We start from the raw sequence: 57671 nt of genomic DNA, 5'->3' as shown, positions 1-57671 counted from the left end.
GACCGCCTTGAAGCGGACCGAGGGCGGCAGCGGGCCGCGCGGCTCGGGGATCGGCGCGGGGATCGCGTAACGGCTGGCGGTCGGGGCCTGGAGGCCCCGCGCTTCGCGCATGTCCTGGAGCGTGGGGCCGCTTCCGGGCGCGCCGAGTCCGGGCGCGTCGTCCATGTGGTGCGTCCCCCCGGGGTCGATCGACTGTCGCGACGTGTCAATGAGACGTGTCTTGATCTGTGGTTTATATCAAAAGACGTCTGGTGATCGTCTGCCGGTCACCGGGAGGGGGACGGCCGGTGAGCCGCCGTGGGGTGTCAGAACGTCATGGTGTAGACCATCAGGTCCATCCCCGGGTACGGCGCCCAGTCGCGCGCCGGGGTGCGCACGAAGCCGATGCGCTCGTAGACGCGGTGGGCGGCGGTCATCTCGGGGCGGGTGGAGAAGGCCATGCCGGCCAGGCCGAGTTCGCGGCTGCGGGCGACGGTGGCGCGCACCAGGGCCTCGCCGACGCCGCGGCCGCGGGAGGCGGCGGCGGTGGCGAGCATCCGGATCTCGCCCTCCCGGGGGGTGGCGATGTCGGCCCACTCGGTGCCGCCGACGGCGAAGGTCACGCAGCCGAGGACCCGTTCGTCGGCCGGGTCGACGGCGACCAGGAGTTCGGCCTCGCGGGAGCGGCGTCCGGCGTCCCGCAGCAGGTCGACGTAGCCGCTCGTGGGCTTGGTGTAGCCGTCGCCGACGAAGGCCTCGACGGTGATCCGGCCGGCCTCTTCGAGGTCGCGCGGGAGGGCCTGGCGGATGAGGAAGTCCATCGGGTCAGTGTGCCGGAGCCGTGGGGGGTGCTGATCTGGGGGGTGGAGCGGACCGGGAGGGTGGCCGGGTCGGCGGAGGGGCGCAGCGAGGCAGCGGGCATGGTGCCGTACAGCCGGTCGGGGCGGTCGAGGTCGGCGGGGTAGCCGCCCGGGCGGTGGTGGTTGTCGCGGCCGGCGGCGGGGCCGCGGGAGAGTTCGCGGCCGATCAGGGTGCCGAGCAGGCCGAAGCCGCCGACGGCGCCGGCCAGGCCGAGTGCGCTTGCGAGGGTGCCGGGTTCCATGGGCACCACTGTGGCCGGGCGGTGCGGGTGCCCACGAGTGGCAGGAATGACCTTTTGCCTCGAAATCCTGCCACCCCGGCCCTTCCCCGCATCCGGTCGGCCGGGGCATGCTGGTCGGCATGCTGAAGAACGTGGTCGCGGTGGTGCTGGAGGAGGTCCACCCCTTCGAACTGGGCGTGGCCTGCGAGGTCTTCGGCCTGGACCGCACCGCGGACGGCCTGCCCGGGTACGACTTCGCGCTGGCCGGAGCCCGTCCGGGCCCGCACGCGACCCACTCGGGCTTCGCGGTGGACGTCCCGTACGGCCCGGAGCGGCTGGCCGCGGCGGACCTGGCGGTGGTGACGGCCTCGGCGGTCCGCGAGCGGTACCCGGAGCCGCTGCTGGAGGCGCTGCGCGCGGTGGTGGCGAACGGCGGCCGGGTGCTGTCCATCTGCAGCGGCGCCTTCGTGCTGGGCGCCGCCGGGCTGCTGGACGGCCGCCGCTCGACCACCCACTGGCGGCACAGCGAGGAGCTGGCCGAGCGCTTCCCGAGGACGGTGGTCGAGCCGGACGTGCTGTACGTGGACGACGACCCGGTGGTCACCTCGGCGGGTACGGCGGCCGGCATCGACGCCTGTCTGCACCTGGTGCGCAAGGTGCAGGGTGCGGAGGTGGCCCGGGGTATCGCCCGCCGGATGGTGGTGGCGCCGCACCGGGAGGGCGGGCAGGCCCAGTTCGTGAACCGTCCGCTGCCGCAGGGGGACGGCGACTCGCTGGCGCCGCTGCTCGACTGGATGCGCCACCACCTGGACGAGGAGGCCACCGTCGAACAGCTGGCCGCCCGGGCGCACATGTCGCCGCGCACCTTCGCCCGGCGTTTCCAGCAGGAGACCGGCACCACCCCGCACCGCTGGCTGACCGGGCAGCGGGTGCTGCTGGCGCAGCGGCTGCTGGAGTCGACCACCGAGTCGGTGGACGTGATCGCCGCGCGCTGCGGCTTCGGCAACGCGGCCGCGCTGCGCCACCACTTCGGGCGCCGGCTGGGCACCACGCCGCTGGCCTACCGGCGTTGCTTCGCCGACACCTGCTGATCCCGGCCGGTCGTCAGTCGGTGTCGGCGGCCAGGTGGTCGACGCTGTTCCAGTGGTCCGGCCGCAGCCGCCCCTCCTGGACCCGCCAGAGGCTGGTGGAGCAGTTGTGCACCGGCCCGAGCGCGGTGAGCTGCTGCTCGGTCAGCCGGTCCAGCGCGTAGCGCAGCATCAGCACCGTGCAGTCGTGGGCGACCAGCAGGACGGGCCGTCCGGCCTCCTCCTCGCAGACGTCCCGCAGCAGGCTGCGCACCCGCAGCGCGACGTCGGCCCAGGACTCGCCGCCGGGCGGGCGGTAGTACAGCTCACCCATCTTGCGCCGCCGGGCCGCCTCCTCGGGGTGCTTGGTCTCGATGGCGGCCTTCGGCAGCATCTCCAGGACGCCGAGTTCGCGGTCGCGCAGCCGCTCGTCGTAGCGGACGGCCAGGGTGACGGGGACGGCGCCGAGCCCGGCGGCCTGGGCGAGGGCGATCCGGGCGGTCTCGGCGGTGCGCGTGTACGGCGAGCACCAGACGCTGCGCGGGCGGTCGGCGCTGGGCAGGGCGGCCCACCAGCGGCCGAGTGCCTGGGCCTGCCGCTGGCCTTGCAGCGACAGCGGGATGTCGGCGTCGCGGCAGCTGATCGGGACGCTGAGCGCGCCGGCGGCCTCGGCCAGCTGGAACTCGACGTTGGCGGTGGACTCGCCGTGCCGGGTGGCGATCAGCACGGACGGCAGCCGGGTGGCCGACGCCGGGCGGTGGGCGGTGACGTGGTGGTGCGGGCTCTGGGTGGACTGGTGCTGGCCGTTGAGGGTGGTGCCGAGTTCTGCCATGCCGCGAGCTCCCCGTGGGTCGATCAGGTTCCGGCCGGTCGCCGGTCCGGTCTGGTGGTGCCCGGCGTGCACGCCTGTTCATACATATGATCGCGCCGCCTTCTCCAGTGTTCACGGAGAAGGCGGCACGATCACAGGGCGCGCGCAGCGGCAATCAGTGCGCCGCTACGGGCTCCGGCGCGTTCTTCAGCTCGTCGTCGCCGGCCTCGGCGCTGTAGTCGGACGGCTTGGTCTCGTCCGGGCCGTCGGGCGCCTTGACCGCGCGCAGGACCAGGGTGAGCGCCACCGCGACGATCAGGTTGAGCGTGAAGGCGGTCAGGCCGATGTAGCCGATCTCGCCGATGCCGGGGATCTTGTCCGCGTTGCCGCCGAAGTGCTTGGTGGCCGGGCTGGCGATCCCGTAGGCCTTCCAGGTGCCGTAGACCATGCCGGCCGCCCAGCCGGCGAACAGCGCCCAGTGGTGGAACCAGCGGGTGAACAGGCCGCCGACGATGGCCACGAAGGTCTGCAGGATCCACAGGCCGCCCAGCAGCTGGAGGTTGATCGCGGCCTGCTTGTCCATGCCGAGCACGAAGACCAGCGCGCCGACCTTGACCAGCAGCGAGACCAGCTTGGCGACGCGGGTCTCGTCGGCCGGGGTGGCGGCGGGCTTGAGCCACTCCTTGTAGACGTTGCGGGTGAACAGGTTGGCCGCGGCGATGGACATGATGGCGGCCGGCACCAGCGCGCCGATGCCGATCGCGGCGAAGGCCACGCCGGTGAACCAGTCCGGGAACATGTTCGCGAACAGCTGCGGCACCGAGAGCTGGGAGTTGTAGCCCTTGACGCCGCTGCCGACGCCCGCCGCGATCGCCATGAAGCCCAGCAGCGCCAGCAGGCCGAGCATCAGCGAGTACGCGGGCATGATCGCCATGTTGCGGCGCACGGTGTTGCGGGACTTGGAGGCCAGCACGCCGGTCACCGAGTGCGGGTACATGAACAGCGCCATCGCCGAGCCGAGGCCCAGCGTCGCGTACGTCCACTGTTTGTTGTCCGGGACGGTCAGCGAGCCGGTCCTGGTCTGCTTGAAGTGCTCCGCGACCGTGCCGAAGATGTGCCCGTAGCCGCCGAGGCGGATCGGGATGTAGATCACCGCGACGATGATCACGATGTAGACCAGGGCGTCCTTGACGAAGGCGATCAGCGCCGGGGCGCGCAGGCCGGAGGAGTAGGTGTAGGCGGCCAGCACGCCGAAGGCGATGAACAGCGGCAGGTCCTTGACGAACCAGTTGGCGTGCTCGCCGCCGCCGACGCCGAGCACGTCCAGCACGGCCTGGATGCCGACCAGTTGGAGGGCGATGTACGGCATGGTGGCCAGGATCCCGGTCAGCGCGACGACCAGGGACAGCGGCCGCGAGCCGTACCGGCCGCGGACGAAGTCGGCCGGGGTGACGTAGCCGTGCACCCGGGAGACCGACCAGAGCCGGGGCAGGAAGAGGAAGACCAGCGGGTAGGCGATGATCGTGTACGGCACCGCGAAGAAGCCCGCCGCGCCGGTCGCGTACACCGCCGCCGGGACGGCCACGAAGGTGTACGCGGTGTAGAGGTCGCCGCCGAGCAGGAACCAGGTCACCCAGGTCCCGAAGCTGCGCCCGCCCAGGCCCCACTCGTCCAGGTGGGCCGCGTCGTCCGCGCGGCGCCAGCGCGAGGCCAGGAAGCCCATCACGGTGACCAGGGCGAAGAACAGCACGAAGACCACGAGGGCCGGCACGTTGACGTCCTTCATCGCGCACCGCCGTTCCGGGCCGCCGCGCGGGCCTTCTCGTCCCGGTTGATCAGCAGGTAGGCGGCGACGGTGAAGACCGCCGACACCGGCACCCAGAGCAACTGGTACCAGTAGAAGAAGGGCATCCCGGCCACCGCCGGGTCGGTCTTGTCGTACGAGGACACCCAGAGCATCGCGACGATCGGCACGAGCAGGGCGAGCCCGGCCAGCACCCGCTCGGGGGTCACGGCCGGGACGGGCAGCCCGGCTGGCTCGGGCATGACAGGTTCGGTGGGGGCTTGGTCAGACGGCATCTTCGGCTCCGCTCCGGAGGGTTCTCGCCGTCGGCGCCGCAGCCCCGGGAGCGGTCGCGCACTCCCGTGAGCCCGCCGAGCAGCACCATCGGTGATCGGCAGTCAGTACGGCTGCGCAATCTAGAGCATGAGGTGATCCATGTCACCGGAATGGCGGAAACTTTCCGCCATCCGGACGCGGTTGCTCGCCCCCTCGCCCCCTCGCCCCCTCGCCTCTGGGCCGCTCGGAACGGTGCGGGCACCGGCGCGCGGGTCGCGTGCGCCGGTGCCCGTGGTGCGAAGGGGCCCGAAGGGCGGAGTGCGCCCACGTCGGACGCCTGCTCCGTACGGCCGCTCGGTACGGCCGCTCGGTACGGCTACTCCGGCCGCTTCAGCCGGGTGATGAACTTGTAGCGGTCGCCGCGGTAGATCGAGCGGACCCACTCCACCGGGTCGCCCTCGGCGTCGAAGGAGTGCCGGGAGAGCTGGAGCATCGGCAGGCCGAGGTCGGAGCCGAGCAGCCCGGCCTCGCGCGGGTTGGCCAGGGTGGTCTCGATGGTCTCCTCGGCCTCGGCCACGGTGACCCCGTACACCTCGCGCAGCGCCGCGTACAGCGAGGTGTGCTTGCCGAGGTTCTTGCGCAGGGCGGGGAAGCGCTTGGCGGACAGGTGGGCGACCTCGATGGCCATCGGGTCGCCGTTGGCCAGCCGCAGCCGCTCGATCCGCAGTACCCGGCCGCCGGGCTTGATGTCGAGCAGCGGGGCGAGCCGGTCGTCGGCGGTGATGTAGCCGATCTCGATCAGCCGGGAGGTGGGCTCCAGGCCCTGGGCGCGCATGTCCTCGGTGTAGGAGGTCAGTTGCAGGGCCTGGGCGACCTTGGGCTTGGCCACGAAGGTGCCCTTGCCCTGGATGCGCTCCAGCCGGCCCTCGACCACCAGTTCCTGCAGGGCCTGGCGCACGGTGGTGCGCGAGGTGTCGAACTGGGCGGCGAGCGCCCGTTCGGGCGGAACCGGGGTGCCGGCGGGCTGGGTCTCGGTCAGCTGGAGGAGGTGGCGCTTGAGGCCGTAGTACTTGGGGACGCGCGCGGTCGGGTCGGCGCCGGCCTGCGCCGGGAGGTTCTTCACCTCGGGGTCGTCGGCCTGGGCGGTGGTTCCCCCGTCGCTGCTCATCGGACCTGTTCTCCCGCTTCTCGCGGGGCCCTTTACAGCCCCGCCACATCGTTAACGGGTCACATCGTTGCATGTATGGCTACGGAACGAATACCTCATCACGCGATGAACGATGTGCGGTGTCGGCTTGATAACGGGTGGTCGAGATCGGTCGAACAGCCGTTGACAGGCCCATTGGTCTAGGCCAAGCTCCAGGCATCTGGTCTACACCACTAGGCCGGTAACGATGATTCCCCCCACCCGTCCGCAGGGGTCCGCGGCACCAATTCTCCCGCTTCGTGTGGGTCTGCCGCTGCCGCCAGACGGGGGTAACCCAGGCATCCCTCAGGAGGATGGCGTGAAGCGTCAGCTCATCGCGGCGGTCGGCGTCGCAGCAATGGTCGTCGGTCTCGCGGCTTGCGGCTCGGACGGCAAGAGCGACGACAGCAAGGGCGGTTCGTCCTCGGCGGCCAAGAACTTCGACGGCAAGACCCTCACCGTGTGGCTGATGGACGGCTCGGCCCCCAAGGGCTGGGAGGACAGCGTCAAGGCGGACTTCGCCGCCGCCTACCCGGGTGCCAAGCTCGACATCCAGACCCAGAAGTGGAACGGCATCGGCCAGAAGGTCACCGCCGCCCTCTCCGAGGGCTCGGTCGACGTCCTGGAGATCGGCAACACCCAGACGGCGGGCTACGCGGCCACCGGCGGCCTGCTCGACATCACCAAGGACAAGAGCGACCTGGGCGGCGCGGACTGGGCCGCGAACCTGAACGAGTCCTCGATCCTCGAAGGCAAGCAGTACGCCGCCCCGTGGTACTTCACCAACCGCGTGGTGACCTACAACAAGGACATCTGGACCAAGGCCGGCATCACCGCCGCGCCGAAGACCCTGGACGAGTTCTACGCCGACCTGGACAAGGTCAAGGCCGTCCCGGGCGTCACCGACCCGCTCTACATGCCGGGTCAGGAGTGGTACACCTACTTCGGCCTGCTGACCAGCGAGGGCGGCAAGTTCGCCAAGAAGGACGGCGACAAGTGGGCCGGCGGCCTGTCGTCCCCCGAGGCGCAGAAGGCCTTCGAGACCTACAAGAAGCTGCAGAGCTACTCGGCCACCGCCCCGAAGGACAAGGACGAGGCCACCCCGCAGCAGAAGGACGTCTTCGCCAAGGGCGACATCGGCACCATCATCGGCCTCGGCTGGGAGATCCCGAAGCCCGAGGAGATGGCCGCCGACAAGATCGGCTACTTCCCGCTCCCCGGCAAGACCGCGGACAAGCCGTCCAGCGTCTTCCTCGGCGGCTCGAACCTGGCGATCGCCCAGCAGACCAAGAACCCCGAGCTCGCCAAGGGCTTCCTGAAGATCGCCCTCAGCGACAAGAACGAGGGTCTGTTCGCCGCCGCCGGCTCGATCCCGAACAAGGCCTCGCTCAACAGCAAGGTCGCCGGCGACTTCGCCAAGGCCGCCCTGCCGGCCTCCGCCAACGGCGCGGTCACCCCGAACGTTCCGACCTGGACCAACGTCGAGAACGAGCCGAACCCGATCAAGGACTTCCTGACCGCGGCGCTGACCGGCGACTACGCCGCCGCGGCCAAGAAGGCCGACGACGAGATCGCGAAGCGTCTCAACACCAAGCAGTAAGCAGTTGAGCGGCGTAGCTCACCGGCTCCCGGCGGGGAGCCGGTGGGCGGCGCCTGTCCGTCGTGGTCAGGTTGTGAGGAAGAGAGAACGATGGCTGTGCATTCGGACCCGGTGCGGACACAGTCCCCGGACACAGGGAAGGCCGCCGTGGCCACCACCGACGTGATCGCCGGCGACGGCGCCGGAAGCACTCCGGGGAAGGCCGGCAGAACCACCGGCGAACCGGGCCTCGGCGCCCGTCTCGCGCCGTACCTCCTGCTGCTGCCGGCCACCGTGGCCACCATCGGCCTGCTGGGCTGGCCGTTGCTCAAGACGGTCCTGCTGTCGTTCCAGAACCTCAACAAGCGGCAGTTCATCCAGCACCTGACCGAGTGGAACGGCTTCGACAACTACAAGGAGCAGCTCACCGACTCGGAGTTCTGGACGGTCACCGGCCGCACGATCGGCTTCACCGCGGTCAACGTGGTGCTGATCATGGTCGGCGGCACCCTGATCGGCCTGCTGCTCAACCGCCTCGGCAAGAGGATGCGCCTGGCGCTGTCGGTCGCGCTGGTCCTCGCCTGGGCGATGCCGGTGGTGGCCGCGACCACCGTCTACACCTGGCTCTTCGACCAGAACTTCGGCGTCGTCGACTGGTTCCTGGACCAGCTGGGCTGGCACTCGATGGCCCACTTCAACTGGTACAGCGGCGAGTACTCGACCTTCTTCGTGATCGTGCTGCTGATCGTGTGGATGTCGATCCCGTTCGTGGCGATCAACATGTACGCCGCGCTGACCACCATCCCCAAGGAGCTCTACGAGGCCGCCCGGATGGACGGCGCCGGCCCCGTCAAGACCTTCACCGCGGTGGTCTTCCCCAGCCTGAAGCCCTTCTTCCTGGCCACGACCTTCCTGGAGATCATCTGGGTCTTCAAGGCCTTCACCCAGGTCTACCTGATCAACCACGGCGGACCGGACGGGCTGACCCGCACGCTGCCGGTGCACGCCTTCCTGGAAGGCATCGGCGCCCAGCGCTTCGGCGCGGGCTCCGCGATCGCGGTGCTCACCATCCTGATGCTGGCCGCGCTGATGTCGTACTACTTCCGCATCATCCTGAAGCAGGAGGACGAGCTGTGAGGCGCTCGCTCATCGGACGTACCTGGCCGAACGTGATCGCGGTCGTCCTCTTCGTCTTCTTCGTTTTCCCCGTCTACTGGATGATCTCCACGTCCTTCAAGCAGGACCAGGACATCATCAGCCGGATCCCGGTCTTCCTCCCGCTGGACGCGACCTTCGCCCACTTCGACCGGGCCGTGCACGCCGACAACTTCTGGACGTACGTCACCAACAGCCTCACGGTGACCATCGGCGCGGTGCTCATCTCGCTGGCCGTCGCGACCCTGGCGTCCTTCGCCGTCGCCCGGATGAGGTTCCGCGGCCGCAAGTCCTTCGTGCTGGTCATCATGGCGGCCCAGATGGCGCCGTGGGAGGTCATGACCATCGGCGTCTACATGCTCTCCCGCGACAACGACCTGCTGAACAGCCTCGTCCCGCTCACCGCCTTCTACATGATGATGGTGCTGCCCTTCACCATCTGGACGCTGCGCGGCTTCATCGCCGCGGTGCCGAAGGAGCTGGAGGAGTCGGCCATGGTGGACGGCTGCACCCGCACCCAGGCCTTCCTGAAGGTGATCTTCCCGCTGCTGGCCCCCGGCCTGATGTCGACCTCGCTGTTCGGCTTCGTCACCGCGTGGAACGAGTTCCCGCTCGTCCTGTGGCTGAACAAGAAGCCCGACAGCCAGACCCTGCCGCTGTGGCTGTCGTCCTTCCAGACCAACTTCGGCACGGACTGGGGCGCCACCATGGCCGCGTCGACCCTCTTCGCGGTCCCGATCCTGATCCTGTTCTTCTTCCTGCAGCGCAAGGCGGTCGGCGGTCTGACCGACGGCGCCGTGAAGGGCTGAGCCAACGTGAGCATCCTCGTTCCCACCGCCCCGGACAGCGACCAGCTGCACCGCGACGCCCTGACCGTCCTGCAGCCCGGCTTCGTCGGCACCGAGCCGCCGGCCTGGCTGCGCCGCCACCTGGCCGCCGGGCTCGGCTCGGTCGCGCTGTTCGACCGCAACGTGGTCGACCTCGACCAGCTCTCCGCGCTGACCCGGGCGCTGCGCGCGGAGAACCCCGACCTCCTGATCGCCATCGACGAGGAGAGCGGCGACGTGACCCGGCTGGAGGCGGGCTCCGGCTCGTCCTGGCCCGGCAACCTCGCGCTCGGCGCGATCGACGACCCGGCGCTGACCCGGGACGTCGCCCGCGAGCTGGGCCGGGCGCTGGCCGCGGCCGGCGTCAACTACAACTGGGCGCCCACCGCCGACGTCAACTCCAACCCGCGCAACCCGGTCATCGGTGTCCGCTCCTTCGGCGCCGACCCCGAACTGTGCGCCCGGCACACCGCCGCCTGGGTCGAGGGCCTGCAGTCGGCCGGCGTGGCCGCCTGCTCCAAGCACTTCCCCGGCCACGGCGACACCGCGGTGGACTCGCACCACGGCCTGCCGGTCATCGACGTCGACCTGGACGTGCTGCGCGCCCGCGACCTGGTGCCGTTCCAGGCCGCGATCGCGGCCGGCACCAAGGCCGTGATGACCGCCCACATCATGATCCCGGCGCTGGACCCGATGCTGCCGGCCACCTTGAGCCCGACCGTGCTGCGCGACCTGCTGCGCGCCGCCCCGGCCGACGGCGGCCTCGGCTACCAGGGCCTGATCGTCAGCGACGCGATCGAGATGGGCGCCATCGCCGACACCTTCGGCATGGGCGAGGGCACCGTGCTGGCCCTGGCGGCCGGCGCGGACGCGATCTGCGTCGGCGGCGGGCTGGCCGACGAGGAGACCGTGCTGATGCTGCGCGACGCCATCGTGGCGGGCGTGCGCTCGGGCCGGCTCACCGAGGAGCGGCTGACGGACGCCGCCGAACGGGTCCGGGCGCTGGGCAGTTGGGGCCGGATCTCGGCCCAGGGCGAGCGGGTGGAGCCGGACCTGGCGGTGGGCCTGCGGGCCGCGCGCCGAGCGCTGCGGGTGGTCCGGGCGCCGGGCCGCGAGGTGCTGCCGGTGAGTGAGCGCCCGTACGTGGCCTCGTTCTCGGACGAGCCGAACATCGCGGTCGGCGACGTCACCCCGTGGGGCGTGGCCGGCATGCTGGCGGACCGCTTCCCCGGCACCCGCACCCGCGAGGTGTCGGCCGCCGAGGCCGCCCCGGAGCTGCTGGACGCCCTGGTCGCCGAGCTGGTGGCCGGCGCCGAGGGCCGCCGCCTGGTGCTGGTGGTCCGGGACGCCCACCGGCACGCGTGGATGTCCGCCGTGCTGAGCCGCCTGGTGGCGGCCCGGCCGGACGCCGCGGTGGTGGAGATGGGGCTGCCCCAGTCCGAGCCGATCGGCGCGCTCCACATCGCCACCCACGGCGCCGCCCGGGTCTGCGGGCTGGCGGCCGTGGAGGTGCTCACCGGGCAGCCGGGAGCGATCGGCTGAACCGATCGACGAGACGCCACCGGCCGTGTCCGGGAGGCGTCGGCCGACGGGCCCGTCATGCGTATGCCGCATGGCGGGCCCGATGCGTTCTCCCGGTGTCGACCTGCGCTTTCGTCAGGTGACCGTGTTCCCTCAAGTGAGCCTTAAATCCGCCTCAAGTCCCACCGAGGGTGACGGCCCGGCGACTGATCGCCACGCGGTACAACGGCTCTGCAACGGCCCTGGAAACAGGGGTGGTTGGCCGTTGACACCACACTTGGTCTAGGCCAGAGTCCATGCATCCGGTTCGAATTCGAACGTCGCCGGATGTGGTATCGCGCCCTCCTCGAAGCTCTGCGCCGCCCCTGCCCGGACTCTCCGCCGCGGGCGCCCATCACGCTGTCGGCGGGCATCACCGGCTCTTGAACACCCTCGGAGGATGGCGTGAAGAAGCGTCAGCTCGTGTCCGCGCTCGGGATCACGGCCCTGGCCGCCGGACTGACGGCCTGTTCCTCGTCCGGTTCACCCTCGGGAGGCGGCACGGGCTCCTCCGTCGACCCGAAGGCCGCCACCGGCACCGTCACCGTCTGGCTGATGGACGACGCCCAGAAGAACTGGCCCGACATCGTCCAGCGGGTCAACGACGAGTTCGCGGCGAAGTACCCGGGCGTCAACCTCAAGCTGGTCTACCAGGGCTGGGCCGACAAGGTCGGCAGGCTCGACAAGGCCCTCGCCGACGGCAACGCCCCCGACGTGGTCGAACTCGGCAACACCGAGACCATGAAGTACGTGCTCTCCGGCGCGCTCGCCCCGGTGGACCGCACCACCTTCGACAACTCCGACACCTGGATCAAGGCGCTCGCCAACACCTGCACCTACCAGGACAAGCTGTGGTGCGTGCCGTACTACGCCGGCGCCCGGGTCGCCATCTACAACTCCACCGGCTTCCAACAGGCCACCGGCAGCGCGGAGTTCCCCAAGACCGAGGCCGACCTGCTGGCCGCCCTGGACCGGATCGCCGACAAGAACAAGGCCGACAGGACCTTCTCCCCGCTCTACCTGCCCGGCCCGTACTGGTACGCCGCGATGAGCTACGTGGCCGCGTACGGCGGCAGCATCGCCAAGTTCGACAGCGCCGGCAACTGGCACGGCACCCTGCACGACCCCAAGTCCCAGCAGGGCATCAGCCACTTCGCCGACCTGGTGCGCAAGTACAACAAGGGCGACCTGACGGTGAACGAGCAGAACCAGTTCGAGTCGATGGCCCGCGGGCACGCCGCCTCCTTCTACGGCAACGGCTTCGAGGCGGCCAGCGTCACCGCGCCGGTCACCGGCGACCCGAGCCTCAAGGACGCCGTCAAGGTGGCCACCATGCCCGGTCCGGACGGCAAGCCGCTGCCCACCTTCATCGGCGGCTCCGACCTCGCGGTCACCGCCAAGTCCCCGCAGGCGGCGCCGGCCACCGACTGGATCCGGATGTTCACCAGCACCAAGTCCGAGCAGGCGCTGGCCGACAAGGACATCCTGCCGAACAACCTCACCCAGCTGAACCCGCTGAGGAACAAGCCCACCACCGCCGCTGCGGCCAACGCCGTCCCGGACGCCTGGTTCACCCCGCTGGCGCCCGGCTGGGGCGCGGTGGAGAAGCAGAAGATCATCCCCGACATGCTGACCTCGATCCTCAAGGGCAAGTCCGTGGACCAAGCCACCAAGGACGCCGACGCCGCGATCGACCAGCTGATCAACAACCCGTCCTGACACCGGAGGACCGCTGCCGCACGCCCCTGCCCGCCGCCGGGAGCGGCGGCGCGGCGGGGGCGGCGGGAGGGGGCGGGAGGGGGCGGTCCGGGGGTGCCCGGCGCGGGGCGCCCTCGTAGGATTGCGCCAGGAGACCAGGAAGACCGCAGCGAGTGTGCGGACTCGCCGCCGTAGAGATCCCCGTCGGGTGACTGCCCGGGCGGGGTCGACCCATCTCATCGGAGGCACACCCAGATGTCCGACCCGCAGACCGTTTCCGTTCCCGGCCGGATCATGGCGGCGGAGATGGCCGAGCAGCCAGCCGTCCTCCAGCGCATCCTCGACGAGGGCGCGCCCAAGATCCGCGACATCGCGGCCCAGATCGCCGCCCGCAGCCCCCGCTTCGTCCTGCTGACCGCGCGCGGCACGTCCGACAACGCGGCGCTCTACGCCAAGTACCTGATCGAGATCCTGCTCGGCAAGCCGGCCGGCCTGACCTCGATGTCCACCACCACCGCGTACGGCGCCAAACCGGACCTCACCGATGTCCTGGTCATCACCGTCAGCCAGTCCGGCGGCTCGCCGGACCTGGTCGCCTCCACCAAGGCCGCCCGCGAGGCCGGGGCGGTCACCCTCGCCGTCACCAACAACCCCGGCTCCCCGCTGGCCGAGGTCTCCGAGTTCCACATCGACGTGCTGGCCGGACCGGAGCAGGCGCTGCCGGCCACCAAGACCTACACCGCCGAGCTGCTGGCGCTCTACCTGCTGGTCGAGGGCCTGCGGGGCGGGGACGGCTCGGCCGCCGAGGAGCTGCCCGCGCTGGCCGCCGGCGTGCTGTCCCGGCAGGCCGAGGTGAAGGCGCTGGCCGAGCGCTACCGCTTCGCCCAGCGCCTGGTCATCACCTCGCGCGGCTACGGCTACCCGACCGCCCGCGAGGCGGCGCTCAAGTTGATGGAGACCACGTACATCCCGGCCACCCCGTTCTCCGGCGCCGACCTGCTGCACGGCCCGCTGGCCATGGTGGACAACGTCTCGCCGGTCATCGCGATCGTCCCGGACGGCAAGGGCGGCGAGGCCCTGCAACCGGTGCTGGACCGGCTGCGCGGGCGCGGCGCGGACCTCATGGTGATCGGCCAGCAGGCCCAGGTGGACGCCGCCTCGGCGGGCTTCGCGCTGCCGGCCGGCGTGCCCGAGGAGGTCCAGCCGATCCTGGAGATCATGCCGCTGCAGCATCTGGCCTACGAGGTCACCATCGCCCGCGGCCAGGACCCGGACGCCCCGCGCGCCCTCGCCAAGGTCACCGAGACCCGCTGACGGGCGCGGCCGAATCGAGCCGGCCCTCTGTCCACAGGCTGTGGACAGAGGGCCGGCTCTCTGAGCGGCGGAACATGGTTTCGGTGGGAGAGCCCCGACGGTCCGCCGCTGACGGGGAAGTGCCCAAAAAGCACTACGGGCCACGGCGCCGACACGGGACCCTCAACCCGTGCGGCACCGCAGCCCGGAGCTGTCGTCGGGCACCGGAGTCGACCGAGGACTGTGCGGGGTCCTCACTCGGTGGTGTCCGACCGAGGAGAAGGCCGCGCGCGGTCAGGGCAGTTGCGCGGTGGGCCTCTCCTTGGTGCCCTTTCATTGTGGACTAGACCAATCTGGGTTGTCCAGGCCGGCCGGAAAATTGGTCTAAACAACTTCGGGCAGTCGGCGACGGCCACCGCACGGTCCGCCGCGCCCGGCCCCGACCGGCGGCGCTACGCTCGCCATGTGCCCTCGCTGAACGAACTCGTCCGCCGCCACACCACCCTCACCGGGGCCGACGTGGAATGGCTCCACATGCTGGTCTCGGAGTGGCAGCTGCTCTCCGACCTCTCCTTCGCCGACCTGGTGCTGTGGATCCCCACCTGGGACGGCATCCGCTACGTCTCGGTGGCGCAGATGCGGCCCAACACCGGGCCCACCTCCTACCAGGACGACATGGTCGGCCACCTCGTCCCGCGCGGGCGCCGCCCGCTGCTGGACGCCGCCTTCGACGAGGGGCGGATCGTGCGCGAGGGCGACCCGGAGTGGCGCGAGGAGGTCCCGGTCCGGGTCGAGTCCATCCCGGTCCGGCGCGAGGGCAAGGTGCTCGGGGTGATCGCCCGCAACACCAACCTGCTGACCGTCCGCACCCCCAGCCGGCTGGAGCTCACCTACCTGCAGAGCGCCTCCGACCTGGCCCAGATGATCGCCGCCGGCAGCTTCCCGTTCCCCGGCGTCGAGCAGGCCGACATGGACGCCGCGCCCCGGGTCGGCGACGGCCTGATCCGGCTGGACGCGGACGGCGTGGTCACCTACGCGAGCCCCAACGCCCTCTCCGCGTACCACCGGCTCGGCCTCACCACCGACCTGGTCGGCAGCCACCTCGGCCGGGCCACCGCCGACCTCGCCCCGCCGTCCCGCTCGGCCGTCCACGAGGCGCTGGTGAAGCTGGCCAGCGGCTGGGCGCCGCGGCAGACCGAGGTGGAGGCGCAGGGGGGCGTGGTGACCCTGCGTGCGATCCCGCTCAAGCCCAAGGGTTCCCTGACCGGTTCACTGGTGCTCTGCCGGGACGTCACCGAGCTGCGCCGCCGTGACCGCGAGTTGATGACCAAGGACGCCACCATCCGGGAGATCCACCACCGGGTGAAGAACAACCTGCAGACCGTCGCCGCGCTGCTGCGGCTGCAGTCCCGCCGGATGGAGTCGGAGTCCGGCCGGGCCGCACTGGACGAGGCGGTGCGCCGGGTCGGCTCGATCGCGATCGTGCACGAGACGCTCTCCCAGGCGCTGGACGAGCAGGTGGCCTTCGACGAGATCGCCGACCGGGTGCTGGCGATGGTGATGGAGCTGTCCCAGGACGGCCGGGTCGCGACCCGCCGCACCGGCAGCTTCGGCATCCTCTCCGCCGAGGTGGCCACCCCGCTGTCGATGGTGCTGACCGAGCTGCTGCAGAACGCGCTGGAGCACGCCTTCGGCCCGACGGCCTCCGGGAACCTGGAGGTGAGCGCGCTGCGCGGACGGGCGCCGGCGACCGGCATGGGCTGGTCGGACAGCTGGAACGGCGGCGCCAGGCCGGAGGAGTACCTGCTGATCACGGTGCAGGACGACGGCCGCGGCATGCCGGAGGGCTTCGACCCGAAGACGGCCGGCAACCTCGGGCTGCAGATCGTCCGGACGCTGGCCACCGGCGAGCTCGGCGGCACCTTCGACATGGTGGCCGGCGCGAGCGGCGGCACCAAGGTGATCCTGGAGATCCCCGTCCGCTGAGGCCCGCCGGGAATCTGCGCTGAGGCCCGCCGGGAATTCGTTGCATCGGGGCGCGTGGCGGGGGCGTGCGCTCGGCGGAAGCGCCGGGTGCGCACTCCGCAAGCCCTTACGGGACGGGCGCGGAAACAGAAACGAGGCCCTGTCGACCGGGGGGGGGTGGGTCGACAGGGCCTCTCAACCCGTTCCGGCCGTCGGGGGGAGTCGGCCGGAACGGGGGCTCTGGGTGGTGCGGCACCTCGCCGGTGCGTTGCACACGGTGAGCGCCTCAGCTCCACGATATTGCTCTCTGTGAACAGTATCAAGTGGCTGGACGGTCCGGTGTCGCGGGACCTCGCCGGGCAAGGCCCTTTGTGCGGAAGGCTTCACCAGGAGGTGCAGGGAAGCCTTTGATCATGTGTTGATCGGTACGGCGGTTACTGCTGGTGCTACGGCGTGTGATCAGACGGGGCTGATCAGGCGGTGCGGGCGCGGTTGCGGGCGGCACGGCGCTTCATCGCGCGGCGCTCGTCCTCGCTCATACCGCCCCAGACGCCGGCATCCTGGCCGGTCTCGAGAGCCCACTGGAGGCACTGCTCCATCACCGGGCAGCGGCGGCACACGGCCTTGGCTTCCTCGATCTGCAGCAGAGCAGGACCGGTGTTCCCGATCGGGAAGAACAGCTCCGGGTCCTCTTCGCGGCAGACAGCGCGGTGGCGCCAGTCCATGGTCGTCCAACTCCTCCTGCCGCGGGGGGTGGCCCGATCGGCATAATCGAATGGCTTGTGAATGTGAACGCTTTCACGAATCCCACAACAGCAAAAGAGACCAAAGGCCCGTCGGGCCCGGGTGGTCTGTGCTTGGGGGATTCGGCGATTCGAGGGACACCCCGCGGTCGGTGCTCCTGTGGTTCCGGAGTCGCCGTCGCTGCGATGTGTCCCGATCGCCATGTAGAGGTTCGCAAACCTCGGGCTCGGATACAACCCCCCTCGGGGAGGAATTTTTGATTCTTCGGTGTCGCCTAGCTCACAGCCAGTACTTCTATGGAGTGAAGGGGGCTTGTGCGTTCGAGAAGAAGGGTGAACCCCACTTCCGGTCACACAATCACACGCAGTGCCCGCCGTACGCCTGTGAAACTGACGCGACTCCGGTCTCCAAGATGGTCCCCGTCCACCTGGAACGGGACGGGTTCCTGGGAAACCAAGGTGAAGTGTCTGACGTCGTGATAGGAGACGACGTGTTTTCCGGACGGGCCGGCCGCCGGGGCACCGTCGCTCGAAGGTGCGTACGACCGCAGGATCTGACGGATCGTTCGAGCCGTACCGAACGCCGTCATCACGGTGATTCCGAAGACGTCCAGATCCGTGTCGAAGGAGGCGAGCGGTGAGGGGTAGACCGGACGGTTGCCGAGGAAGGTCCACGGCGAGGTGTTGCTGACTATCGCCAGGACCAGGCCCGGCACGGCCTCGTGGCCCGGCAGTTCCAGGGTCACCGGGCCCCTGCGGCGCTGCTCACGCTGGGTGAAGTAGTGCCGGATCGCCTGCCCCACGTAGAGGGCGTGGGTGGACTTGCGCCCGGCCCGGCGCTGCTCCTCGACCCGGCCGACCACTCCGGCGTCGAAGCCGAGGCCGGCGGTGAAGGTGAACCAGCGGTCCGGCAGGCCCTCGGTCATCGCCTTGCCCAGCCCGATCGGCCGCTCCTGCCCCTGCTCCAGCGCGTTCAGCAGGGCGCCGGTGGCCTCCACCGGGTCGTTGGGCAGGCCCAGCGCGCGGGCGAAGACATTGGTCGAACCGCCCGGCACCACGGCCAGTCGCGGGACCTTCTCGCCCGGGCCCTGCGCCAGCAGCCCGTTCACCACCTCGTTGACGGTGCCGTCACCGCCCAGCGCCACCACCAGGTCGACCGTGCCGTCCTGCGCCGCCTCGCGGGCCAGGTCACGCGCGTGGCCCCGGTACTGCGTCTCGGCGACCTCCAGCTTGAGGTCGCTGCGCAGGGCGTGGATCAGCACGTCTCTGGTCCGGCCACTGGTGGTGGTGGCCTTGTGGTTCACGACCAGGAGAGCGCGCATGGGGAAAGCCTACGGGTCGGTACGGACCAACCGGCGGCTACCCTGCTGGAGTGACCGCAGAAACCCCCGCACCCGCACCCGCTCGCCCGGTTTCGCTCACCCTGGGCGCCGCCATCACCGCCCTGGAGGGCGCCGCGCTGGCCGTCGCCGGCGTCTCGGACATGGTGTCCGCGCTGTCCGGCCAGGCCAAGCAGCTGGCCCTGAACGAGTTCGGCGGCCTGGTCATCGTGCTGCTCGGCGTGCTGCCGATGCTGGCCGCCCGCGCGCTGCTCAAGGAGCGCCGCTGGGGCCGCAGCCCGGCCGTGCTGACCAACTCGATCTGCCTGCCGGTCGCGTACTACATGATCCAGAGCGGCGGCGCGATGATCGCGGTCGGCGCGGTGGTCGGCCTGCTCGGCCTGGTGGGCATCGGCTCGCTGCTGAACCCGAAGTCGACGGCGGCCCTGTACACCCAGCACGAGGGCTGAGCGCACAGGGCCGCCGGGGTCCTGAAGCCTGCGAGCCGAAGCCTGCTGAGCGGCCGCCCGAAGGAGCTGAGTGGCCGTCAGTCCTACTCCTCCACCAGGAGCTTCTCCCGCAGCTGGGCCAAGGTCCGCGCCAGCAGCCGGGACACGTGCATCTGGGAGATCCCCACCTCGGCGGCGATCTGCGACTGGGTCATGTTCCGGAAGAACCGCAGCACCAGGATCTTCTGCTCGCGGGGCGGCAGTTGGGCCAGCAGCGGCTTGAGTGACTCGCGGTACTCGACGCCCTCCAGCGCCTCGTCGGTGGCGCCCAGGGTGTCCGCGACGGCCGGCGACTCGTCGTCGCTGTCCGGCACGTCCAGGGACAGCGTGGAGTACGCGTTGGCCGACTCCAGGCCCTCCAGGACGTCCTCCTCGGAGATCCCCAGGTGCTCGGCCAGCTCGTGCACCGTGGGGGAGCGGCCGTGCCGCTGGGAGAGCTCGCTGGTCGCCGTGGTGAGCGACAGCCGCAGCTCCTGGAGGCGGCGCGGGACGCGCACCGCCCAGCCCTTGTCGCGGAAGTGCCGCTTGATCTCGCCGACGATGGTCGGCGTCGCGTAGGTGGAGAACTCGACCCCGCGCTCGTGGTCGAAGCGGTCCACCGACTTGATCAGCCCGATGGTGGCGACCTGGGTCAGGTCGTCCAGCGGCTCGCCCCGGTTGCGGAAGCGCCGGGCCAGGTGCTCGACCAGCGGGATGTGCATCCGCACCAGCTGGTTGCGCAGCTCGACGCGCTCCGGGGAGCCCTCGGGCAGTGCGGACAGTCGGACGAACAGCGCGCGGGCGGCCTCCCGGTCCGGGGCGCCGGTGCGGTGCGAGCCCTGGGCGGGCACGGCGCCGTGCAGCTCCGCGGCCCCGTCCGCCTGGTCCGGCGGAGGCGTGGAGGCGGGCGTCGGCTCAGACGTCGGCTCGGTCGGGTGGCTCATCCGGTGGGCGTCCTTCGGGTGCGCTTCGTCGTTGGCGGCGAGGCCGGGAACGCTCGCCTGGGTCGGTACGGCAGGGCCCGCCGTCGCGAGGCCGGTACGGTCCAGATCACTCACGGCCATTCCCCCGTTCCGTTCCGGGAGCACCGGGGCCGTCGGCCCCGGCATCGTCTCGTTGGTCGTACCGCGTGGGGGGCGGTACCGGGAGCCGCCCGCCGGGCCCCGGTGGGGGAGCGGCGGACGGCCCTTGCAGGGTGCTGCTCGGTGCCCGGCTAGTGGGCGGCGGACCCGCCGCGCTTCTTGTGCAGGCTGATCGACACGGTTTTGTCCTCGCCGACCGAGGAGTCGACCTCGCCGGCCAGCGCGGAGAGCACCGTCCACGCGAAGGTGTCCCGTTCGGGCGCCTTGCCGTCCGTGGTGGGAGCGGCGACGGTCACCTTCAGCGAGTCGCCGACCAGGCGGAACTCGCAGGACAGCACGGAGCCGGGCACCGCCTGCTGGAGCAGGATGGCGCAGGCCTCGTCCACCGCGATCCGCAGGTCCTCGATCTCGTCGAGGGTGAAGTCCAACCGGGCCGCGAGCCCGGCCGTCGCTGTTCGCAGCACGGAGAGGTAGGCCCCCGCCGCGGGCAGCCGGACCTCCACGAAGTCCTGTACTCCGAGATCGCTGTCGATCTGGGACACCCTTGCCTCCTGGGTGACGCGCTGTGCTTGCTTGGTACCCCCGGTGGGGGGCCTTGCTACCGCTGTTACTACCGCTGTTGCTACCTCACGGAGGGGCGCCGATGCCGCTGATCCGCCATCGCCGCGGGTGCTCCGCACCCCGGTGCGAGAGTTACTCATGGTAAGGCATTGCGACGCTGGGTGGCAGGGCCTTTGCCCGTACTCACCGGTCAGTTCAGCGACTTCTCAGCGACTTCTCAACAACTCTCAACGACTGCCGGCGGCGGTCAGTGCCTCGCCGGTGAGCCGGTAGACGGTCCACTCGTCCATCGGCACCGCGCCGAGCGACTTGTAGAAGTCGATCGAGGGCTGGTTCCAGTCGAGCACCGACCACTCCACCCGCGCGTAGCCGCGCTCGACGGCGATGCGCGCGAGCTCCAGCAGGAGCGCCTTGCCGTGGCCGCCGCCGCGGGCCTCCGGGCGGACGTAGAGGTCCTCCAGGTAGATCCCGTGGGTGCCGCGCCAGGTCGAGAAGTTGAGGAACCAGACCGCGAAGCCGACCGGCTCGCCGGTGGTGTCGTCCTCGGCGATCAGGCCGAACACCGCCGGGTTGGCGCCGAACAGCGCCTCGCGCAGTTGCTCCTCGGTGGCCACCGCCTCCTGCGGGGCCTTCTCGTAGTCCGCGAGTTCGCGGATCATGGCCAGGACGACGGGGACGTCGGTGACGTCGACGGTACGGATCATGCCGCGAGCCTACTGCTCGGGCCCGGTCTCGTCCCAGGCCTGGATCGAGGTCTGGTCGACGATCCGGCCGTCCCGCAGGTCGGCCATCGAGGACATCAGCACCCGCACGCCGTCGGGGTAGCGGCAGGACTCCAGGAAGGCGACGTGATCGCCCTGGACCACCACCTGTTCCAGCTTGTGGGTCATCTCGCGGCCGTAGACGTCGTTCAGCATGGCGCCGATCTCGTCCCGCCCGTGCATCACCAGGGGGTGGCTGGGCTGGGTCTTGCGGTCGACCACGCGCAGTTCGGCGTCCTCGGCGTACAGGGCCAGCAGGGCCTCGGAGTCGCAGCGCTCGATGCCCTCGCGCAGGGCCCGGGTGTCGAAGGCGGACGGCGCCGCCATGGTGGTCATGATCTCGCTCCTCCGGTCGGGTCCGTCGGCTCGTACCTCTGAGCGTACGCCCGGCGGACCCGATCGGAAGCGGCGCGATCCGGGCCGGTCAGCGGGCCGGGACGGTGCGCGGGCAGTCGGACAGGGTGCGGGACCAACGCGCGGGCGATCGGCACCCGTTGCCTCTCGCCCCCGGACCGGCTCAGGAAGCCGCGTTCGGCGAGGTGCCCGGCCCGGACCCGGTGCCCTCGCCCGGCACGGGTCGGGCGTGAACGCACGGCCGCCCCCGTCCGACGGGCGGACGGGGGCGGCCGGGTGGCGACGCGTCAGGCTCAGGCCTGCTTGGTCTCCCAGAAGATCTTGTCGACCTCGGCGATCAGGTCCAGCAGGGCCTGGCCGGTGGCCGGGTCGGTGGACGCCTTGGCGGCCGAGGCGGCCTTCAGGGTGTCGTTGATCAGCTGGTGCAGCTGGGGGTACTTCTCGAAGTGCGGGGCCTTGAAGTAGTCGCTCCACAGCACCGAGATGTGGTGCTTGACGGCCTCGGCGCGCTGCTCCTTGATGATGATGGCGCGGGCGCGGAAGTGCGGGTCCTCGTTGGCCTGGTACTTCTCCTGGGTGGCCTTGACCGACTCGGCCTCAAGCTTGGCCTGCGCCGGGTCGTACACGCCGCAGGGCAGGTCGCAGTGGGCGTGAGCGGTGGCGCGAGGTGCAAACAGACGAGAGAACATGGGAGTCCTTCCTTAGATCGTCTTCCCGCGCCCGAGATTACCCTTCCGCCCGCCGGGTTTCGCGATCGGGCGGTGGGCCTAGGGCGAAAGGCGGACCCGGAACCGGGGTAATCCGGACATCGAACGGATGACGGTCCGTACGGCAGACTGGGTGCGGTTGGTCCGGGAGGAGGAGTCGTGGCGCGGAGCGCGGAGCCGCAGGGCGGTTCGGGGGGCGGCGTGGTGCCGTTCGGGCTGGTCGACGTGGCGGGCCCGTCGATGGTCCCGACCCTGCGCGACGGCGACCAACTGCTAGTCCGCTACGGCGCGCCGATCCGGCCGGGCGCGGTGGTGCTGTTCCGGCACCCCCTCCAGCAGGACCTGCTGGTGGTGAAGCGGGCGGCCGAGCGCCGCCCGAATGGCTGGTGGCTGCTGTCCGACAACCGGCCGGTGGACAGTGACAGCCGCAGCTACGGCCCGGTCCCGGACGACCTGGTGCTCGGCCGGGTGCTGCTGCGGCTGCGCCCGAGCCCGGCCTGGCTGGCGCCGGGCCGCCGGCTGGAGCGGCTGCTGATCAGCCCCCGGCTGGCCCGGGTGCCGGGCCTGACCCGCCGTCTCGGGGTCTTCGTCGAAGAACTCTGAGGCCTACTGCCCGGCGCTGAGCGCCGCCTCGGCCTCCTGGCGCTTGCGGGCCCGGTAGGCGGCCACGTTGGCGCGGGTCGCGCAGCGGTCCGAGCAGTAGCGGCGGGAGCGGTTGGTCGAGGTGTCCAGGTAGGCGTTGCGGCAGGGCGCGGCCTGGCAGATGCCGAGCCGGTCGGCGCCCAGTTCGGTGAGGTGGACGGCCAGGCCCATGCAGGCGACCGCGCTGAAGTGGGCGGTGGCGGTCGGCGAGTTGTCGGCCAGGTGCAGGTGCCAGCGCGGCCGGCCGGCGTCGTCCAGGTAGTCGTGCCCGGACACCAGCGGGCTGACGGGGTACTCCATCAGCAGGCTGTTCAGCAGGTCGACGGCCCGGACCTCGTCCCCCTCGGCGGCGGCCTCGAACACCCCGCGCAGCCTGGTCCGCACGCCCCGCAGCCTGGGCACGTCGGACTCGTCGGCCAGCGCGGCGGCCCGGGAGGAGTCGGAGAACAGGGCGCGCACCGCGTCCACCGAGGTCAGCGTGTCGGTGCCGCGCTCGGGTTCCTCGGTGTTCACCAGCCGAACGGCGAGATCGGCGTACGAGGCGAGCTCCACGGCGGTCCTTCCAGAGAGATCGGTAACGGGCCGGATGCTTCCAGCCTATTACCCGACTGGGCAAAACGTCGGCGCCCGGCAGGAAAGGTGCCTGCCGGGCGCCGGTCGTGCGGGGTCAGAGCACCTTGGAGAGGAAGGCCCTGGTGCGCTCGTGCTGCGGGTTGGTGAGCACCTCGCGGGGGTTGCCGGACTCGACCACCACACCGCCGTCCATGAACACCAGCGCGTCGCCGACCTCGCGGGCGAATCCCATCTCGTGGGTGACGACCACCATGGTCATGCCCTCCTCGGCGAGGCCGCGCATGACGTCCAGGACGTCGCCGACCAGCTCCGGGTCGAGCGCCGACGTGGGCTCGTCGAAGAGCATCAGCTTGGGCTTCATGGCCAGCGCGCGGGCGATCGCCACGCGCTGCTGCTGGCCGCCGGAGAGCTGTGAGGGATAGTTCTTCGCCTTGTCGGCGAGGCCGACCCGCTCCAGCAGGGCCATGCCGCGCTCGCGGGCGTCGGCCCTGCTCTCGCCCTTGACCTGGACCGGCGCCTCGATGATGTTCTCTATGGCGGTCATGTGCGGGAACAGGTTGAAGCGCTGGAACACCATGCCGATGTCGCGGCGCTTCAGGGCGACCTCGCGGTCCTTGAGCTCGTGGAGCTTGTCGCCCTTCTGCCGGTAGCCGACCAGCTCGCCGTCCACCCAGAGGCGGCCGCCGTTGATCTTCTCCAGGTGGTTGATGCACCGCAGGAAGGTCGACTTGCCGGAGCCGGACGGTCCGATCAGGCAGAACACCTCGCGCTGCTTGACCTCCAGGTCGATGCCCTTGAGGACCTCGACCAGGCCGTAGGACTTGTGCACCCCTTCGGCGCGGACCATGGGCCCGGCGGCCGCGACGGAGTCGGCGGGCGTCTTGGTCAGATCGGTCATACGTGACCACCTCCCTCAAGCCCCGGGACGACGTCGGCGGTCGTCTTAGGGGTGGGCCTCCCGGCGAACAGGCCCCGAAGCCGTTGCAGCGGGGTGGGTGGGAGGGTGCGGTTGGAGCCGCGGGCGTAGTAGCGCTCGATGTAGTACTGGCCGATGGTCAGCACGGAGGTGAAGAACAGGTACCAGAGGCTGACCACGATCAGCAGCGGGATGTTCTGGTAGTTCCGAGAGTAGATGACCTGGCCGGCCCGGAAGATCTCCTCCAGGGAGATCACGGAGACCAGCGAGGTGGTCTTGAGCATCGAGATGGTCTCGTTGCCGGTCGGCGGGATGATCACCCGCATGGCCTGCGGCAGGACGACCCGCCGCATGGTCTGGAACCGGCTCATGCCGAGCGCGTGCGCGGCCTCGGTCTGGCCCTCGTCCACCGACTGGATGCCGCCGCGGACGATCTCCGCCATGTAGGCGGCCTCGTTGAGACCGAGGCCCAGCAGCGCGGCGACGAAGGTCGGGATCAGGACGTTGGTCTGCTCCGACCAGAACTCCGGTCCCCACGGGACGCCGATCGACAGCTTGGCCCAGATCAGGCCGAGGAAGTTCCAGATCACCAGCTGCACCAGTACCGGGGTGCCGCGGAAGACCCAGATGTAGACCCAGGCGGTGCCTGCGAGCAGCGGGTTCGGGGACAGGCGCATCACCGCGAGGATGATGCCGCCGACCACACCCATGAGCATGGAGAGGGCGGTCAGCTCCAGCGTCACGACCATGCCGTGCACGATGCTGTCGTGGAACAGGTACTGCCCGACGATGTCCCACTTGAATGCGGGGTTGGTGAAGAGGGCGCTCAGCAGCATCGCCGCGAGTACGGCGATGACGACTGCGCCCGCCCAGCGTCCGGGGTGGCGGACCGGGACGGCCTTGATGGTCTCAGGCCGTCCCGGTCCAGCCGTCCCCTTGTCCAGAGAGTTCACGGTGTGGCCTCGGGGGAGAGATGGAGCGTACGAGGGGTCAGCTGACGGCGCCGTTGACGGTCGACTTGTCGATGGCGCCGGACTCGACGCCCCACTTGGCGAGGATCTGCTTGTAGGTGCCGTCGTCGATCAGCGACTGGACGGCGCCCTGGATGGCCGGGGTGAGCTTGGAGCCCTTGGCCAGGGCGACGCCGTAGGGGGCCACACCGTAGGTGTCGCCGAGCTTCTCCAGCTGCCCGCCCGCCTGCTTGATCGCGTAGTCGACGACCTGGGAGTCCGCCATCATCGCCTGGTCGCGGCCGGAGACCACGGCGTTGGTGACGTCCGTCTGGAGGTCGAACTTGTCGCCGTCGTTCTGGATGCCCGGCTTGCCCTCCTTGGCGCAGTCCGGGTTGCGGGTGTCCTTGATCTCGTCGGCCTGGGTGGTGCCGGTCTGGACGGCGACCTTCTTGCCGCAGAGGTCCTTCGGGTCGATCTTCTCCGGGTTGCCCTTCTTGACCGCGATGGCGCTGCCGGAGTTGAAGTAGGTCACCATGTCGACGACCTGCTCGCGCTCCTTGTTGTCCGTGAAGGACGACATGCCGAGCTGGAACTTGTTCGACTGGATGCCGGGGATGATCGCGGTGAAGCCGGAGTCCTGGACCTCGGCCTTCAGACCGAGCTTGGCGGCGATGGCGGTGGCGAGGTCGACGTCCATGCCGATGACCTTGCCGCTGTCGTCCTTGAACTCGTCCGGCGCGTAGGAGGCGTCGGCGCCGACCACGAGCTTGCCGGCCGACTTGATGTCGGCCGGGACGAGGGCGACCAGCTTGTCGTCGGCCTTGACCTCATTGACGGTCGCGCTGGCGTTGGGCGCACCGCTGCCTTCGCTCTTGCTGCTGCTGCACGCGCTCAGCACGAGGGACACGGACACGGCGGCCACGCCGGCCGCGAAGAGGCGGGTGCGCTGGGTACGGGCGGTCATGAGGGGGATCTCCTCCTGGGGAGAGAAATCGGGCGGAGTACGCCGCGGGAGCGGCGCACCGGGCAGCTGGCCGTACGGAGCCGTACGGATGGGTATGTCGCTGTACGTCGTCGTACGGGCATGCCGGGTGGTGCAGTGCCTTGGGCGCAGGGAGCCGCCCAGGGTGGTGCGGGGTACTGCTTCCGCCACCCTCCGCCGAGGTGGACGTTGACCGGAACCGCCTCGACCAGTGGTCGGCTCGATCAGAGATGGGGGGAATCCTGCCATCTGATGACGGTCAAGTGGCCCTCATCCAGATCAAAATCGGATAACAAGGGCTCGCGACGTCCGCTATTCGGACGAATCGCGTGCCCCTGTCACCCTGTGTATAAGTATGCAGATCCCTCCGCAGTCCGCCCGGAGGCCCGCCGGGGGCCGCCCGCCCCCGGCCCGGCTGCCGTCGCTCAGATGCCCCCGTTGACGACCGCGTTCTGCGCCGCGCCGGCGCTCACGTTCCACTTGCCGAGGATCTTGTCGTACTCGCCGCTGCGGATCAGCTGGTCGACCGCCTTGGACAGGGTGTCCCGCAGGTCGGTGTCCGGCTTGCGCACCGCGATCCCGTACGGGTTGGAGGTGGACTGGGCGCCGGTCACCTCGAAGCGGCCGCCGCCGTCGGTGGTCTTGGCCGCGTAGGCGGCCACCGGGAAGTCGTTCAGGCCGGCCGCGGCGGCGCCGGAGGCGACCTCGGCCAGCGCCTTGGCGTCGGTGTCGAACTTGTGCACGGTCAGCTGACGGCCGGTGCGGGCACAGACGGTCACCTGCCGCGTGGCGATGTCGTCCTGGTTGGTGCCCTGCTGGAAGGCGACGGTCTTGCCGCACAGGTCGTCCAGGGTCTTGATCCCCTTGGGATTGCCCTTCGGGACGACGATCGAGGTGCCGGCGATGAAGTAGTCCACGAAGTCCACGCCCGGGTTGACCTGCTTGCCGTTCTCGTCCAGGCCCTCGCGGCGCTGGCGGACGTCGCTGAGCGCGGACATCGCCACGTCGAACTGCTTGCCCTGCAGGTTCGGTATCAGCTTGTCGAAGGGGGTGTCCACGAATTCGATCCGCACGTCGAGGATCCGGCCGAGGGCCGTGGCGAGCTCCGGGTCGAGGCCGGTCGGCTTGCCGTCCTGGCCGCGGAACTCCACCGGCGCGTAGTTGACGTCCATGCCGATGCGCAGCACCCCGGCCGAGCGCTGGGCCTTGGGCAGCTTGGCGCGGATGTCCTTGACCGGGTCGCTCGCGGCGGTCGGCCCGTCACCGCCGCAGCCGGTGAGCAGCAGGGCGCCGGCGACGGCCAGTGCGGCTCCGGCGACGGCCGGACGGCGGACCTGGGGGACATGAGGCATGAGGGCTGCTCCTGTAGGTGGGACGCGCGGTCGCCGGGGTGTCGCGGTGGTGTCCGCCGAATGGCGGACAAGCGATCCTGACATCCCACCCTGCCGGGCCCGGCAGCGGGTGTGTCAGAATTCGGTACCGGGTGACCCCCGAACGCTCGAACCAGACCGACGAGCCCCGACAGGCTCGGGGTGCCCAGGAACGGAAGTCATCACGTGGCTCCGTATCCGGGGTGCCGACTCCCCTCCGGATCTGCGTTCACTCCTGCGGGTGTGCGTGCGTTTACGCCGTTGCCGCCGCCGGAGCCCGTCGCTTCCGACGCCGGGCCCCAGCTGACGCGACAGCGCGGCGATGAACGTCACGTGACGAGGACGAAAAGGCATAGGTGCGATGCCTTTGTCCGACTTACGCTCGGCCCGGTAGCACGACGCGGACAACACAAGACCCCATAAAACCCTCATCCGAGGGCGCCACCCGACGGGCGCCCCGACCCTGACCCCGGGTCCGCTTCGGCGTACCCGGTTTCCGGTTTCCGGCCGGGTCGTCCTGTCGGCCGCGCACCTCGCCAGATCAATGACGAAGAGGTCATCGTGGCAGCGGAGATCATTCACAGCAGCACCCAGGACACCGACGATCCGGTCGACGCCGTTTTCGCGCTCCACCGCGGCGGCAAGATGGAGATCCGGGCGACCGTGCCGGTGCGCGACGCGGACGACCTGTCCCTCGCCTACACCCCCGGTGTCGCCCGGGTCTGCACGGCCATCGCCGAGCAGCCGGAGCTGGTCAACGACTACACCTGGAAGTCCAACACCGTCGCGGTGGTCACCGACGGCACCGCGGTGCTGGGCCTGGGTGACATCGGCCCGGAGGCCTCGCTCCCGGTGATGGAGGGCAAGGCCATCCTGTTCAAGCAGTTCGGCGGCGTGGACGCGGTGCCGATCGCGCTCGCCTGCACCGAGGCCGACGAGATCGTCGAGACCGTGGTCCGGCTGGCGCCGTCCTTCGGCGGCGTCAACCTGGAGGACATCTCCGCCCCCCGCTGCTTCGAGATCGAGCGCCGGCTCCAGGAGGCCCTGGACATCCCGGTCTTCCACGACGACCAGCACGGCACCGCGATCGTCACCACCGCGGCCCTGTGGAACGCGGCCGAGGTGACCGGCCGTGAGATCGGCTCGCTGCGGGCCGTCATCTCCGGCGCCGGCGCGGCCGGCATCGCCATCGCCAAGATGCTGCTGGCGGCGGGCATCGGCGACGTGGCCGTGTGCGACCGCAAGGGCGTGGTGTACGAGGGCCGCGGCGACCTGACGGACGTCAAGGCCGAGATCGCCGAGCTGACCAACCGCACCGGCCTCAAGGGCTCGCTGGCCGACGCGCTGGCCGGCGCCGACGTGTTCATCGGCGTCTCCGGCGGCACCGTGCCGGAGGAGGTCGTGGCGACCATGGCCGAGGGCGCGTTCATCTTCGCGATGGCCAATCCCAACCCGGAGATCCACCCCGAGGTCGCGCACAAGTACGCGGCGGTCGTCGCCACCGGGCGCAGCGACTTCCCGAACCAGATCAACAACGTGCTGGCCTTCCCGGGCATCTTCGCCGGCGCCCTGCAGGTGCGGGCCTCGCGGATCACCGAGGGCATGAAGCTGGCCGCCGCCAAGGCGCTGGCCGGCGTGGTGGCCGACGAGCTGACGCCGCAGAAGGTCATCCCCTCGCCGTTCGACGAGCGGGTCGCCCCGGCGGTCAGCAAGGCGGTGGCCGAGGCCGCCCGCGCCGAGGGCGTGGCGCGGATCTGACGATCTGACGAACCCTGCCCCGGACGAGGGGAGTCTGCCCCCGGGCCTCCGGGCGAGCGGGGGAATCAGGGGGCAGTCACAGCCTGAGGCCGGGACACGCGTCACACCCACGCGTGGTTCCCGGCCTCGGCCGTCCCGGCTATCGTCCGGGACATGTTTGCTGCCTACGCCGCACGTATCGATGCCGACGACCCGCTCAGCGGGCTGGAGTTGGGTGAACTCCCCGAGCCGCAGGCCCGCCCCGGGTGGAGCGTGGTCACGGTCAAGGCCGCCAGCCTCAACCACCACGACCTGTGGTCGCTGCGCGGGGTCGGCCTGCCCGCCGAGAAGCTGCCGATGATCCTCGGGTGCGACGCCGCCGGGGTCGACGAGGACGGCAACGAGGTGGTCATCCACTCGGTGATCGGCCAGACCGGCCACGGGGTGGGCCCGAACGAGCCCCGGTCCATCCTGACCGAGCGCTACCAGGGCACCTTCGCCCAGCAGGTGGCCGTGCCCACCTGGAACCTGCTGCCCAAGCCCGCCGAGCTGAGCTTCGAGGAGGCCGCCTGCCTGCCCACGGCCTGGCTGACGGCCTACCGGATGCTGTTCACCAACGCCGGGGTCAGGCCCGGCGACACCGTTCTGGTGCAGGGGGCCGGCGGCGGGGTGGCGACCGCGCTGATCGTCCTCGGCAAGGCGGCCGGCCTGCGGGTGTGGGTCACCGGCCGGGACGAGGCCAAGCGCCGCCGGGCGGTCGAGCTCGGCGCGGACGCGGCCTTCGAGAGCGGCGCCCGGCTGCCCGCCCGGGTGGACGCGGTGATGGAGACGGTCGGCGCCGCGACCTGGTCGCACTCGGTGAAGTCGCTGCGCCCGGGCGGCACCATCGTCATCTCGGGTGCCACCTCCGGCCCCAACCCGAGTGCCACCGAGCTCAACCGGATCTTCTTCCTGGAGCTCAAGGTGGTCGGCTCGACCATGGGCACCAAGGAGGAGCTGGCCGGGCTGCTGTCGCTGTGCGCGACCGCCGGCGTCCGTCCGGTGATCGACTCGGTGCTGCCGCTGTCCGAGGCCCGGGAGGGCTTCGCCCGGCTGGCCAAGGGCGACGTCTTCGGCAAGATCGTGCTCAACCCCTGATTCACGGCGTCCTTGAGTGCGGCGGGCCCGGCGCCCCTCGAACGGGGCACCGGGCCGAAGCCGTCGGGGGGCCGGCGACTTGTCGGGGCCGGCGGCTCAGCCGAGCAGCCGCTTCAGCCGCTCGCCGGCCGTGCCCAGTACCGAGCGGGCCTCGGCCAGCTCGTCGGCGCTCACCCCGCCGTCCCGGGCCGCGTCGCGGACCTGGTCGCGGAAGCGGTCGAGCAGCCGCTCCAGTTCGCGGGCCGGGTCCTCGGCCGGGTCGGTGCGCGCCCACGACGGCAGGTCGGCGGGGGCGGTGGCGCCGTCCTTGTCCAGGTCGATCCGGGTCACCGTGATCTTCTCGGCCGGCTCGTCCGCGGGCTGGCCCCAGCGGGCCGCGTCGGCCAGTCCGGCCAGGCCCTTGGTCAGCTCGGACAGGCCCTCGGCCAGCCCGGTCGGCCAGTCGCCCTTCGCGGCGTGCTCGCGCACCTGCTGCTCGACCCGGCGCTTGATCCGCAGCGCCTCCTGCTGGGCGGCGGTGCGGGAGGCCTTGGCCTGTTCGCGCAGCCGGCGGGACTCCTCCTCGGCGGCCTTCGCCTTGGCCTTGGCGGCCTTCTCCTGCTCCCGGGCGCGCTTGGCCTGCTCCTTGGCCTGCCGCTTGAACTGGGCGAACTCCTCCTTGGCGCGCTGCCAGGACTCGTTGTCGCTCCAGGGCCCGGCCCACGGGTCGCCGCCGCCCTCGGCGCGGTCCGGCCGGGGGGCCTGCTTGGCGGCCTGCCACAGCTCCTCGCGCAGGTCCTTGGCGCTGTCCCGGACGTCCTCCCGGATCGCCCCGGCGAGCTGCGCCACGGAGTCGTGGATCTCCAGCTCCAGCTCGTCCAACTCGCCCTGGCGGGCTTCGAGTTCCGCGCGCCCGGCGTCGGTCAGCCGGTAGACCTTGCGGCCGCCCTCGGAGCTGTGGCTGACCAGGCCCTCCTGCTCCAGCTTGGCCAGGCGCGGGTAGACCGTGCCGGCGGAGGGCGCGTACAGGCCCTGGAAGCGCTCCTCCAGCAGGCGGATCACCTCGTAGCCGTGCCGCGGGGCCTCGTCCAGCAGCTTCAGCAGGTAGAGCCGGAGCCGGCCGTGGCCGAACACGGGGGTCATCTCAGGCCTCCTTGGTGAGGTCGGGCCCCGCGGGCGCGTCGGAGCCGGGGGCGGCCGGGAGCTCCTTGACCACCGCCGGGGTGTCGTCCTCGGGCTCGGGGCGGCGCAGCACGGTGACCGCGCCGGAGACGGTGGTGACGTTGAGGCTGCCGCGGCCCTCGCCGAGCTGGCCGGAGATCTTCTTGGCGCCCCAGGTGCTGCTCATCTTGAGCTCGTCGAAGGTGCTGGAGACCTCGCCGCTGGTGGAGCCGGCCTCGACGGTGGCGTCGGCCAGCGAGGGGATGCGGACCACGACCGCGCCGCTGACGGTGTTGACCTTGACGTCGGTCTCGCCCGCCACGTCGAGGTCCAGGGTGACGGCGCCGGTGACGGTGTTGGCCTGGACCTTGTCGGCGGTGCCGGCGATCACGGTGAGCTGTCCGGAGACGCTGTTGACCTTGAGCCGGCCGCCCACCGCCTGGGCGTCCACGTCGCCGGTGACGGTGCTGGCGTCGATCCGGCCGGTCAGAGCGGCCAGGGTGGTGTCGCCGCTGGCGCTCTGCACCGAGACGTGGCCGTCGATGCCGGTGACGCTGGCGTCGGCGGAGACGGTGCCGAGCTTGACGTCGGTGCCGGCCGGGACGGTCAGGGTGACCGCGACGGAGCGCTTGCGCTTGAAGGAGTCGAAGAAGTTGCGGACCGAGCCGATCGACTTGATCCAGTCGCCGAACTCGCTCCAGCTGTTGATGTCCTTGTAGGTGACCGTCAGGACGCCGTCCACCAGGGTCACGTGCAGGGGCTCGCCCTTGAGCTCCGTGACCTCCAGCAGGGCCGGGCCCTCGGCCGCGACCACGTTCACCGAGCCGTCGATGACGCGCACGTGCAACGCGCGGACCGCGTCCTCGAAGGTGGTCCTGCCAGGCCCCTCGATCGTCCACTGGCTCATCTCTGCCGCCTCCCGTTCGCTGATCGCGATGTATCGCGTTCTCTCTTAAAGACGATATATCGCGTGCCGGGAAAAGCAAGCGGTTCCGCCCCGAACCCGCCCCGGAGGAATCCCGGAGCCCACCCCGAGGCCTCCCCTACGGGGCGGCGCTCCCTCGAAGACGTGCGAGGGGCCCGGGAGGCAACGCCTCCCGGGCCCCTCGTCCGGCGGTCACCGGGTCACTCGTCGTCGTCCTCGTCGTCGAGCCGGGCCAGCCAGGTGGCCAGCCGCTCGACCGGGATCTCGAAGTCCGGGTTGAGGTCGACGAACTCGCGCAGGCGCTCGGCCAGCCACTCGAAGGTGACCTCCTCGTCGCCGCGCCGGTTCTCCAGCTCCTCGATGCCTCGGTCGGTGAAGTACACGGTTCGCTCCGGTCCGATGGGAATTGACCTGGTCAGGATAGACGGGGCCGGTCAGCCGTTGTAGCGGTAGTAGCTCAGGGAGACGCGGACGGCGTCGCTGCCCGCCTCGTGGCTGACCATCTTGACGATCGCGATGCTGCGGTCCTGCCGGTTGCGGACGCAGAAGACCCGCCCGGGCGGGACGTCCGCCCAGGTGAGCTTGGCCGTGGGGTTCTGGTCGATGGCCGCGGAGCACTGCTCGGGAGTGAGCGAGCCGTCCCGGCTGATGTACCGGTCGTAGTCGGTGTCGATCCGCGGGCCGCTGGTGTCCGGGTCCATGAAGGTGACGGACGTCCCGGACGGGCTCACCTTGCCGGTCGCGAGCTCGAAGCCGTAGTCGCGGCCCGGCGAGCCCAGCTCCCGGTCGGTGTAGACCGCGACGTACGTGCCGCCGGGCAGCGGGGTGCCGGTGCCGCTCGGGGAGGTGCCGCCGGTCGGGGCCGCGGTCGGACGGCCGGACGACCTGCCCGGGCTGGGCGTGGCGGCCGGCGGCACCGGGTCGGAGGTCTGGGTGACGGTGACCGCGGGGGCCGGGCCGGTGCTCGCGGTCGGCTTCTTGCCGTCGTCCAGCTTCTTCATCAGCACCACGCCGCCCGCCGTGCCACCGACGGCCATTACCAGGGCGACGGTCAGCAGCACCTTCCAGGACACCCCGCCCTTGCGCTTGGGCTCCGGCTCGGGCGTCGGGGCGCTCGTCACCACCGGGCCGGGCGGCGGGGTGTTGAAGGACGGCGGCTCCGGCTGGAGCTGGACGGTCGGCGGGGCGGGCAGTACCGGGGCGGTCGGCGTCTCGGTGGGCGGCTGCGGGGCGCCGTACGCGCCGAGCGGCGGCGGCGTGAAGCCCTGCGGCGGGGTGGCCGGCTGCTGCGGCGGCTGGGTCACGGCGGTGGCCGGGTGGGCCGGCGCGGTGGCCGGCTGCGGGGGAGCGGCCGGGGCCGGCGGGGCGGTGGGCGCGGCCGGCAACGGGGTCGGCGGCGTCCTGGGCAGGTCGGAGCGACGGGTGATCTCGGTGTTGACCTGCCGGGGCAGCCAGTCCTCGCCGAACCGCAGCTGGCCGCCGACCTCCGGATGGTTGCGGGCGGCCTGGATGATCTCGGCGGGCTTGGGACGGTCCTCCGGGGACTTCGCCAGGCAGCGCTGGATCAGCTCGCGCAGGTCCGCCGGGACGGCCGACAGGTCCGGATCCTCGTGCACCACCCGGTAGAGCACCGCGGTGTCCGGCCCGTCGCCGAACGGCGCGTTGCCCCCGGCCACGTATGCGGCCAGCGCGCCGAGCGCGAACACGTCGGTGGCCGGGGTGACGGCACGGCCCTGGGCCTGCTCGGGGGCCATGAAGGCGGGGGAGCCGATCCGGTAGCCGGTGCCGGTGAGCGCGGTGGCGTCGGCGGCCCGGGCGATGCCGAAGTCGATCACCCGCGGGCCGTCCCCGGCGACCAGCACGTTGGCGGGCTTGAGGTCGCGGTGGACCACCTCGACGCTGTGGATCGCCTGCAGCGCCTCGGCGATGCCGCCCATCAGCAGCAGCACGGTGCGCACCGGCAGTGCGCCGTGCTCCCGCACCACCTGCTGCAGGGACGGGCCCGGGACGTACGCGGTGACCAGCCAGGGGGAGTCCGAGTCCAGGCCGCCGGAGTCGATCACCTGCGCGGTGTACAGCCCGTGGATCCGCTGGGCGTTGCTGACCTCCTGGGCGAAGCGGCGGCGGAACTCGCCGTCCTCGGCGAACTCGGGGCGGACCACCTTGAGCGCCACCGGGCGCCCGCCCGGGGTGTACGAGAGGTAGACCCGGCCCATGCCGCCGGCGCCGAGCCGGGCGAACAGCCGGTAGCCGCCGACCTGCGGGGGGTCGTCGGGGAGGAGTGGCTGGAAGACCGGAGGGAGCTTGCCGGGGTGCGGCGTGTCGGCGGTCATGCGGTGATCCCCCTGGGAGTGCGGTGAGGTCGTTCGGCCGGGGCCGCAGGCGCGATGACGGGCGCCGGGCGGCGATCTGGCGAGGCATAACCTACCGATCCGTCAGGAATCCGCGCAGGCCGGTCCCCGATTGGTTGCAGAGCTGCGACCTTGGCGTGAACAGGAACGCCCGCGGCCCCCGTCTCCCTGGTCGGGAGTCGGGGGCCGCGGGCGTATCAGCGGGGCGGGCCTCAGCGCGTCAGAGCGCGAAGACCTCCTCGATCAGCGCCTGCTGCTCGGCGGCGTGCCGCTTGGCCGAGCCGACCGCCGGGGACGAGGCCGTGGTGCGGGCGACGCGGCGCAGGCGGGAGCCGCCGGCGCTGCGGCCGATGACGACCTGCAGGTGGTCGACCAGGTTCATCGCGATGAACGGCCAGGCACCCTGGTTGTCCGGCTCCTCCTGCGCCCAGACGAACTGGACGTTGTCGCCGTAACGGGCCAGCTCCTCCTGGAGCTCGGCCACCGGCAGCGGGTAGAGCCGCTCGACCCGGACGATCGCGGTGTCGGTGACGCCGCGCTCGGCGCGGGCGGCCTCCAGGTCGTAGTAGAACTTGCCGGCGGTGATGATCACCTTGCGGACCTGCGCCGGGTCGACGGTGGTGTCGCCGATGACCGGGCGGAACGAGCCGGACAGGAACTCCTCGGTCGCACTCGCCGCGGCCTTCAGACGCAGCATCGACTTCGGGGTGAAGACGACCAGCGGCTTGTGGTGCGGGTTGTGCGCCTGCCAGCGCAGCAGGTGGAAGTAGTTCGACGGCAGGGTCGGCATCGCGACCGTCATGTTGTTCTGCGCGCACAGCTGGAGGAAGCGCTCCGGGCGGGCGGACGAGTGGTCCGGGCCCTGGCCCTCGTAGCCGTGCGGCAGCAGCAGGGTGACGCCGGAGTGCTGGCCCCACTTCTGCTCGGCGGAGGCGATGTACTCGTCCACCATGGTCTGCGCGCCGTTGACGAAGTCGCCGAACTGCGCCTCCCACATGACCAGCGCGTTCGGGCGGGTCAGCGAGTAGCCGTACTCGAAGCCCATGGCCGCGTACTCCGACAGCAGGCTGTCGTAGACGGTGTAGCGGGCCTGGTCCTCGGTGAGGTACTGCAGTGGGGTGTAGTCCTCGCCCGTCTTGCGGTCGATCAGGACGGCGTGCCGCTGGCCGAAGGTGCCGCGGCGGCTGTCCTGGCCGGCCAGGCGGACCGGGTGGCCCTCCATGAGCAGCGAGCCGATGGCGAGGGTCTCGCCCATCGCCCAGTCGATGGTGTTGTCCTCGACCGAGGCGGCGCGGCGCTGCAGCTGCGGCAGCAGACGCGGGTGGACGGTCAGCCAGTCCGGGTGGTTGACCTGCGAGGCGGCGATCCGCTTGACCATCTCCTGGGAGATGCCGGTCTGGATGGAGACCGGGAAGTCGGCGACCGGCTTGCCGGTGGTGGTGTCGGCCGGCGCCTGGGCCGCGTCGCGGACCTCGGCGAAGACCTTCTCCAGCTGGCCCTGGAAGTCCTGGAGCGCCTGCTCCGCCTCTTCCATGGTGATGTCGCCGCGACCGATCAGGCCCTCGGTGTACAGCTTGCGCACCGAGCGCTTCTTGTCGATCAGGTCGTACATCAGCGGCTGGGTGAACGACGGGTTGTCGGCCTCGTTGTGACCGCGGCGGCGGTAGCAGATGAGGTCGATCACCACGTCCTTGTGGAACTCCTGGCGGAACTCGAAGGCGAGCCGCGCGACGCGGACCACGGCCTCCGGGTCGTCGCCGTTCACGTGGAAGATCGGGGCCTCGATCATGCGGGCCACGTCGGTGCAGTACATCGAGGAGCGCGAGGACGCCGGGGCGGCGGTGAAGCCGACCTGGTTGTTCACCACGACGTGCACGGTGCCGCCGGTGCGGTAGCCGCGCAGCTGCGACATGTTCAGGGTCTCCGCGACGACGCCCTGGCCGGCGAAGGCCGCGTCACCGTGGATCTGGATCGGCAGCACCGGGAAGGTGGTGCCGCCCTGGTCCAGGATGTCCTGCTTGGCGCGGGCGATGCCCTCGACGACCGGGTCCACGGCCTCCAGGTGGGAGGGGTTCGCGGCGAGCGAGACCTTGATGGTCTCGCCGTCCAGGCCGGTGAAGGTGCCCTCGGCGCCCAGGTGGTACTTGACGTCGCCGGAGCCGTGCATCGACTTCGGGTCGAGGTTGCCCTCGAACTCGCCGAAGATCTTGCCGTACGGCTTGCCGACGATGTTGGCCAGCACGTTCAGGCGGCCGCGGTGGGCCATGCCGATGACGGCCTCGTCGAGGCGGTGCTCGGCGGCGGAGTCGATGGTCGCGTCCAGCAGCGCGATCAGCGACTCACCGCCCTCCAGCGAGAAGCGCTTCTGACCGACGTACTTGGTCTGCAGGAAGGTCTCGAAGGCCTCGGCGGAGTTCAGGCGGCGGAGGATCCGCAGCTGCTCCTCGCGCTCGGGCTTCGCGTACGGCTTCTCCAGGCGCTCCTGCAGCCACTTGCGCTGCTTCGGGTCCTGGATGTGCATGTACTCGATGCCGACGGTGCGGCAGTAGGTGTTGCGCAGCAGGCCGAGGATGTCGCGGAGCTTCATCATCTTCTGGCCGCCGAAGCCGCCGACCGCGAACTCGCGCTCCAGGTCCCACAGGGTGAGGCCGTGCTGGACGACGTCCAGGTCGGGGTGCTTGCGCTGCTTGTACTCCAGCGGGTCGGTGTCGGCCATCAGGTGGCCGCGGACCCGGTAGGAGTGGATCAGCTCCATGACGCGGGCGGTCTTGTTGACCTCGTCGTCGTGGGTGGTGGCGACGTCGGTGGCCCAGCGGACCGGCTCGTACGGGATCCGCAGCGACTCGAAGATCTCGTCGTAGAAGCCGTTCTCGCCGAGCAGCAGGCGGTGGATCTCGCGCAGGAACTCGCCGGAGGCCGCGCCCTGGATGACGCGGTGGTCGTAGGTCGAGGTCAGCGTCATGATCTTGGAGACGCCGAGGCGGGCCAGGGTCTCCGGGGCGGAGCCCTGGAACTCGGCCGGGTACTCCATGGCGCCGACACCGACGATGGTGCCCTGGTTCTGCATCAGGCGCGGCACGGAGTGCACGGTGCCGATGCCGCCGGGGTTGGTCAGCGAGACCGTGACGCCGGTGAAGTCGTCCATGGTCAGCTTGTTGGCGCGGGCCCGGCGGACGATGTCCTCGTAGGCCTGCCAGAAGCCGAAGAAGTCGAGGGTCTCGGCCTTCTTGATGGCCGCGACGACGAGCTGGCGGTCGCCGTTCGGCTTGACCAGGTCGATGGCCAGGCCCAGGTTGACGTGCTCGGGCTTGACCAGGAAGGCCTTGCCGTCCTCCACCTTGTAGCTGTGGTTCATGCCCGGGGCGGCCTTGATGGCCTGGACCAGGGCGTAACCGATCAGGTGGGTGAAGGAGACCTTGCCGCCACGGGCGCGCTGCAGGTGGTTGTTGATGACGATGCGGTTGTCGATCAACAGCTTCGCCGGGACGGCGCGGACCGAGGTCGCGGTCGGCACCTCCAGCGAGGCGTCCATGTTGGTGGCGACGGCCTTCGCCGGGCCACGCAGCTGGACCAGCTCGGGGCCGGCCGGGGCGGCGGCCGGGGCCGGGGCAGCGGCGGCGGCCTTGGGGGCCGGGGGCGCGGCGGGTGCGGCGGCGAGCGGAGCGGCGGCCGGGGCCGGAGCGGCCGGAGCGGCGGGCGCGGCCGGAGCAGCAGCAGCGGCGGGCGCGGGGGCAGCGGCAGGGGTCGGCGTGGGGCCGGCCTGGGTCGCGGCCTGGGTCACTGGGGTCACCTCGGTACCGGGCTTGTAGTCGGCGAAAAAGTCCCACCAGGCTCGGTCGACCGAGTTCGGGTCCTGGAGGTACTGCTGGTAGATCTCATCGACGAGCCACTCATTGGGACCGAAGCCAGTGGAGCTTGCCGAGCTGTTGGGGGTTTCAGGGGACTGTGGCGACACGGCGGCAACCGCCCTCTTCCGCTTCCTTTTGGGATGTTTGGACAGCGGGGATTAAGGCTACGCCCCTGACCAGTGATCGCGCAGTCTCCGGGCCCCAGGCGTCGCCCAGATCACAGTCCTGACCTGCGGATTGGCTGAAAAAGTACGTTAGAAAGCCGTATCTGAGGGGAACCGATCGGGCCCGATCGCCCCCTATATATGGGCGAAACCGGACAAAATCCTGGCCGGATCGTCCGGCGATCTTCGTGTGGGTCTGTGTCGGATCTGTGACAAATGTCCCGGACCGCTCAGCGCTGCCCGGGCAGCCGGACCTCGATCCGGCAGCCGCTCGGGGACTCGGCCACGGCGATCCGCCCGCCGTGCAGGTCGACCGCCCAGCGGGCGATGGCCAGGCCCAGCCCGGTGCCGCCGTCCGCGCCCGCTCCGGAGGCGGTGGCGGTGCCGCTGCGGCTGAACCGCTCGAAGACCCGGGTGCGGTCGGCCGGCGGGATGCCGGGACCCTCGTCCTGGACCTCCAGCAGCAGGCCGCCCTCCTCGCCCTCGTGCCGGGCGCGCACGGTCACCGTGCCACCGGGCGGGGAGTGCTTGCAGGCGTTGTCGACCAGGTTGGCGACCACCTGGTGGAGCCGTTCCGGGTCCGCCACGGCGGTCAGGCCGGCCGGGTTGACCTCCAGGGCCAGCCGGACGTCGCCGCGTCTGGAGAAGGCGCCGCCGGCCGTCGCGCCGTCCACGGTGACCCCGCGCAGCACGCCGTCCAGGAACTCGCGCACCTCGAAGGGGCGGGCGTCCAGGTCGACCACGCCGTCGTCGATCTTGGAGAGGTCCAGCAGGTGGGTGACCAGGCGGCCGAGCCGCTCGGTCTGCTCCAGCGCGGCCCCCAGGGTCGCCGGATTGGGCTGGACGACGCCGTCCACGACGTTCTCCAGCACGGCGCGCAGCGCGGCGATGGGCGTGCGCAGCTCGTGCGAGACGTTGGCGACCAGCTCGCGGCGGTGCCGGTCGGCGGCCTGCAGGTCGGCGGCCATGGCGTTGAAGGCGGCCGCCAGCTCGCCGATCTCGTCGCGCGAGTTCACCTCGACCCGGCGGCTGTAGTCGCCGGAGGCCATCGCGCGGGCGGCGTCCGTCATCTCGCGCAGGGGGGCGGTCAGCCCGTGCGCGAGGAACTGCATGAACAGCAGCGAGGCGATCATGGAGAAGATCATGATGATCCGGATCTGGGTCTCGGACCGGATCGCCACGACCACCATCCCGGTGGCCAGGAACACGGAGACGATCACCAGCAGGGCGAGCTTGCCCTTGATCGAGCGGACCGGGTCGAGCGGGCGGATGTCGGCCCAGACCCGGCGGGCGGCGCGGGCGGCCAGCGTCGGCGGGCGCGCGCCGTCGGCGTCCCCGTTGCGTTGCTGTGGAAAGGTCATTGGTCCCTTGTGATCCCCGCGCGGTGGCACGGCGGTCTCGGGACGCGGGCCCCCCGGTGGCCCGTCGCCCGAAGCTCCCGCCGTCAGGAGAGCGGGGCCTCCAGTGCGTAACCGACGCCGTGGACGGTACGGATCCAGCTGGCGCCGATCTTGCGTCGCAGCGCCTTGACGTGGCTGTCGACGGTGCGGGTGCCGGACGCGTCGGTCCAGTCCCACACCTCGGCCAGCAGCTGCTCGCGGGTGAGCACCGCGCGCGGCTGGGCGGCCAGGCAGGCGAGCAGGTCGAACTCGGTCGGCGTCAGGTGGACGTCGCCCGAGGCCAGCCGGACCCGGCGCTGCACGTGGTCGATCTCCAGCTCGCCGAAGCGCAGGCTGCCGAGCGCGGGCGTGCGGGCGGCCTGCTGGGCGCGCTCGACGCGGCGCAGCAGCACGTTGACCCGGGCGGCCAGTTCGCGCATCGAGAACGGTTTGGTCATGTAGTCGTCGGCACCGACGCCGAGGCCGACCAGCAGGTCCGTCTCGTCGTCGCGCGCGGTCAGCATCAGCACCGGCACCGGACGCTGCGCCTGGATCCGGCGGCACACCTCCAGGCCGTCGAAGCCGGGCAGCATGATGTCCAGGACCACCAGGTCCGGCTGCCAGGTGTGGAAGCCGTCCACCGCGCCCGGACCGTCGTGGGCCACGGCGACCTTGAAGCCCTCCGCACCCAGCCGGGCCGCGATCGACTCCGCGATCGTGGGCTCGTCCTCCACCACCAGCACTCTGCGCTGGCTGCTCACCGTGCCGCCGGCGTTGTGGTTGTCCTGCTGAATTTCTGTCACGGTCACGCCACCGCCCCCAGGGCTGCGGGCCGGCCACCTGTGGGGATGGCGGGGCTCCGCTCGTAGTCTTGTTCCGTCGTGGACTGTGCCGGGTCCGCCGTCCCGTCGCGCGCCCAGGAGAGCGGAGGACGGGTGGTTCCCCGTCCACGTCTCCCACGCACATCGCAGCGTACGGACAGCGGATGCTTTCCGGCAGGTGGACCGGACGTTTCCGGCCCGTGGGCCGGCTGTCCGGCCGCCCGTGGGCCCACTGCACGAGTGGGCACGGGCCGATACCTTACCCGGCGAATTTTCACTGCGTAACGGTACGTATGCAGTCGAGTTGACGCCAAGTCGCCGGTCAGAGGCCCTACTGACGCGTCAATCGGAAGAAGGTCTGGACCAATACCGGTGATCCGGCCGGTCCGCGGGGCGACGGTCTTCACGGGCTTTTCTCAGCTGCCTCTCAGAACCTCGACGTACCGTGGCCACGACAACGCTCCGCCGGGTGGAATCAGGGCTCCGCGCCGGTGCGTTGGGCTGCGGCGAGGACCGACGGCCGCGGGTGTGGAGCGGAGGCGGCATGGCTGGACTGCGGCGCGACGCCGACGGGAGCCCGGCCGCGCGGGTGCCGTACGGAATGCTCCGCCACGGGCTGCGCACCGGCGTCTTCGAGTGGCTGCTGGAACGGGTTCCGACACCTCGGCGCAACCCCTTCACGCTCGGATATCTCGCTGTGGTCGGCGCCACCACGACCTTCGCCACGTTCGCCGATCCGGAACTCGTCCAGCGGCTGCGGGAGGCCTCCAGTTCGGACGGCCACAACCTGCTCCAGCATCCTTTGCGCGCTCTCGTGCTGAGTGGGTTCTGGGTCGCCGGGAACGTGTGGATGCCGTACCTGTGGGGCTTCGCCCTCACCCTCGCTCCGCTGGAGCGCAGGGTCGGACCGGCCCGGGCGGCGGCGGTGTTCGCGATCGGGCACGTGTCCGCGACGCTGCTCTCCCAGGGGGTGGTGATCACCGCGGTGGAGACCGGGCGGATGGCGCCCGAGGCGATGGACTACCTGGACATCGGGGTCAGCTACGGCGTGCTCGCCTGCCTGGGCGCGGTGGCCGGGCTGCTGCCCCGGCGTGGGCGGCTGCTGGCGCTGGGCGGCGCCGGGCTGATGATCGCCCAGCAGATCGCCACCGAGAAGGACGTGGTCACGGCCGTGGGTCACCCGGCCGCGGTGCTCGCCGGAGTGGCGCTGTGGGGCTGGCTGCGCGGGACCGGGCGGCGCCCGCCCCGGCCGCGCCGGCGCTCGGCGACGGTCCCGGCGGCCGGGCCGGCCCCCGCCGCGGTGCGCGCCGGCGCGCGGCCGTCCGCCGCGCGCTGACCGGCCGGCCCTCCGTTGGCTCTCCTTTCCCCGCGTTTTTGACGGTGCCGTCCGCCGGTCCGTCCCGCAGCTCCCCGTTCGCTCATGGCGAACAAGGTGCCGGGAACATTCGGCGGTCGTGAAGCCTTAGTCAGGTCGACTCAAGTTCGCTGACTGGGGAGAGATCATGGCATCGACGTCCGCTCCGCTCACCCTGCCCGTACTGCCGCTCGACGACGAGGTCGTCCTTCCGGGCATGGTCGTCCCGCTGGACCTGAAGGACGCCGAGGTGCGCGCCGCCGTCGAGGCCGCCCGCGCCGCGGCCACCGGCTCCGGCAAGCCGCAGGTCCTGCTGGTCCCGCGGGTGGACGGCTCGTACGCGGCGGCCGGCACGCTGGCGACCGTGGAGCAGGTCGGCCGCCTGGCGGACGGCCCCAATACCGTCGGGCAGCCGGTGGCGCTGGTGCGCGCCGTGCGCCGGGTCCGGATCGGGGTCGGCACCACCGGCCCCGGCGCCGCCCTCTGGGTGGAGACCACGCCGTTCCGGGAGTCCTCGGTCGGCACGCCGGTGGCCGGGCGGGCCGCCGAGCTCGTCAAGGAGTACAAGGCGCTGTCCACCCAGTGGCTGCGCAAGCGCGGCGCCTGGCAGATCGTCGACCGGGTGGCCCAGATCGAGGGCGTCGGCGAACTCGCCGACAACATCGGCTACGCGCCCTTCGTCACTGCCGAGCAGAAGCTCAAGGTGCTGCTGGAGGCCGACCAGGTCGCCCGCCTGGAGTACGCGCTGACCCTGCTGCGCGACCACCTCGCCGAGGAGGAGGTCAACGACACCATCCGCAAGGACGTCGAGGAGGGCGTGGCCAAGCAGCAGAAGGAGTTCCTGCTCCGCCGCCAGCTGGAGGCCGTCCGCAAGGAGCTGGCCGAGCTGAACGGCGACCCGGCCGACGAGGAGGGCGACTACCGCGCCCGGGTCGAGGCCGCCGACCTGCCCGAGAAGGTGCGCGAGGCGGCGCTCAAGGAGGTCGACAAGCTGGAGCGCGCGTCCGACCAGTCCCCCGAGGGCTCGTGGATCCGCACCTGGCTGGACACCGTCCTGGAGCTGCCCTGGAACGAGCGCACCGAGGACGTGTACGACATCCCCGGCGCCCGCGCCGTGCTGGACGCCGACCACGCTGGGCTGACCGACGTCAAGGACCGGATCGTCGAGTACCTGGCCGTTCGCAAGCGCCGCTCCGACCAGGGGCTCGGGCTGGTCGGCGGCCGCCGGGGCGGCGCGGTGCTCGCCCTGGTCGGGCCCCCCGGGGTCGGAAAGACGTCCCTCGGGGAATCGGTGGCCCGCGCCATGGGCCGCAAGTTCGTCCGGGTCGCGCTCGGCGGCGTCCGGGACGAGGCCGAGATCCGCGGCCACCGGCGCACCTACGTCGGCGCGCTGCCCGGCCGGCTGGTGCGGGCGATCAAGGAGGCCGGCTCGATGAACCCGGTCGTCCTGCTCGACGAGATCGACAAGGTCGGCTCCGACTACCGGGGCGACCCGGCCGCCGCCCTGCTGGAGGTGCTGGACCCGGCGCAGAACCACACCTTCCGGGACCACTACCTGGAGGTCGAGCTCGACCTCTCCGACGTCGTCTTCCTCGCCACCGCCAACGTGCTGGAGGCCATCCCCGAGCCGCTGCTCGACCGGATGGAGCTGGTCCGGCTCGACGGCTACACCGAGGACGAGAAGGTCGTCATCGCCCGCGACCACCTGCTCCCGCGCCAGCTGGAGAGGGCCGGCCTCGGCGACGGGCAGGTCAGCGTGGACGAGGAGGCGCTGCGCAGGCTCGCCGGGGAGTACACCCGGGAGGCGGGCGTGCGCACCCTGGAGCGCTCGATCGCCAGGGTGCTGCGCAAGATCGCCGCACAGGCCGAGCTGGGCGAGCGCGAGCTGCCCGCCACGGTCGGCGCGGAGGACCTGCGCGCCCTGATCGGCCGACCGCACCACGTGCCGGAGTCCGCCCAGGAGCCCGCCGAGCGGCGCACCGCCGTGCCCGGCGTGGCCACCGGCCTCGCGGTCACCGGCGCCGGCGGCGACGTCCTCTACATCGAGGCCTCGCTGGCCGACGCCGAGACCGGCGGCACCGGGCTGACGCTGACCGGGCAGCTGGGCGACGTGATGAAGGAGTCCGCGCACATCGCGCTCTCCTTCCTGCGCTCGCGCGGGGCCGAGCTGGAACTGCCGGTCACCTCGCTGCGCGACCGCGGCGTCCACCTGCACGTCCCGGCCGGGGCCGTCCCCAAGGACGGACCGAGCGCCGGCATCACCATGACCACGGCGCTGGCCTCGCTGCTCTCCGGCCGCAAGGTGCGCACCGACGTGGCGATGACGGGCGAGGTGTCGCTGACCGGGCGGGTGCTGCCGATCGGCGGGGTGAAGCAGAAGCTGCTCGCCGCCGCCTGGGCCGGGGTCACCACGGTGATCATCCCCAAGCGCAACGAGGCCGACCTGGACGACGTCCCGGCCGAGGTGCTGGAGCGGCTCACCGTCCACCCGGTGTCGGACGTGCGGGAGGTGCTGGAGCTGGCCCTGGAGCCGGCCGAGGTGCTGGTCGCCGCCGCGGCGTAGCGGTCGCCAGGGCCGACGGCATCCCCGCGTGCCACACTGCGGAGATGCCGTCCCCCACGCAGCGCGTCCTGGCCCGGGTGCCGGCCCGGCTGCGCCCGCCCCTGGTACGGCACCGCCGACTGGTGAAGTTCCTGTTGGTCGGCGGCGGCTGCTTCGTGCTCACCGTGGTGATCGACTTCGGGCTCAAGTTCACCGTCCTGGAGCACAAGCCGGTGGTCGCGCTGACGGTGGCGACGGTGATCGCCACCGTCGTCTCCTACGTGCTCAACCTGCGCTGGGCCTTCCGCACCGCCGGACGCGGGCGGGAGGCCCTGCTGTTCTTCCTGGTCAGCGCGGTGGCGATCGGCGTCAACGACGCCCCGCTGGCGCTCTCCCGGTACGCCCTGGACCTGCGCGAGCCGTACGTCGACCCGCTCACCCAGGAGTTCGCCGACTTCCTCAGCGGGATGGTCGTCGGGACCTTCGTCGCGATGCTGTTCCGCTTCTGGGCGGTGCGGCGGTGGGTCTTCACCGGCCCCGCCGAGCGGGCGCGGCCGGGTTACGCTGCACCCGAGATGCCACGGGATGTCTCGTAAGACCGTGAGGTGAGAGTTATGCGCGGCGAGCCGGACGGCGTCCGGACCGGGCCCGCCAGCCAGCAGGGGATGCGCCGGGCCAACCTGGCCCTGGTGCTCGGGGTGATCGCGCGCGGCCCGCGCTCGCGCGCCGAGGTGGCCGCCGAGACCGGGCTGACCAGGGCCGCGGTCTCCTCGCTCGCCGAACAGCTGATCTCCGCCGGCCTGGTGGTCGAGGAGGGCCCCGCCGCGCCCAGCGGCAAGGTCGGCCGACCCGGCACCGCCCTCGGGCTCAACCCGCTCGGGCCCGGCGGCCTCGGCGCCGAGATCGGCGTCCGCCACCTGGGCGCCTGCGTGGTCGACCTGCGCGGGGAGGTCCGGGCCTGGCGGCGCCAGGAGGTCGTCAACCGTGGCCGGCAGCCCGCCGCCGTGATGGCCGACCTCGCCCGGCTGGTGCGCTCCGCCGTCGCCGAGTCGGGCCTGCGCCCGGCCGGACTGACCCTGGCCGTGCCCGGACTGGTCGGCGCCAGCGGGGTGCTCCAGCGGGCCGCCAACCTCGGCTGGCAGGACGTCCCGCTGGCCCCCGAACTGCGCCCGGCGCTGCGCAACGCCGGGGACCACCTGGCCGAGCTGCCGGTCCAGGCGGACAACGAGGCCAACCTCGGCGGACTGGCCGAACGGTGGCTGGACGAGGGCCCGGAGGACTTCCTCTACATCTCCGCCGAGGCCGGGGTCGGCGCGGCGATCGTGGTCGGCGGCCGGCTGCTGCGCGGCGCGCGCGGCTACGCGGGCGAGTTCGGCCACGTCCCCGTCCACCCGGAGGGGATGCGCTGCGCCTGCGGGGCGCACGGCTGCCTGGAGCAGTACGCGGGCGAGGCGGCGGTGCTGCGGGCGGCCGGGCTGAGCGGTGCGCGCGGCGACTGGGTGACCCTGCTGGCCGAACGCGCCGGGGCCGGGGACGGGCCGGCCCTGGCGGCGCTGGCCGGGGCCGGCTCGGCGCTCGGCATCGCGGCGGCCGGGGCGGTCAACCTGCTGGATCCGGCCGAGGTGGTGCTGGGCGGCGGCTACGCCCGGCTGGCGCCCTGGCTGTTGCCGGCGATGCGCCGCGAGCTGGCCGCCCGGGTGACGGTGCGGCCCTGGGCGGAGGACCGGCTGACGGTCTCCAAGCTCGGCCGGCGCGGGCCGCTGCTGGGCGCGGCGGTCGGCGTGGTGCGGGCCATCGTCGCCGACCCGGGGCCGCTCACGGGCGGCTGAGGCCCGCCTACCCGGACCACGGAGGCGCCCCCGGCCGGCAGGCCGGGGGCTCGGTCAGCGGTGCTTCGAGGCCGGGGGCTCAGGCCTGCGCGGGCTCGGCGACGATCTCGCGGCCGCCGGAGCGCGGGCCGCGCAGCACGGCCAGGTAGGCGACGCCGATGCCGACCAGCGCCCAGACCACCAGGACCAGGATCGGCGTCCCCAGGTTGGTGGAGCCGAAGTAGGCGATGGACTTGGTGGCGCTGGTGCCGGCGCCGTTGGGGATCAGCGAGCCGATCGCCCGCCAGAACGGAGGCATCATCGGGGCCGGGTAGACACCGCCGGCGCTCGGGTTGCCCAGCACCACGAAGACCAGCACCGCGAGGCCGATGCCGATGACGTCGAACAGGCACTGCAGCGCCATGGTGAACGCGCCGACCGTGAACACCACCAGGGCGCCGATGCCGGTCAGGGCCGGGATCGAACCGGGCAGCGCGTCCAGGACCGGTCCGGCGATGATCGTGCCGCCGAGGCCGGCGCCGACCGAGTACAGCGCCAGGACGCCGAGGCGGATCAGCAGACGGTGGACGTTGGCCGGCTTGGAGCCGGCGCTGATGCCGAGGATCGAGGCGACCAGGTAGCCGCCGACGCACCAGCCGATGACCAGGTAGAAGGCGGAGAGGCCGTTGGTGTCGCCCTTGGCCAGCGGCACGACGTCCTCGACCTTGACCGTACGGCCCTGGGCCTTGTCCAGCGTGGTGGTGACGGTCTCGGCGGCCTTGGCGGCGGACGTGCCGCGGGCGCCGCCGACCAGCAGGGTGTCCTCGGTGCCGGTCGGGTTCACGACCAGCGCGGCGTAGATCTTCTGGTCCTTGATCTGCTGGGTCGCCGTCTCGGCGTCCGACGCGGTGACGGGCCTGACGGCCTCGGCCGGCACCGACTGCAGGGCCGCCACCAGCTTCGGCGTGACCTGCGGCGGGGCGACCACCGCGATCGACAGCCTGTGCGGGGTCGGGTGGTGCAGCGCCCCGACGTACGAGGTGATGAAGCCGAGCTGCAGCAGCAGTACGCCGATCACGAGCAGTGCCGCACGCGGTGTGACCGCGCCCTTCAGTTCCGCGACGAAACCCTGCCCCGGGGCGGCCATCCAGATCTCCTTGCGTATCGGAAGAAATCGGATACTTAATACCATGAACTAGTTGGCTCGTCTCAACTCCCGCACCGCTTTCCGGCCACCGCGGCTGGGCGATACTGGCGCCGTGACGGACGAGGAAGCCCTGGTGGCGGTGGAGCGCGAGGTCGGGCTGATGTTCCGGCGGGGCCGCGCCAGAGTGGCGGAACTCTCGCGCCGGGTGCACCCCGAGCTGGAGGGCCTGGGGTACAGCATGCTCGCCTACATCGAGCAGGCCGGGCGGGTGCGGGTGACGGACGTCGGCGTGCACTTCGCGGTCGGCAAGGCCACGGTGAGCCGGCAGATCCGCGCGCTGGAGGAGCTCGGCCTGGTCGCCCGGGAGGTGGACCCGCAGGACCGCCGGGCCGCGCTGGTCTCGCTGACCGAGGACGGGCGCAAGCGCTACCTGGCCGCGTACGACGTGCGGATGCGGCGGGTGCGCGAGGTGATGGGCGGCTGGTCGCAGGAGGACGTGGCCCGTTTCGCCGAGCTGCTGCACCGCTTCAACGACGTGCTGGGGGAGCCGCCCGCGGAGTGATCGGGCCCCGCCCGGGGGCTTTGCTTCGGCTTGAAGAAAGTTGCCTTAGTCAACCATTCGACTTATGGTTGCTTAAGGCAACGAATTTTCCTGCCCGCGCATCCCCACCGCTCCCAGCGAAGGACTCAGATGACCGTCACAGCCGAGGCGGCAGCCGGAGCCGCCGTCGACGACCGACCGATGACCCACCGGCAGGTGATGGAGGCACTGTCCGGCCTGCTGCTCGGCCTGTTCGTGGCCGTGCTCTCGTCGACCGTCGTCTCCAACGCCCTGCCGCACATCCTCACCGACCTGCACGGCGGCCAGTCCGCCTACACCTGGGTGATCACCGCGGCCCTGCTCACCCTGACCGCCTCCACCCCGATCTGGGGCAAGCTCTCCGACCTCGCCAGCAAGAAGCTGCTGCTGCAGATCGCCCTGCTGATCTACATCGCCACCTCCGCGCTGGCCGGCCTCTCGCAGAACGCCGGTGAGCTGATCGCCTGCCGCGCCCTGCAGGGCATCGGCGCCGGCGGTGTGGTCGCGCTCGGCCAGATCTGCCTGGCCGCGATGGTCCCGCCGCGCGAGCGCGGCCGCTACAGCGGCTACTTCGGCGCGGTCTTCGCCCTCGCCACCATCGGCGGCCCGCTGATCGGCGGCGTCATCGTGGACACCTCCTGGCTGGGCTGGCGCTGGTGCTTCTACGTCGGCATCCCGTTCGCGCTGGCCGCGATCCTGGTGGTGCAGCGCACCCTGAAGCTGCCGGTGGTCAAGCGCCCGGCGAAGATCGACTACCTGGGCGCGCTGGTCATCACCGGCGCCGTCAGCCTGCTGATGATCTGGATCACGCTGGCCGGCAAGAACTACGCCTGGCTGTCCTGGCAGACCGTGGCCATGGTCGGCGGCGGCCTGCTGCTGGGCGCCCTGGCGATCGTGGTCGAGCGCCGCGCCGCCGAGCCGATCATCCCGCCGGACCTCTTCAGGTACCGCACCGTCACCCTGGCCGCGATCGCCAGCGTGCTGGTCGGCGTCGGGATGTACGGCGCGACCACCTTCCTCAGCCAGTACTTCCAGCTGGCCCGGGCCAAGTCCCCGACCATGGCCGGCCTGATGACCCTGCCGATGATCATCGGCCTGGCGGTCTCCTCCGCCGTGGCCGGCCGGATGATCACCAAGTACGGCAAGTGGAAGGCCTACCTGGTCTCCGGCACCGCGCTGCTCGCGATCGGTTTCGGACTGCTCGGCACCGCCCGGGTCGACACCGATTACGGGCTGCTCGCGCTCTACATGGCGATCACTGGCGTCGGCCTCGGCCTGACCAGCCAGAACCTGGTGCTCGCGGTGCAGAACACGGTGCCCCGGCACGAGCTCGGCGCGGCCAGCTCCGTCGTCACCTTCTTCCGCACCATGGGCGGCGCGATGGGCGTTTCCGCGCTCGGCGCGCTGATGACCACCAAGGTCGGCGACTACCTGGCGGCCGACCTGGCTGCGGCGCACATCCCGGCCGGGCACGCGGCGGCCGGCGGCGGCATCCCGGACCTGGCCAAGCTGCCGGCCCCGATCCTCCCGCTGGTGACGGACGCCTTCGGCCACGGCGTCGGCACCGTCTTCCTGTGGGCCGCCCCGTTCGCGGCGCTGTCCTTCGTCACCGTGCTGTTCATCCGGGAGACCGCGCTGAAGACCACCCAGGAGAGCTGACCGGCGAGCCGGGGATACGCGAAAACGGGCCGGGGAGTGTTCGACACTCCCCGGCCCGTTCGGCGTTCCGGAAGGACTACGGCGCGGCGATCAGCACCAGGCCGTAGACCACGGCCGCCGCGCAGACGGCGAAGCAGGCGTACGCGCCGGCCAGCAGGGCGGGCTGGGCACCGCCGGAGGCCTGGCCGCCCTCGCGGGCGCTCAGCGCGGCCTCACGGCGGGACAGCGCCAGGATGCCGAGGGCGAAGACGGCGACCACGGCGACGGTGACGCCGAAGCTGATGCCGGCGGTCTGGGCCAGGGCGGTCCACTTGATGTGCATGGTGAGTGCTCCTCAGCCTGCGGCGCTCAGGCCGCGACCGTGGTCGACGCGGGGGTGGGGGCGGCGTTCGCCGGGGTGGTGGCGACCTCGACCGGGGTGATCTCGGCGACGTCGTTGACGTTGTCCGCACCGACCGGCTGGCGGCGGGAGATCATCCACATCGCGCCCGAACCGGCCACCAGCACGGCGCCGACCAGGGCGACGCCCCAGGTGCCCTGCCGGGCCAGCACGGCCGCGCCGCCGGAGACCAGGGCCGCGGCCGGCAGGGTCAGGCCCCAGGTGTAGACCATGCGGCGGACCAGGCTCCAGCGCAGCTCCGGCTTCGGGCCGCCGAGGCCGGCGCCCATGATGCCGCCGGTGCAGACCTGGGTGGTGGAGAGGCCGAAGCCCATGTGCGAGGAGGTCAGGATGACGGTCGAGACGGCCGACTCCGAGGCGAAGCCCTGCGGCGGCTTGATGTCGGTGAGGCCCTTGCCCATCGAGCGGATGATCCGCCAGCCGCCCATGTAGGTGCCGAGCGCGATGGCGGCGCCGGCCGAGACGATCACCCAGGTGGGGGGCAGCGCGCCGTGCGGCAGGGCGCCGACCGAGACCAGGGTCAGGGTGATGATGCCCATCGTCTTCTGGGCGTCGTTGGTGCCGTGCGCGAGCGAGATCAGCGAGGAGGAGAAGACCTGGCCGGTCTTGAAGCCCTTGTCGGTGGCCGCGGCGTCGCCCTTGCGGGTGATCGCGTACGCCAGCTTGGTGGCGCCCCAGGAGGCGAGACCGGCGACGAAGGGGGAGGCGACCGCCGGGATGATGATCTTGGTGATCACGGTGTCGAAGTTGACGCCGTTCATGCCGACGCCGACGATCGTGGCGCCGATCAGGCCGCCGTACAGGGCGTGCGAGGAGCTGGACGGCAGGCCGCGCAGCCAGGTCAGCAGGTTCCAGAGGATCGCGCCGGCCAAGGCGGCGAAGATGATCTCGGGATGAACGCCGGCCTTCTCGTTGACGATGCCGCCGGAGATGGTGGTGGCGACCTTCACGGACAGGAACGCGCCCGCGAAGTTGAGCAGGGCCGCGATGGTGACCGCGACCTTCGGACGAAGGGCCCCGGTCGCGATCGCGGTGGCGGCCGCGTTGGCGGTGTCGTGGAACCCGTTGGTGAAGTCGAAGGCGAGCGCCGTGATGATCACAACGGCTACCAGGAACGAGATGTGTTCCATACCCAAACAATCGTCGTAGTTGTCGCACGGACGTTGATGACGTCGCGACCGTAGGTCGGCTTGGTAAACGGAAGGTGAACTGGGCCGGGAATCACGGTTCCGTTGGTGGCCTGACGATGGCCAGAAGCTTTCGGAGGGGTGACCTGGATCGCGCTGAGCTGGACGTTAGCGCAGAACGCCCCGGTTCGCCCCCGTTTGCTGAGAGCTGTCTCACAGATCAATCGAGAATTAACCTCCAGGTCCGCACGCGCCCTGTTTCCGGCGGGGTGAGCCGTGGGAGGATCGGCGGGATCCGGCCGGACCGGGGGCAGGGCAGGGGCAATCGGGCGGGGAGGACCACCCATGGGCGGGGCTGCACAGCGCACGGAGTCGACGGGCGTACGCCCCTGGGTGCGGGCGGCCCTGCGGTGCGGAGCCGTCCTCGCGGCCGCCGCGCTCGCCCTGCCGGCGGCCACCCAGGCCGCCCACGCCGCGCCCGACCCGGGAACGGGCGTCGCGGTGGCCCCGGGCGCGGACCCGCTGGCCGAGGCCAAGGCCACCCTCGGGCCGCTGCTCGACCAGCTGCACGGGCTCTACCAGAGCGCCGAGGCCGCGACCGAGCAGTACAACGGGTCGGTCGCCAAGGTGGCCGAGCAGCAGGCCGCGCTCACCGACCTCCAGGGAAAGCTGGACCGGCAGCAGAAGCAGGTCGACACCGGGACGGACATCGCCGCCCAGCTCGCCGCCGCCCAGTACCGCAACGGCGCCGCCTCCGCGTACGCCGAACTGCTGCTCTCCAAGGACCCGTACGAGGCGGTCACCATCGCCGAGCTGCTGGCGGCGGCCAGCCGCTCGCAGTCCGAGTTCCTGGACAGGCTGAAGGCCGACCGGGAGGCGCTCGACGGGCTGAAGAAGCAGACCGAGGAGGCGCTCAAGACCTCCCAGGCGCTGGTCGCCCAGCAGGACGCCGCCAAGGCCAAGGTCGCGGCCGACCTCGCCTCGGTCGAACAGCTGGTCTCCTCGCTGACCGGCGCGCAGCGCTCCGAGCTGGAGCAGCTGGAGAAGGCCAAGGCCGACGAGGCCCAGCTCGCCTTCCTCGCCTCCGGCGCCCTCGGCAAGGGGGAGCGCACCCCCTCGCTGGCCGGGCGCGCGTCGGTGGCCTTCGCGCTGGCGCAGCTGGGGAAGCCGTACCTGTGGGGCGGCATCGGCCCGGGCTCCTACGACTGCTCCGGCCTCACCTCGCAGGCCTGGCTGCACGCCGGCAAGCCGATCCCGCGCACCAGCCAGGAGCAGTGGGCACAGCTGCAGCACGTCCCGCTGAACCAGCTGCGGCCGGGCGACCTGGTGGTCTACTTCCAGGACGCCTCGCACGTCGCGATGTACATCGGCGGCGGGCTGGTCGTCCAGGCCCCGCGGCCCGGGGCGTTCATCAAGGTCTCGCCGATCGGCTCGATGCCGATCCTCGGCGCCGTCCGGCCCGACCCGGACGGCGCGGCGGACGACGTCGGCGGCGCCTGGAAGGTGCCCGACCTGCCGAAGGGCTGGGACTCCGTCACCCCGATCGCGCCCAGCCCGGCCAACCAGGTCACGCCCGCGCCGGGCAGCCCGGCGACCCAGCAGCCGGCCACCCCGGGGACGCCGAGCGGGACGCCCTCCGGCACCGGCACCCCGAGCGACCCGGGCACGCCCACCGGCTCCGGCACCCCGAGCGACCCGGGCACGCCGTCCGGCACCGGTGCCCCGACCCAGACCCCGACGGGTACGCCGACCCGGACGCCCACGGGGACCCCGACCGGTACGCCGACCCAGACGCCCACCGGGACCCCGACCGGCACCCCCACCCAGACCCCGACGGGCCCGGGCTCCCCGAGCACCACCGGCTCGGCCGGCGCCTCGGCCCCGGGCAGCGCCACGGCGACCCTGCCGCTGGGCGGTCTGCTGCACTGACGCGGTACGACGCAGGCCGCCCCACGTCCGATGACGTGAGGCGGCCTGCATGTCGTCGCTACTCGGCCGCGCCCGAGTCGGGCTCGAAGCGGATGACGACGGCCTTGGAGGTGGGGGTGTTGCTGATGTCGGCGGTGGAGTCCAGCGGAACCAGCACGTTGGTCTCGGGGTAGTAGGCGGCGGCGCCGGCCCGGGCCACCGGGTAGTGGACCACGCGGAAGTGGGGGGCGCGGCGTTCGGTGCCGTCGGTCCACTCGCTGACCAGGTCGACGTACCGGCCCTCGACGAGGCCGAGTTCGGCGGCGTCGGCGGGGTTCACCAGCACCACGCGGCGGCCGCCCTTGATGCCGCGGTAGCGGTCGTCGAGGCCGTAGATCGTGGTGTTGTACTGGTCGTGGGAGCGCAGGGTCTGCAACAGCAGGCGGCCCGCCGGGACCTCGGGGGCGAACAGCGGGTTGACCGTGAAGTTGGCCTTGCCGGTCGCGGTGGGGAAGGTGCGGGAGTCGCGCGGGCCGTGCGGGAGGGTGAAGCCGCCGGGGCGGCGGACCTTCTCGTTGTAGTCCTCGAAGCCGGGCACGACCCGGGCGATCCGGGCGCGCAGGCTGTCGTAGTCGGACGCGAAGTCCTCCCACGGCACGGTGTCCTGCGGCCCGAGGACGGTCCGGGCGAGGCGGCAGACGATCGCGGTCTCGGAGAGCAGGCCGGGGGCCGGCGGGCGCAGGCCGCCGCGGGAGGCGTGGACCTGGCCCATCGAGTCCTCGACGCTGACGAACTGGGCGCCGTGCGCGGTGACGTCCCGGTCGGTGCGGCCGAGGGTGGGCAGGATCAGGGCGCGGGCGCCGGTGACCACGTGTGAGCGGTTGAGCTTGGTGGAGACGTGGACGGTCAGCCGGCAGCGCCGCATCGCGGCCTCGGTGACCTCGGTGTCCGGGGTGGCCGCGACGAAGTTGCCGCCCATCGCGAAGAACACCTTGACCTTGCCGTCACGCATCGCCCGGATGGTGTCCACCGAGTCGTAGCCGTGCTCACGCGGCGGCTCGAAGCCGAACTCCTTGCCCAGGGAGTCGAGGAAGGCCGTCGACGGCCGCTCGAAGATGCCCATCGTCCGGTCGCCCTGGACGTTGCTGTGCCCGCGCACCGGGCAGACCCCGGCGCCGGGGCGGCCGACGTTGCCGCGCAGCAGCAGGAAGTTGACCACCTCGCGGATGGTCGGCACGGCGTGCTTGTGCTGGGTGAGGCCCATCGCCCAGCAGACGATGACCTTCTTCGAGGCCAGCACCAGCCGGCCGAGCTCCTCGATCTGCTCCCAGGGCAGGCCGGTCGCGGCGAGGACGTCCGCCCGCTCGGTCGTGAATGCCTGTGCCTCGAACTCCTCGTAGCCGTGGCAGTGTTCGGCGACGAAGGCGCGGTCGACGCCGTCCTGCTCCAGGATGATCCGGTTGAGCGCGCGGAACAGCGCGAGGTCCCCGCCGAGGCGGATCTGCAGGAAGAGGTCGGTCAGCTTGGTGCCGTGGCCGACCAGGCCGCGCGCGTGCTGCGGGTTCTTGAACCGCTCCAGGCCCGCCTCCGGCAGCGGGTTCACGCTGACGATGGTGGCGCCGGCCCGCTTGGCGCGCTCCAGGGCGGAGAGCATCCGGGGGTGGTTGGTGCCCGGGTTCTGGCCGGCCACGATGATCAGGTCGGCCTGGTAGAGGTCCTTGAGGCTGACGCTGCCCTTGCCGACGCCGAGCGTCTCGGTGAGCGCCGAACCGGACGACTCGTGGCACATGTTGGAGCAGTCCGGCAGGTTGTTGGTGCCCAGGCGGCGGGCGAACAGCTGGTACGCGAAGGCGGCCTCGTTGCTGGTGCGGCCGGAGGTGTAGAAGGCGGCGCCGTCCGGGGTGTCCAGGGCGCGCAGTTCCTCGGCGATCAGCGCGAAGGCGTCGTCCCAGGAGACCGGGGTGTAGTGGGTGGCGCCCTCGTCGAGCAGCATCGGCTGGGTGAGCCGGCCCTGCTGGCCGAGCCAGTAGCCGGAACGCTCGGCGAGCTCGGCGACCGGGTGGGCGGCGAAGAACTCGGCCCGGATCCGGCGCTCGGTGGCCTCCTCGGCGACGGCCTTGGCGCCGTTCTCGCAGAACTCGGCGGTGTGCGTCTTGTCCGGCTCGGGCCAGGCGCAGCCGGGGCAGTCGAAGCCGTCCGGCTGGTTGACCTTGAGCAGGGTGGCGAGGGTGCGGCGGGCCCCCATCTGCTCGGCGGCCATCCGCAGGCTGTGGCCGACGGCGGGCAGGCCGGCGGCCGCGTGCTGGGGCGCGGACACCTCGGGGGCGTCCTGCACCGGGTCGCTCTGCGGGGCCTGCTTGGCCATGACTGCGCTCCTCGGGTTCTGCTGGTCGAACCGCCGCACCGTCGCGGGGGCTCGGGCCATCCTTCCACCTGGGCCGGAACAAGGGGAGGGCCGTCGGTGGAGTCTGTCCTGGGGGTCCACAGCGGATGGGGGAGGGGCACGTGCGAGTCGGTGACGTCCTCGACGGCCGGTCCGATCCCTCAGCCCACCAACGCCGGCGCCGGCAGGGCGGCCAGCGCGCGCAGCAGCGCCCGGGCGGCGGCGTCGTTCTGCCGGAAGGCCGGGGCGTCGGTGCGCGGGCGGGCGAAGGCGGCCGCCGAGCGCAGGCTGGTGTGCGGACCGAGCGCGGTGCGGCGGGGGTGCGGGGCGCCGCCCAGGGCGGGGTCGAGCAGCCGGCCGTCAGCGGGGGCGACGGTGACCAGGCCGGAGCGGTGGGTGTACTCCTCGTCGCTGACCACCTCCTCCACCACCCGTCCGGCGCGGTGCAGTTGGCGCAGCACCGGGTCGAGGGTGCGGGCCAGCGCGTGCTTGGGCAGGTACCCCTCGACCAGCGCGGTGGCGGTGACGGTGTGCCCGGGCACGGTGGTGCCGGAGGCCCGCCAGGTGCCGGTGGCCTCATCCCGTTCGACCCGCACGCCGGCGCCGAGGAAGCGCACCACCCCGGCCTCGGAGAGGGCGAGCAGCTGGCGCAGCCGGAAGCCGGGCGGGCCGGAGGCGAGGAAGCTGAAGTAGCCGAAGAACCACTCGTCCACCTCCTCGGCGACCGAGCGGGCGGTGAGCCGGCCGGCGGCGAGCACCCGGGGGAGCTGGCCGAACAGCGAGAGCAGGGCGAGGAAGGCGCCGAGGTCGGCGCTGTGCGCGGGGTCGCGGCGCCGGTCGGCGTCGGCGGTGACGTAGTCGCGCAGGTGGGTCTGGAGCTCCTCGGCGGAGCCGAGTTCGAGCCCGGCCAGCGGGTGGTCGAGCCGTTCGAAGTCGATCCGGTCGGCCGGGTCGGGGACGGCCTCGGCGACGAGGGCGGCGAGTTCGGGGGAGTACCAGGCATGCCGGTCGTACCGGGCGAGGAACTCGGGCCAGGGCAGCGCGGTGCGCTCGGGGTGGGCGTGGAACAGCTCGTGGTAGTGCCCGAAACCGACCTCCTTGGCCATCAACGGCCAGACGTCGCGCCGCAGTTCGAGTGGCCGGTCGGTGGCGAGCAGGGCGTCCGCGGCGGCCGCGTCGAAGTACCGGGGGAGCGGGGCGGGCGGGCCCTGGAGCCGGTACTCGGTCTTGGCGTGGTACGGGACGCCGCGCCGGGAGCCGAGGTGGAGCACCGGTTCGCGGCCGGACGGGCGGTAGCGCAGCCCGGGCCCGTCGCCGTCGGGTTCGAAGCGACCGCCGCGGCCTTCGGTGAGCAGCGTGACCAGGTCGACCGAGGCGAGGCCGAGGCCGCGCACCACCACCTGCTCACCGGGGGCGATCCCGGCCAACTCGGCCTCGACGTCGGCGGAGTAGGCGGGCGGGAGGTGGAAGCGGCGGTGCCGGGCGGCGAACTCGGCGTCGGCGGCGTGGCGCGGGTGCGGGGCGGAGCCGAGGTGGCCGAGGGTGAGGGC

48 protein-coding genes and 1 pseudogene (2 of these 49 cut by a window edge) are annotated in these 57671 nt (G+C 71.7%); 19 read left to right on the top strand and 30 right to left on the bottom strand.

The annotated features are described in order from the left end of the window. Positions 1-165 carry the 5' end (the start) of a DUF459 domain-containing protein gene (locus tag ACZ3UD_RS07840; protein WP_465583538.1) on the bottom strand. The gene continues 2046 nt to the left of window position 1, outside the view, so the window shows 165 of its 2211 coding nt (coding positions 1-165); its start codon is at positions 163-165; its stop codon lies off the left edge, out of view. A gap of 140 nt (positions 166-305) precedes the next feature. Next, the gene (locus ACZ3UD_RS07835) at positions 306-800 is read right to left on the bottom strand and encodes a GNAT family N-acetyltransferase (RefSeq protein ID WP_465583535.1); all 495 of its coding nucleotides are present in this window, start codon (positions 798-800) and stop codon (positions 306-308) included. Positions 801-1200: 400 nt separating this feature from the next. Between ACZ3UD_RS07835 and ACZ3UD_RS07830 the strand changes: the two genes are divergently transcribed. Continuing rightward, positions 1201-2151 carry a helix-turn-helix domain-containing protein gene (locus ACZ3UD_RS07830; protein WP_465583532.1) on the top strand — a complete coding sequence of 317 codons (951 nt, stop codon included), beginning with the start codon at positions 1201-1203 and terminating at the stop codon, positions 2149-2151. Positions 2152-2164: 13 nt separating this feature from the next. On the opposite strand, the gene ACZ3UD_RS07825 is transcribed toward ACZ3UD_RS07830, so the two are convergent. The 4 genes from ACZ3UD_RS07825 to ACZ3UD_RS07810 form a co-directional block, all read right to left on the bottom strand. Beyond that, entirely contained in the window at positions 2165-2959 is a 795-nt protein-coding gene (locus tag ACZ3UD_RS07825; RefSeq protein ID WP_465583530.1) for a histidine phosphatase family protein, read from the bottom strand. Positions 2960-3113: 154 nt separating this feature from the next. Continuing rightward, entirely contained in the window at positions 3114-4724 is a 1611-nt protein-coding gene (gene mctP, locus ACZ3UD_RS07820; protein WP_465583528.1) for a monocarboxylate uptake permease MctP, read from the bottom strand. Next, positions 4721-4984, bottom strand: coding sequence for a DUF3311 domain-containing protein (locus ACZ3UD_RS07815; RefSeq protein WP_465583525.1), 264 nt, complete (start codon positions 4982-4984; stop codon positions 4721-4723). The genes mctP and ACZ3UD_RS07815 overlap by 4 nt, the downstream gene beginning before the upstream one ends. A 389-nt stretch (positions 4985-5373) precedes the next feature. After that, positions 5374-6165, bottom strand: coding sequence for a GntR family transcriptional regulator (locus tag ACZ3UD_RS07810; protein WP_465583523.1), 792 nt, complete (start codon positions 6163-6165; stop codon positions 5374-5376). A gap of 337 nt (positions 6166-6502) precedes the next feature. On the opposite strand from ACZ3UD_RS07810, the gene ACZ3UD_RS07805 reads away from it, so the two are divergent. From ACZ3UD_RS07805 to ACZ3UD_RS07775, 7 genes are all read left to right on the top strand, one after another. After that, on the top strand, positions 6503-7783 hold the full coding sequence (locus ACZ3UD_RS07805; RefSeq protein WP_465583520.1) for an extracellular solute-binding protein: 1281 nt from the start codon (positions 6503-6505) through the stop codon (positions 7781-7783). Positions 7784-7873: 90 nt separating this feature from the next. Beyond that, entirely contained in the window at positions 7874-8899 is a 1026-nt protein-coding gene (locus tag ACZ3UD_RS07800) for a carbohydrate ABC transporter permease (protein WP_465583518.1), read from the top strand. After that, positions 8896-9726: a carbohydrate ABC transporter permease gene (locus ACZ3UD_RS07795; RefSeq protein ID WP_465583515.1), complete on the top strand. Its 831-nt coding sequence runs from the start codon at positions 8896-8898 to the stop codon at positions 9724-9726. Before ACZ3UD_RS07800 ends, ACZ3UD_RS07795 begins: the two co-directional genes overlap by 4 nt. A 6-nt stretch (positions 9727-9732) precedes the next feature. Next, positions 9733-11286 (top strand): glycoside hydrolase family 3 protein, encoded by a 1554-nt coding sequence (locus ACZ3UD_RS07790; protein WP_465583512.1) that lies wholly within the window; start codon positions 9733-9735, stop codon positions 11284-11286. A gap of 423 nt (positions 11287-11709) precedes the next feature. Beyond that, the gene (locus ACZ3UD_RS07785; protein WP_465583509.1) at positions 11710-13023 is read left to right on the top strand and encodes an extracellular solute-binding protein; all 1314 of its coding nucleotides are present in this window, start codon (positions 11710-11712) and stop codon (positions 13021-13023) included. A 234-nt stretch (positions 13024-13257) separates the two neighbouring features. After that, entirely contained in the window at positions 13258-14316 is a 1059-nt protein-coding gene (locus ACZ3UD_RS07780) for an SIS domain-containing protein (RefSeq protein ID WP_465583506.1), read from the top strand. 444 nt (positions 14317-14760) lie between these two features. Beyond that, positions 14761-16281: a sensor histidine kinase gene (locus ACZ3UD_RS07775; protein ID WP_465583503.1), complete on the top strand. Its 1521-nt coding sequence runs from the start codon at positions 14761-14763 to the stop codon at positions 16279-16281. Positions 16282-16733: 452 nt separating this feature from the next. Here the strand turns inward: ACZ3UD_RS07775 and ACZ3UD_RS07770 are convergent, their stop codons facing one another. Both ACZ3UD_RS07770 and ACZ3UD_RS07765 read right to left on the bottom strand, forming a co-directional pair. Next, complete coding sequence (locus ACZ3UD_RS07770; protein ID WP_014138019.1) at positions 16734-16985, bottom strand: WhiB family transcriptional regulator; 252 nt, start codon at positions 16983-16985, stop codon at positions 16734-16736. A 368-nt stretch (positions 16986-17353) separates the two neighbouring features. Further along, on the bottom strand, positions 17354-18325 hold the full coding sequence (locus ACZ3UD_RS07765) for a diacylglycerol/lipid kinase family protein (RefSeq protein WP_465583500.1): 972 nt from the start codon (positions 18323-18325) through the stop codon (positions 17354-17356). Positions 18326-18375: 50 nt separating this feature from the next. Between ACZ3UD_RS07765 and ACZ3UD_RS07760 the strand changes: the two genes are divergently transcribed. After that, positions 18376-18792 carry a hypothetical protein gene (locus ACZ3UD_RS07760; protein WP_465583497.1) on the top strand — a complete coding sequence of 139 codons (417 nt, stop codon included), beginning with the start codon at positions 18376-18378 and terminating at the stop codon, positions 18790-18792. Between the two features lie 83 nt (positions 18793-18875). On the opposite strand, the gene ACZ3UD_RS07755 is transcribed toward ACZ3UD_RS07760, so the two are convergent. The 5 genes from ACZ3UD_RS07755 to sodN form a co-directional block, all read right to left on the bottom strand. Further along, complete coding sequence (locus ACZ3UD_RS07755) at positions 18876-19874, bottom strand: RNA polymerase sigma factor SigF (protein WP_465583494.1); 999 nt, start codon at positions 19872-19874, stop codon at positions 18876-18878. A 149-nt stretch (positions 19875-20023) separates the two neighbouring features. Then, positions 20024-20434, bottom strand: coding sequence for an ATP-binding protein (locus ACZ3UD_RS07750; protein ID WP_380438548.1), 411 nt, complete (start codon positions 20432-20434; stop codon positions 20024-20026). Positions 20435-20680: 246 nt separating this feature from the next. Then, entirely contained in the window at positions 20681-21157 is a 477-nt protein-coding gene (locus ACZ3UD_RS07745; protein ID WP_465583491.1) for a GNAT family N-acetyltransferase, read from the bottom strand. A gap of 9 nt (positions 21158-21166) precedes the next feature. Beyond that, entirely contained in the window at positions 21167-21550 is a 384-nt protein-coding gene (locus tag ACZ3UD_RS07740; RefSeq protein WP_465583488.1) for a nuclear transport factor 2 family protein, read from the bottom strand. A gap of 311 nt (positions 21551-21861) precedes the next feature. Then, positions 21862-22257: a superoxide dismutase, Ni gene (sodN, locus tag ACZ3UD_RS07735; RefSeq protein WP_045699892.1), complete on the bottom strand. Its 396-nt coding sequence runs from the start codon at positions 22255-22257 to the stop codon at positions 21862-21864. A gap of 258 nt (positions 22258-22515) precedes the next feature. Between sodN and sodX the strand changes: the two genes are divergently transcribed. Further along, positions 22516-22878, top strand: coding sequence for a nickel-type superoxide dismutase maturation protease (gene sodX, locus ACZ3UD_RS07730; protein WP_465583664.1), 363 nt, complete (start codon positions 22516-22518; stop codon positions 22876-22878). Between the two features lie 3 nt (positions 22879-22881). On the opposite strand, the gene ACZ3UD_RS07725 is transcribed toward sodX, so the two are convergent. From ACZ3UD_RS07725 to ACZ3UD_RS07705, 5 genes are all read right to left on the bottom strand, one after another. After that, entirely contained in the window at positions 22882-23469 is a 588-nt protein-coding gene (locus ACZ3UD_RS07725) for a CGNR zinc finger domain-containing protein (RefSeq protein WP_465583484.1), read from the bottom strand. Positions 23470-23584: 115 nt separating this feature from the next. Further along, a complete protein-coding gene (locus ACZ3UD_RS07720; protein ID WP_465583481.1) occupies positions 23585-24388 on the bottom strand; it encodes an amino acid ABC transporter ATP-binding protein in 804 nt (267 codons plus the stop codon). Beyond that, positions 24385-25359 carry an amino acid ABC transporter permease gene (locus tag ACZ3UD_RS07715; protein ID WP_465583478.1) on the bottom strand — a complete coding sequence of 325 codons (975 nt, stop codon included), beginning with the start codon at positions 25357-25359 and terminating at the stop codon, positions 24385-24387. Before ACZ3UD_RS07715 ends, ACZ3UD_RS07720 begins: the two co-directional genes overlap by 4 nt. Before the next feature lie 37 nt (positions 25360-25396). Next, a complete protein-coding gene (locus ACZ3UD_RS07710; protein WP_465583475.1) occupies positions 25397-26323 on the bottom strand; it encodes an ABC transporter substrate-binding protein in 927 nt (308 codons plus the stop codon). Positions 26324-26766: 443 nt separating this feature from the next. Continuing rightward, positions 26767-27693, bottom strand: a complete 927-nt coding sequence (locus tag ACZ3UD_RS07705; RefSeq protein ID WP_465583472.1) for an ABC transporter substrate-binding protein — start codon at positions 27691-27693, stop codon at positions 26767-26769. A 579-nt stretch (positions 27694-28272) separates the two neighbouring features. On the opposite strand from ACZ3UD_RS07705, the gene ACZ3UD_RS07700 reads away from it, so the two are divergent. Together ACZ3UD_RS07700 and ACZ3UD_RS07695 are read left to right on the top strand one after the other, a co-directional pair. After that, positions 28273-29469: an NAD(P)-dependent malic enzyme gene (locus tag ACZ3UD_RS07700; protein WP_465583469.1), complete on the top strand. Its 1197-nt coding sequence runs from the start codon at positions 28273-28275 to the stop codon at positions 29467-29469. 153 nt (positions 29470-29622) lie between these two features. Next, a complete protein-coding gene (locus ACZ3UD_RS07695) occupies positions 29623-30585 on the top strand; it encodes a zinc-binding dehydrogenase (protein ID WP_465583466.1) in 963 nt (320 codons plus the stop codon). A 96-nt stretch (positions 30586-30681) separates the two neighbouring features. On the opposite strand, the gene ACZ3UD_RS07690 is transcribed toward ACZ3UD_RS07695, so the two are convergent. The 7 genes from ACZ3UD_RS07690 to ACZ3UD_RS07660 all read right to left on the bottom strand — a co-directional run bounded on the left by ACZ3UD_RS07690 (position 30682) and on the right by ACZ3UD_RS07660 (position 41195). Continuing rightward, positions 30682-31707 carry a PadR family transcriptional regulator gene (locus tag ACZ3UD_RS07690; protein WP_465583463.1) on the bottom strand — a complete coding sequence of 342 codons (1026 nt, stop codon included), beginning with the start codon at positions 31705-31707 and terminating at the stop codon, positions 30682-30684. Position 31708: 1 nt separating this feature from the next. After that, positions 31709-32632 carry a DUF4097 family beta strand repeat-containing protein gene (locus ACZ3UD_RS07685; protein WP_465583460.1) on the bottom strand — a complete coding sequence of 308 codons (924 nt, stop codon included), beginning with the start codon at positions 32630-32632 and terminating at the stop codon, positions 31709-31711. 218 nt (positions 32633-32850) lie between these two features. Beyond that, complete coding sequence (locus ACZ3UD_RS07680; RefSeq protein ID WP_270144164.1) at positions 32851-33033, bottom strand: DUF6104 family protein; 183 nt, start codon at positions 33031-33033, stop codon at positions 32851-32853. 51 nt (positions 33034-33084) lie between these two features. Next, positions 33085-34983: a serine/threonine-protein kinase gene (locus ACZ3UD_RS07675; RefSeq protein ID WP_465583457.1), complete on the bottom strand. Its 1899-nt coding sequence runs from the start codon at positions 34981-34983 to the stop codon at positions 33085-33087. A gap of 238 nt (positions 34984-35221) precedes the next feature. Continuing rightward, positions 35222-38956: a multifunctional oxoglutarate decarboxylase/oxoglutarate dehydrogenase thiamine pyrophosphate-binding subunit/dihydrolipoyllysine-residue succinyltransferase subunit gene (locus tag ACZ3UD_RS07670; protein WP_465583454.1), complete on the bottom strand. Its 3735-nt coding sequence runs from the start codon at positions 38954-38956 to the stop codon at positions 35222-35224. A 287-nt stretch (positions 38957-39243) separates the two neighbouring features. Next, positions 39244-40374, bottom strand: coding sequence for a sensor histidine kinase (locus ACZ3UD_RS07665; protein WP_465583451.1), 1131 nt, complete (start codon positions 40372-40374; stop codon positions 39244-39246). An 83-nt stretch (positions 40375-40457) separates the two neighbouring features. Next, positions 40458-41195, bottom strand: coding sequence for a response regulator transcription factor (locus ACZ3UD_RS07660; RefSeq protein ID WP_181970677.1), 738 nt, complete (start codon positions 41193-41195; stop codon positions 40458-40460). 562 nt (positions 41196-41757) lie between these two features. On the opposite strand from ACZ3UD_RS07660, the gene ACZ3UD_RS07655 reads away from it, so the two are divergent. The 4 genes from ACZ3UD_RS07655 to ACZ3UD_RS07640 all read left to right on the top strand — a co-directional run bounded on the left by ACZ3UD_RS07655 (position 41758) and on the right by ACZ3UD_RS07640 (position 46938). After that, positions 41758-42549, top strand: coding sequence for a rhomboid-like protein (locus ACZ3UD_RS07655; protein WP_465583447.1), 792 nt, complete (start codon positions 41758-41760; stop codon positions 42547-42549). A gap of 166 nt (positions 42550-42715) precedes the next feature. Next, positions 42716-45130 (top strand): endopeptidase La, encoded by a 2415-nt coding sequence (lon, locus tag ACZ3UD_RS07650; protein WP_465583444.1) that lies wholly within the window; start codon positions 42716-42718, stop codon positions 45128-45130. Positions 45131-45174: 44 nt separating this feature from the next. Continuing rightward, positions 45175-45705 carry a GtrA family protein gene (locus ACZ3UD_RS07645; protein ID WP_465583441.1) on the top strand — a complete coding sequence of 177 codons (531 nt, stop codon included), beginning with the start codon at positions 45175-45177 and terminating at the stop codon, positions 45703-45705. 18 nt (positions 45706-45723) lie between these two features. After that, positions 45724-46938, top strand: coding sequence for an ROK family transcriptional regulator (locus tag ACZ3UD_RS07640; protein ID WP_465583438.1), 1215 nt, complete (start codon positions 45724-45726; stop codon positions 46936-46938). Between the two features lie 79 nt (positions 46939-47017). Here ACZ3UD_RS07640 and ACZ3UD_RS07635 read toward each other — a convergent pair whose 3' ends face one another. Beyond that, positions 47018-48064 carry an ABC transporter permease gene (locus tag ACZ3UD_RS07635; RefSeq protein ID WP_465583435.1) on the bottom strand — a complete coding sequence of 349 codons (1047 nt, stop codon included), beginning with the start codon at positions 48062-48064 and terminating at the stop codon, positions 47018-47020. Positions 48065-48176: 112 nt separating this feature from the next. On the opposite strand from ACZ3UD_RS07635, the gene ACZ3UD_RS07630 reads away from it, so the two are divergent. Both ACZ3UD_RS07630 and ACZ3UD_RS07625 read left to right on the top strand, forming a co-directional pair. Further along, on the top strand, positions 48177-48626 hold the full coding sequence (locus ACZ3UD_RS07630) for a MarR family winged helix-turn-helix transcriptional regulator (RefSeq protein WP_465583432.1): 450 nt from the start codon (positions 48177-48179) through the stop codon (positions 48624-48626). A 180-nt stretch (positions 48627-48806) separates the two neighbouring features. Further along, positions 48807-50288: pseudogene (locus tag ACZ3UD_RS07625) on the top strand (MDR family MFS transporter); the annotation flags it as partial. Positions 50289-50379: 91 nt separating this feature from the next. On the opposite strand, the gene ACZ3UD_RS07620 reads toward ACZ3UD_RS07625, so the two are convergent. Both ACZ3UD_RS07620 and ACZ3UD_RS07615 read right to left on the bottom strand, forming a co-directional pair. After that, positions 50380-50625, bottom strand: a complete 246-nt coding sequence (locus tag ACZ3UD_RS07620; protein WP_465583429.1) for a hypothetical protein — start codon at positions 50623-50625, stop codon at positions 50380-50382. Positions 50626-50651: 26 nt separating this feature from the next. Continuing rightward, the gene (locus ACZ3UD_RS07615) at positions 50652-51833 is read right to left on the bottom strand and encodes an inorganic phosphate transporter (RefSeq protein ID WP_465583427.1); all 1182 of its coding nucleotides are present in this window, start codon (positions 51831-51833) and stop codon (positions 50652-50654) included. Positions 51834-52175: 342 nt separating this feature from the next. Here ACZ3UD_RS07615 and ACZ3UD_RS07610 point away from each other — a divergent pair, with 342 nt between their 5' ends. Next, positions 52176-53759, top strand: coding sequence for an NlpC/P60 family protein (locus tag ACZ3UD_RS07610; protein ID WP_465583425.1), 1584 nt, complete (start codon positions 52176-52178; stop codon positions 53757-53759). A gap of 58 nt (positions 53760-53817) precedes the next feature. Here the strand turns inward: ACZ3UD_RS07610 and ACZ3UD_RS07605 are convergent, their stop codons facing one another. Next, on the bottom strand, positions 53818-56103 hold the full coding sequence (locus tag ACZ3UD_RS07605) for an FdhF/YdeP family oxidoreductase (protein WP_465583422.1): 2286 nt from the start codon (positions 56101-56103) through the stop codon (positions 53818-53820). Positions 56104-56282: 179 nt separating this feature from the next. Continuing rightward, positions 56283-57671, bottom strand: partial view of an FAD/NAD(P)-binding protein gene (locus tag ACZ3UD_RS07600; protein ID WP_465583662.1) — the 3' portion only. Its footprint extends 537 nt past the window's final position; the window shows 1389 of its 1926 coding nt (coding positions 538-1926); its start codon lies off the right edge, out of view; its stop codon occupies positions 56283-56285.

It is taken from the genome of Kitasatospora sp. NPDC023118 (genome assembly GCF_055560875.1).
The sequence above is the reverse complement of the archived record's forward strand: the minus strand, read 5'-3'. Positions and strand labels throughout refer to the sequence as shown.

Coding starts and splice junctions, on each gene's coding strand:
- ACZ3UD_RS07635 (WP_465583435.1), bottom strand. CDS start 48,064: ATGGCCGCCCCGGGGCAGGGTTTCGTCGCGGAACTGAAGGGCGCGGTC.
- ACZ3UD_RS07780 (WP_465583506.1), top strand. CDS start 13,258: ATGTCCGACCCGCAGACCGTTTCCGTTCCCGGCCGGATCATGGCGGCG.
- ACZ3UD_RS07810 (WP_465583523.1), bottom strand. CDS start 6,165: ATGAGCAGCGACGGGGGAACCACCGCCCAGGCCGACGACCCCGAGGTG.
- ACZ3UD_RS07765 (WP_465583500.1), bottom strand. CDS start 18,325: ATGCGCGCTCTCCTGGTCGTGAACCACAAGGCCACCACCACCAGTGGC.
- ACZ3UD_RS07675 (WP_465583457.1), bottom strand. CDS start 34,983: ATGACCGCCGACACGCCGCACCCCGGCAAGCTCCCTCCGGTCTTCCAG.
- mctP (WP_465583528.1), bottom strand. CDS start 4,724: ATGAAGGACGTCAACGTGCCGGCCCTCGTGGTCTTCGTGCTGTTCTTC.
- ACZ3UD_RS07620 (WP_465583429.1), bottom strand. CDS start 50,625: ATGCACATCAAGTGGACCGCCCTGGCCCAGACCGCCGGCATCAGCTTC.
- ACZ3UD_RS07745 (WP_465583491.1), bottom strand. CDS start 21,157: ATGATCCGTACCGTCGACGTCACCGACGTCCCCGTCGTCCTGGCCATG.
- ACZ3UD_RS07815 (WP_465583525.1), bottom strand. CDS start 4,984: ATGCCCGAGCCAGCCGGGCTGCCCGTCCCGGCCGTGACCCCCGAGCGG.
- ACZ3UD_RS07610 (WP_465583425.1), top strand. CDS start 52,176: ATGGGCGGGGCTGCACAGCGCACGGAGTCGACGGGCGTACGCCCCTGG.
- ACZ3UD_RS07705 (WP_465583472.1), bottom strand. CDS start 27,693: ATGCCTCATGTCCCCCAGGTCCGCCGTCCGGCCGTCGCCGGAGCCGCA.
- ACZ3UD_RS07640 (WP_465583438.1), top strand. CDS start 45,724: ATGCGCGGCGAGCCGGACGGCGTCCGGACCGGGCCCGCCAGCCAGCAG.
- ACZ3UD_RS07665 (WP_465583451.1), bottom strand. CDS start 40,374: ATGACCTTTCCACAGCAACGCAACGGGGACGCCGACGGCGCGCGCCCG.
- ACZ3UD_RS07655 (WP_465583447.1), top strand. CDS start 41,758: ATGGCTGGACTGCGGCGCGACGCCGACGGGAGCCCGGCCGCGCGGGTG.
- ACZ3UD_RS07645 (WP_465583441.1), top strand. CDS start 45,175: ATGCCGTCCCCCACGCAGCGCGTCCTGGCCCGGGTGCCGGCCCGGCTG.
- sodN (WP_045699892.1), bottom strand. CDS start 22,257: ATGTTCTCTCGTCTGTTTGCACCTCGCGCCACCGCTCACGCCCACTGC.
- ACZ3UD_RS07685 (WP_465583460.1), bottom strand. CDS start 32,632: ATGAGCCAGTGGACGATCGAGGGGCCTGGCAGGACCACCTTCGAGGAC.
- ACZ3UD_RS07720 (WP_465583481.1), bottom strand. CDS start 24,388: ATGACCGATCTGACCAAGACGCCCGCCGACTCCGTCGCGGCCGCCGGG.
- ACZ3UD_RS07835 (WP_465583535.1), bottom strand. CDS start 800: ATGGACTTCCTCATCCGCCAGGCCCTCCCGCGCGACCTCGAAGAGGCC.
- ACZ3UD_RS07615 (WP_465583427.1), bottom strand. CDS start 51,833: ATGGAACACATCTCGTTCCTGGTAGCCGTTGTGATCATCACGGCGCTC.
- ACZ3UD_RS07755 (WP_465583494.1), bottom strand. CDS start 19,874: ATGGCCGTGAGTGATCTGGACCGTACCGGCCTCGCGACGGCGGGCCCT.
- ACZ3UD_RS07830 (WP_465583532.1), top strand. CDS start 1,201: ATGCTGAAGAACGTGGTCGCGGTGGTGCTGGAGGAGGTCCACCCCTTC.
- ACZ3UD_RS07710 (WP_465583475.1), bottom strand. CDS start 26,323: ATGACCGCCCGTACCCAGCGCACCCGCCTCTTCGCGGCCGGCGTGGCC.
- ACZ3UD_RS07770 (WP_014138019.1), bottom strand. CDS start 16,985: ATGGACTGGCGCCACCGCGCTGTCTGCCGCGAAGAGGACCCGGAGCTG.
- ACZ3UD_RS07825 (WP_465583530.1), bottom strand. CDS start 2,959: ATGGCAGAACTCGGCACCACCCTCAACGGCCAGCACCAGTCCACCCAG.
- ACZ3UD_RS07690 (WP_465583463.1), bottom strand. CDS start 31,707: ATGACCCCCGTGTTCGGCCACGGCCGGCTCCGGCTCTACCTGCTGAAG.
- lon (WP_465583444.1), top strand. CDS start 42,716: ATGGCATCGACGTCCGCTCCGCTCACCCTGCCCGTACTGCCGCTCGAC.
- ACZ3UD_RS07800 (WP_465583518.1), top strand. CDS start 7,874: ATGGCTGTGCATTCGGACCCGGTGCGGACACAGTCCCCGGACACAGGG.
- ACZ3UD_RS07695 (WP_465583466.1), top strand. CDS start 29,623: ATGTTTGCTGCCTACGCCGCACGTATCGATGCCGACGACCCGCTCAGC.
- sodX (WP_465583664.1), top strand. CDS start 22,516: ATGGTCCCGACCCTGCGCGACGGCGACCAACTGCTAGTCCGCTACGGC.
- ACZ3UD_RS07605 (WP_465583422.1), bottom strand. CDS start 56,103: ATGGCCAAGCAGGCCCCGCAGAGCGACCCGGTGCAGGACGCCCCCGAG.
- ACZ3UD_RS07740 (WP_465583488.1), bottom strand. CDS start 21,550: ATGACCACCATGGCGGCGCCGTCCGCCTTCGACACCCGGGCCCTGCGC.